58 protein-coding genes and 1 tRNA gene (1 of these 59 cut by a window edge) are annotated in these 55,790 nt (G+C 58.8%); 33 read left to right on the top strand and 26 right to left on the bottom strand.

Annotated elements, in window-relative coordinates; all coding sequences use genetic code 11:
• Positions 1 to 44 precede the first annotated feature (44 nt).
• The 7 genes from Q0859_RS15980 to Q0859_RS15950 are packed head-to-tail and all read left to right on the top strand — an operon-like array spanning position 45 to position 5,988.
• Positions 45 to 557: a MarR family transcriptional regulator gene (locus Q0859_RS15980; protein ID WP_299152941.1), complete on the top strand. Its 513-nt coding sequence runs from the start codon at positions 45 to 47 to the stop codon at positions 555 to 557.
• Complete coding sequence (locus Q0859_RS15975) at positions 554 to 1,255, top strand: response regulator (RefSeq protein ID WP_299152939.1); 702 nt, start codon at positions 554 to 556, stop codon at positions 1,253 to 1,255. The genes Q0859_RS15980 and Q0859_RS15975 overlap by 4 nt, the downstream gene beginning before the upstream one ends.
• Positions 1,256 to 1,301: 46 nt before the next feature.
• The gene (locus Q0859_RS15970; RefSeq protein WP_299152938.1) at positions 1,302 to 2,240 is read left to right on the top strand and encodes a histone deacetylase family protein; all 939 of its coding nucleotides are present in this window, start codon (positions 1,302 to 1,304) and stop codon (positions 2,238 to 2,240) included.
• Positions 2,237 to 2,479: an exodeoxyribonuclease VII small subunit gene (locus tag Q0859_RS15965; RefSeq protein WP_299152935.1), complete on the top strand. Its 243-nt coding sequence runs from the start codon at positions 2,237 to 2,239 to the stop codon at positions 2,477 to 2,479. Before Q0859_RS15970 ends, Q0859_RS15965 begins: the two co-directional genes overlap by 4 nt.
• Positions 2,480 to 2,485: 6 nt before the next feature.
• Positions 2,486 to 3,352: a polyprenyl synthetase family protein gene (locus Q0859_RS15960; protein WP_299152932.1), complete on the top strand. Its 867-nt coding sequence runs from the start codon at positions 2,486 to 2,488 to the stop codon at positions 3,350 to 3,352.
• Positions 3,353 to 3,361: 9 nt separating this feature from the next.
• Positions 3,362 to 5,290, top strand: a complete 1,929-nt coding sequence (gene dxs / locus Q0859_RS15955) for a 1-deoxy-D-xylulose-5-phosphate synthase (protein WP_299152929.1) — start codon at positions 3,362 to 3,364, stop codon at positions 5,288 to 5,290.
• 38 nt (positions 5,291 to 5,328) lie between these two features.
• Positions 5,329 to 5,988, top strand: a complete 660-nt coding sequence (locus Q0859_RS15950) for a hypothetical protein (RefSeq protein ID WP_299152926.1) — start codon at positions 5,329 to 5,331, stop codon at positions 5,986 to 5,988.
• Here the strand turns inward: Q0859_RS15950 and Q0859_RS15945 are convergent.
• Both Q0859_RS15945 and Q0859_RS15940 read right to left on the bottom strand, forming a co-directional pair.
• Positions 5,973 to 6,566, bottom strand: a complete 594-nt coding sequence (locus Q0859_RS15945; protein WP_299152924.1) for an exopolysaccharide biosynthesis protein — start codon at positions 6,564 to 6,566, stop codon at positions 5,973 to 5,975. The two genes, Q0859_RS15950 and Q0859_RS15945, sit on opposite strands and share 16 nt — an antisense overlap.
• The gene (locus Q0859_RS15940) at positions 6,553 to 7,410 is read right to left on the bottom strand and encodes an SDR family oxidoreductase (protein WP_299152922.1); all 858 of its coding nucleotides are present in this window, start codon (positions 7,408 to 7,410) and stop codon (positions 6,553 to 6,555) included. The genes Q0859_RS15945 and Q0859_RS15940 overlap by 14 nt, the downstream gene beginning before the upstream one ends.
• 75 nt (positions 7,411 to 7,485) lie before the next feature.
• On the opposite strand from Q0859_RS15940, the gene Q0859_RS15935 reads away from it, so the two are divergent.
• Positions 7,486 to 8,112 (top strand): class I SAM-dependent methyltransferase, encoded by a 627-nt coding sequence (locus Q0859_RS15935; RefSeq protein WP_299152919.1) that lies wholly within the window; start codon positions 7,486 to 7,488, stop codon positions 8,110 to 8,112.
• Here Q0859_RS15935 and Q0859_RS15930 read toward each other — a convergent pair.
• The 4 genes from Q0859_RS15930 to Q0859_RS15915 form a co-directional block, all read right to left on the bottom strand.
• Entirely contained in the window at positions 8,109 to 9,098 is a 990-nt protein-coding gene (locus tag Q0859_RS15930) for a sterol desaturase family protein (protein ID WP_299152918.1), read from the bottom strand. The two genes, Q0859_RS15935 and Q0859_RS15930, sit on opposite strands and share 4 nt — an antisense overlap.
• A complete protein-coding gene (locus Q0859_RS15925) occupies positions 9,088 to 9,843 on the bottom strand; it encodes a class II aldolase and adducin N-terminal domain-containing protein (protein ID WP_299152916.1) in 756 nt (251 codons plus the stop codon). Before Q0859_RS15925 ends, Q0859_RS15930 begins: the two co-directional genes overlap by 11 nt.
• A gap of 127 nt (positions 9,844 to 9,970) precedes the next feature.
• Positions 9,971 to 10,354, bottom strand: a complete 384-nt coding sequence (locus Q0859_RS15920) for a VOC family protein (RefSeq protein ID WP_299152913.1) — start codon at positions 10,352 to 10,354, stop codon at positions 9,971 to 9,973.
• Between the two features lie 72 nt (positions 10,355 to 10,426).
• Positions 10,427 to 10,852, bottom strand: coding sequence for a VOC family protein (locus tag Q0859_RS15915; protein ID WP_299152911.1), 426 nt, complete (start codon positions 10,850 to 10,852; stop codon positions 10,427 to 10,429).
• A 223-nt stretch (positions 10,853 to 11,075) separates the two neighbouring features.
• Here Q0859_RS15915 and ade point away from each other — a divergent pair, with 223 nt between their 5' ends.
• The 3 genes from ade to Q0859_RS15900 all read left to right on the top strand — a co-directional run bounded on the left by ade (position 11,076) and on the right by Q0859_RS15900 (position 14,978).
• Positions 11,076 to 12,890, top strand: a complete 1,815-nt coding sequence (ade, locus tag Q0859_RS15910) for an adenine deaminase (protein WP_299152909.1) — start codon at positions 11,076 to 11,078, stop codon at positions 12,888 to 12,890.
• Positions 12,887 to 14,347 carry an AMP nucleosidase gene (locus Q0859_RS15905; protein WP_299152907.1) on the top strand — a complete coding sequence of 487 codons (1,461 nt, stop codon included), beginning with the start codon at positions 12,887 to 12,889 and terminating at the stop codon, positions 14,345 to 14,347. The genes ade and Q0859_RS15905 overlap by 4 nt, the downstream gene beginning before the upstream one ends.
• Before the next feature lie 343 nt (positions 14,348 to 14,690).
• Positions 14,691 to 14,978 (top strand): HU family DNA-binding protein, encoded by a 288-nt coding sequence (locus Q0859_RS15900; RefSeq protein ID WP_299153005.1) that lies wholly within the window; start codon positions 14,691 to 14,693, stop codon positions 14,976 to 14,978.
• A gap of 55 nt (positions 14,979 to 15,033) precedes the next feature.
• On the opposite strand, the gene Q0859_RS15895 is transcribed toward Q0859_RS15900, so the two are convergent.
• Positions 15,034 to 16,401, bottom strand: a complete 1,368-nt coding sequence (locus Q0859_RS15895) for a DUF3179 domain-containing protein (RefSeq protein ID WP_299152904.1) — start codon at positions 16,399 to 16,401, stop codon at positions 15,034 to 15,036.
• Between the two features lie 134 nt (positions 16,402 to 16,535).
• Between Q0859_RS15895 and Q0859_RS15890 the strand changes: the two genes are divergently transcribed.
• From Q0859_RS15890 to msrA, 9 genes are all read left to right on the top strand, one after another.
• The gene (locus Q0859_RS15890) at positions 16,536 to 17,405 is read left to right on the top strand and encodes a DMT family transporter (RefSeq protein WP_299152902.1); all 870 of its coding nucleotides are present in this window, start codon (positions 16,536 to 16,538) and stop codon (positions 17,403 to 17,405) included.
• Between the two features lie 73 nt (positions 17,406 to 17,478).
• Positions 17,479 to 17,874 carry a thioredoxin family protein gene (locus tag Q0859_RS15885; protein ID WP_299152900.1) on the top strand — a complete coding sequence of 132 codons (396 nt, stop codon included), beginning with the start codon at positions 17,479 to 17,481 and terminating at the stop codon, positions 17,872 to 17,874.
• On the top strand, positions 17,864 to 18,850 hold the full coding sequence (locus Q0859_RS15880; protein ID WP_299152898.1) for a GlxA family transcriptional regulator: 987 nt from the start codon (positions 17,864 to 17,866) through the stop codon (positions 18,848 to 18,850). The genes Q0859_RS15885 and Q0859_RS15880 overlap by 11 nt, the downstream gene beginning before the upstream one ends.
• Before the next feature lie 52 nt (positions 18,851 to 18,902).
• The gene (locus Q0859_RS15875; protein WP_299152895.1) at positions 18,903 to 20,150 is read left to right on the top strand and encodes a glycosyltransferase family 4 protein; all 1,248 of its coding nucleotides are present in this window, start codon (positions 18,903 to 18,905) and stop codon (positions 20,148 to 20,150) included.
• Positions 20,151 to 20,153: 3 nt separating this feature from the next.
• Positions 20,154 to 20,933, top strand: coding sequence for an NAD(P)-dependent oxidoreductase (locus Q0859_RS15870; protein ID WP_299152893.1), 780 nt, complete (start codon positions 20,154 to 20,156; stop codon positions 20,931 to 20,933).
• Positions 20,930 to 21,547 (top strand): sugar transferase, encoded by a 618-nt coding sequence (locus tag Q0859_RS15865; RefSeq protein WP_299152890.1) that lies wholly within the window; start codon positions 20,930 to 20,932, stop codon positions 21,545 to 21,547. Before Q0859_RS15870 ends, Q0859_RS15865 begins: the two co-directional genes overlap by 4 nt.
• A gap of 88 nt (positions 21,548 to 21,635) precedes the next feature.
• Positions 21,636 to 23,543: a nucleoside-diphosphate sugar epimerase/dehydratase gene (locus Q0859_RS15860; RefSeq protein WP_299152887.1), complete on the top strand. Its 1,908-nt coding sequence runs from the start codon at positions 21,636 to 21,638 to the stop codon at positions 23,541 to 23,543.
• A 306-nt stretch (positions 23,544 to 23,849) separates the two neighbouring features.
• Entirely contained in the window at positions 23,850 to 24,299 is a 450-nt protein-coding gene (gene msrB / locus Q0859_RS15855; protein ID WP_299152885.1) for a peptide-methionine (R)-S-oxide reductase MsrB, read from the top strand.
• Positions 24,296 to 24,802, top strand: a complete 507-nt coding sequence (gene msrA, locus Q0859_RS15850) for a peptide-methionine (S)-S-oxide reductase MsrA (protein ID WP_299152883.1) — start codon at positions 24,296 to 24,298, stop codon at positions 24,800 to 24,802. The genes msrB and msrA overlap by 4 nt, the downstream gene beginning before the upstream one ends.
• A 195-nt stretch (positions 24,803 to 24,997) precedes the next feature.
• On the opposite strand, the gene Q0859_RS15845 is transcribed toward msrA, so the two are convergent.
• From Q0859_RS15845 to Q0859_RS15825, 5 genes are read right to left on the bottom strand one after another with little or no spacing between them, the layout of a single operon-like run.
• A complete protein-coding gene (locus Q0859_RS15845) occupies positions 24,998 to 26,995 on the bottom strand; it encodes a hydantoinase/oxoprolinase family protein (protein WP_299152880.1) in 1,998 nt (665 codons plus the stop codon).
• A gap of 33 nt (positions 26,996 to 27,028) precedes the next feature.
• A complete protein-coding gene (gene queG / locus Q0859_RS15840; RefSeq protein WP_299152877.1) occupies positions 27,029 to 28,078 on the bottom strand; it encodes a tRNA epoxyqueuosine(34) reductase QueG in 1,050 nt (349 codons plus the stop codon).
• Positions 28,079 to 28,123: 45 nt separating this feature from the next.
• On the bottom strand, positions 28,124 to 28,789 hold the full coding sequence (locus Q0859_RS15835; RefSeq protein WP_299153003.1) for a glutathione S-transferase family protein: 666 nt from the start codon (positions 28,787 to 28,789) through the stop codon (positions 28,124 to 28,126).
• A gap of 57 nt (positions 28,790 to 28,846) precedes the next feature.
• Entirely contained in the window at positions 28,847 to 29,572 is a 726-nt protein-coding gene (gene mtgA / locus Q0859_RS15830; protein ID WP_299152875.1) for a monofunctional biosynthetic peptidoglycan transglycosylase, read from the bottom strand.
• 36 nt (positions 29,573 to 29,608) lie between these two features.
• A complete protein-coding gene (locus tag Q0859_RS15825; protein WP_299152873.1) occupies positions 29,609 to 30,259 on the bottom strand; it encodes an SGNH/GDSL hydrolase family protein in 651 nt (216 codons plus the stop codon).
• Positions 30,260 to 30,419: 160 nt separating this feature from the next.
• On the opposite strand from Q0859_RS15825, the gene Q0859_RS15820 reads away from it, so the two are divergent.
• Complete coding sequence (locus Q0859_RS15820; RefSeq protein ID WP_299152871.1) at positions 30,420 to 30,653, top strand: hypothetical protein; 234 nt, start codon at positions 30,420 to 30,422, stop codon at positions 30,651 to 30,653.
• Positions 30,654 to 30,657: 4 nt separating this feature from the next.
• Here the strand turns inward: Q0859_RS15820 and gltB are convergent, their stop codons facing one another.
• The 4 genes from gltB to Q0859_RS15800 are packed head-to-tail and all read right to left on the bottom strand — an operon-like array spanning position 30,658 to position 37,819.
• Positions 30,658 to 35,187, bottom strand: coding sequence for a glutamate synthase large subunit (gene gltB / locus Q0859_RS15815; protein WP_299152870.1), 4,530 nt, complete (start codon positions 35,185 to 35,187; stop codon positions 30,658 to 30,660).
• Positions 35,184 to 35,891 (bottom strand): hypothetical protein, encoded by a 708-nt coding sequence (locus tag Q0859_RS15810; RefSeq protein ID WP_299152868.1) that lies wholly within the window; start codon positions 35,889 to 35,891, stop codon positions 35,184 to 35,186. Before Q0859_RS15810 ends, gltB begins: the two co-directional genes overlap by 4 nt.
• Positions 35,888 to 36,325, bottom strand: a complete 438-nt coding sequence (locus Q0859_RS15805) for a GFA family protein (RefSeq protein ID WP_299152866.1) — start codon at positions 36,323 to 36,325, stop codon at positions 35,888 to 35,890. The genes Q0859_RS15810 and Q0859_RS15805 overlap by 4 nt, the downstream gene beginning before the upstream one ends.
• A 57-nt stretch (positions 36,326 to 36,382) precedes the next feature.
• Complete coding sequence (locus Q0859_RS15800) at positions 36,383 to 37,819, bottom strand: NAD(P)-dependent oxidoreductase (RefSeq protein ID WP_299152863.1); 1,437 nt, start codon at positions 37,817 to 37,819, stop codon at positions 36,383 to 36,385.
• 218 nt (positions 37,820 to 38,037) lie between these two features.
• Here Q0859_RS15800 and Q0859_RS15795 point away from each other — a divergent pair, with 218 nt between their 5' ends.
• Positions 38,038 to 38,841, top strand: coding sequence for an undecaprenyl-diphosphate phosphatase (locus Q0859_RS15795; RefSeq protein ID WP_299152862.1), 804 nt, complete (start codon positions 38,038 to 38,040; stop codon positions 38,839 to 38,841).
• Here the strand turns inward: Q0859_RS15795 and Q0859_RS15790 are convergent.
• Positions 38,838 to 39,818 (bottom strand): complex I NDUFA9 subunit family protein, encoded by a 981-nt coding sequence (locus tag Q0859_RS15790; RefSeq protein WP_299152860.1) that lies wholly within the window; start codon positions 39,816 to 39,818, stop codon positions 38,838 to 38,840. The genes Q0859_RS15795 and Q0859_RS15790 overlap by 4 nt on opposite strands.
• Positions 39,819 to 40,027: 209 nt before the next feature.
• Here Q0859_RS15790 and Q0859_RS15785 point away from each other — a divergent pair.
• Together Q0859_RS15785 and Q0859_RS15780 are read left to right on the top strand one after the other, a co-directional pair.
• A tRNA-Leu gene (locus tag Q0859_RS15785) sits at positions 40,028 to 40,113 on the top strand.
• 242 nt (positions 40,114 to 40,355) lie between these two features.
• Complete coding sequence (locus tag Q0859_RS15780; RefSeq protein WP_299152858.1) at positions 40,356 to 40,829, top strand: DNA starvation/stationary phase protection protein; 474 nt, start codon at positions 40,356 to 40,358, stop codon at positions 40,827 to 40,829.
• Between the two features lie 31 nt (positions 40,830 to 40,860).
• On the opposite strand, the gene Q0859_RS15775 is transcribed toward Q0859_RS15780, so the two are convergent.
• From Q0859_RS15775 to Q0859_RS15735, 9 genes are all read right to left on the bottom strand, one after another.
• Complete coding sequence (locus tag Q0859_RS15775; protein WP_299152855.1) at positions 40,861 to 41,106, bottom strand: DUF1289 domain-containing protein; 246 nt, start codon at positions 41,104 to 41,106, stop codon at positions 40,861 to 40,863.
• A 78-nt stretch (positions 41,107 to 41,184) separates the two neighbouring features.
• Complete coding sequence (locus Q0859_RS15770) at positions 41,185 to 42,648, bottom strand: mannitol dehydrogenase family protein (protein WP_299152852.1); 1,464 nt, start codon at positions 42,646 to 42,648, stop codon at positions 41,185 to 41,187.
• Positions 42,648 to 43,421 carry an L-iditol 2-dehydrogenase gene (locus Q0859_RS15765; RefSeq protein ID WP_299152850.1) on the bottom strand — a complete coding sequence of 258 codons (774 nt, stop codon included), beginning with the start codon at positions 43,419 to 43,421 and terminating at the stop codon, positions 42,648 to 42,650. Before Q0859_RS15765 ends, Q0859_RS15770 begins: the two co-directional genes overlap by 1 nt.
• Positions 43,421 to 44,422, bottom strand: a complete 1,002-nt coding sequence (locus Q0859_RS15760; protein ID WP_299152849.1) for an ABC transporter ATP-binding protein — start codon at positions 44,420 to 44,422, stop codon at positions 43,421 to 43,423. The genes Q0859_RS15765 and Q0859_RS15760 overlap by 1 nt, the downstream gene beginning before the upstream one ends.
• Positions 44,423 to 44,434: 12 nt before the next feature.
• Positions 44,435 to 45,265, bottom strand: coding sequence for a carbohydrate ABC transporter permease (locus tag Q0859_RS15755; protein ID WP_299152846.1), 831 nt, complete (start codon positions 45,263 to 45,265; stop codon positions 44,435 to 44,437).
• Between the two features lie 14 nt (positions 45,266 to 45,279).
• Entirely contained in the window at positions 45,280 to 46,146 is an 867-nt protein-coding gene (locus Q0859_RS15750; protein WP_299152844.1) for a sugar ABC transporter permease, read from the bottom strand.
• 153 nt (positions 46,147 to 46,299) lie between these two features.
• Positions 46,300 to 47,613 (bottom strand): sugar ABC transporter substrate-binding protein, encoded by a 1,314-nt coding sequence (locus tag Q0859_RS15745; protein WP_299152842.1) that lies wholly within the window; start codon positions 47,611 to 47,613, stop codon positions 46,300 to 46,302.
• A 103-nt stretch (positions 47,614 to 47,716) separates the two neighbouring features.
• Positions 47,717 to 48,844, bottom strand: coding sequence for a LacI family DNA-binding transcriptional regulator (locus tag Q0859_RS15740; RefSeq protein WP_299152840.1), 1,128 nt, complete (start codon positions 48,842 to 48,844; stop codon positions 47,717 to 47,719).
• Between the two features lie 219 nt (positions 48,845 to 49,063).
• On the bottom strand, positions 49,064 to 49,273 hold the full coding sequence (locus Q0859_RS15735) for a DDE-type integrase/transposase/recombinase (protein WP_299152836.1): 210 nt from the start codon (positions 49,271 to 49,273) through the stop codon (positions 49,064 to 49,066).
• On the opposite strand from Q0859_RS15735, the gene Q0859_RS15730 reads away from it, so the two are divergent.
• The 9 genes from Q0859_RS15730 to Q0859_RS15690 form a co-directional block, all read left to right on the top strand.
• Entirely contained in the window at positions 49,175 to 49,624 is a 450-nt protein-coding gene (locus Q0859_RS15730) for an efflux RND transporter permease subunit (protein WP_366523210.1), read from the top strand. The genes Q0859_RS15735 and Q0859_RS15730 overlap by 99 nt on opposite strands.
• 18 nt (positions 49,625 to 49,642) lie before the next feature.
• A complete protein-coding gene (locus Q0859_RS15725) occupies positions 49,643 to 50,812 on the top strand; it encodes an alpha-D-ribose 1-methylphosphonate 5-triphosphate diphosphatase (protein ID WP_299152833.1) in 1,170 nt (389 codons plus the stop codon).
• A 108-nt stretch (positions 50,813 to 50,920) separates the two neighbouring features.
• Complete coding sequence (gene pcaF / locus Q0859_RS15720; protein ID WP_299152829.1) at positions 50,921 to 52,123, top strand: 3-oxoadipyl-CoA thiolase; 1,203 nt, start codon at positions 50,921 to 50,923, stop codon at positions 52,121 to 52,123.
• Between the two features lie 4 nt (positions 52,124 to 52,127).
• Positions 52,128 to 53,105, top strand: a complete 978-nt coding sequence (gene paaA / locus Q0859_RS15715) for a 1,2-phenylacetyl-CoA epoxidase subunit PaaA (RefSeq protein ID WP_299152826.1) — start codon at positions 52,128 to 52,130, stop codon at positions 53,103 to 53,105.
• A complete protein-coding gene (locus Q0859_RS15710) occupies positions 53,102 to 53,566 on the top strand; it encodes a DUF3291 domain-containing protein (RefSeq protein WP_299152823.1) in 465 nt (154 codons plus the stop codon). The genes paaA and Q0859_RS15710 overlap by 4 nt, the downstream gene beginning before the upstream one ends.
• Positions 53,567 to 53,569: 3 nt before the next feature.
• Positions 53,570 to 53,854: a 1,2-phenylacetyl-CoA epoxidase subunit PaaB gene (gene paaB / locus Q0859_RS15705; protein ID WP_299152820.1), complete on the top strand. Its 285-nt coding sequence runs from the start codon at positions 53,570 to 53,572 to the stop codon at positions 53,852 to 53,854.
• A 20-nt stretch (positions 53,855 to 53,874) separates the two neighbouring features.
• Positions 53,875 to 54,573, top strand: a complete 699-nt coding sequence (paaC, locus tag Q0859_RS15700) for a 1,2-phenylacetyl-CoA epoxidase subunit PaaC (RefSeq protein ID WP_299152817.1) — start codon at positions 53,875 to 53,877, stop codon at positions 54,571 to 54,573.
• Complete coding sequence (gene paaD, locus Q0859_RS15695) at positions 54,567 to 55,034, top strand: 1,2-phenylacetyl-CoA epoxidase subunit PaaD (protein ID WP_299152815.1); 468 nt, start codon at positions 54,567 to 54,569, stop codon at positions 55,032 to 55,034. The genes paaC and paaD overlap by 7 nt, the downstream gene beginning before the upstream one ends.
• On the top strand, positions 55,031 to 55,790 hold the 5' portion of the coding sequence (locus Q0859_RS15690) for a 2Fe-2S iron-sulfur cluster-binding protein (protein ID WP_299152813.1). It continues 305 nt past the right edge of the window; only the first 760 of its 1,065 coding nucleotides appear in the window; its start codon is at positions 55,031 to 55,033; the stop codon falls past the right edge of the window. The genes paaD and Q0859_RS15690 overlap by 4 nt, the downstream gene beginning before the upstream one ends.

Genomic DNA, 55,790 nt, shown 5'->3' with positions numbered 1-55,790 from the left:
CTTAAAGTGATCGCAAAACGGACAACGCAAGACGAGGGATACGGATGGCCGATGGACGCATGCCCGCTGCAATCAGCGGCGAGAACCTGTTGTTTCTGACGGACGAACAACTGCGCCAGGGGATCGAGGCGATGTTCTTTGCCTATCGCGGATTCACAGCCGACCCGGACCGCATCCTGTCCAACCTCGCCTATGGTCGGGCGCATCATCGAGCCATCCACTTTATCAACCGCGCGCCGGGAACAACAGTGAACAACCTGCTCAACATCCTTGGTGTCACGAAACAATCGCTGAACCGTGTATTGCGCACGATGATAGAAGACGGGTTGGTCGAAAGCCGTGTAGGAAAGTCTGACAAACGGGAGCGCCATCTATATCTGACGGATGCAGGGCGCGCCCTTGAGGGGCAGTTGTCCGATGCACAACGGGTTCGCATGCGCTCGGCGTTTCGGGATGCAGGACCAGATGCTGTGGCAGGCTTTCGCACGGTACTTGAGGCGATGATGGACACGGAAATGCAACGCACCTACACACGACTGAAGGAGAGCGGCGCATGAGCGATTTTGATGCACATCTGTTGATTGTGGACGACGACGAACGCATTCGTACGTTGCTGCAGAAGTTCCTGATGCGCAATGGGTTTCTGGTCACATCCGCACGCGACGCCGAACATGCCCGGCGTATTCTTGCAGGGCTCGATTTTGATATGATCGTGCTGGATGTGATGATGCCGGGTGAAGACGGGCTGAGCTTGTGCCGATCCTTGCGCGAAACCCACGCGACACCGATTTTGCTGCTGACCGCCAAGGGCGACACCGAGAACCGGATCGAGGGGCTTGAGGCCGGTGCGGACGATTACTTGCCCAAACCTTTTGAACCCAAAGAGCTGTTGTTGCGCATCAATGCGATCCTGCGCCGGGTGCCGGATGTTGCCGCCGAAGAGGCGACGCCGAAGATCCTCACCCTCGGCCCGATCCGTTACGACATGGAGCGTGGCGAGATGTGGCAGGGTCCGGACCTTGTCCGCCTGACCGCAACCGAGATGCAGTTGATGAAGCTATTTTCGGCCCAACCGGGTGAGGCGATCAGCCGTGCCAAGCTGGTCGAAGATCTAGGCCGGGATCGTGGGCAGGCACAGGAACGCGCTGTCGATGTGCAGATCACCCGCCTGCGTCGCAAGATCGAAAGCAATCCCAAACAGCCCCGCTATCTGCAAACCGTGCGCGGTGCAGGCTACATGCTCGCGCCGGATTGAGTGCATGGCGGCCTGAGAATTTGAGTATCCTTGGAACAATGAAAATATGACCACTGCGCTTTTGACCCATGCCGAAGGGTTGGCCCATGTCACGCCGACGGGTATGCCCGAACAGGTGGCGCGGCTGGCCTATGTTCAGCGCACGCTCGAAGATCTTGACCTGCTGCGGGTGGACCCGCCGCTGGCCAATGATGCCTCAATCGTGCTGTGTCATCCGCAATCCTATATCGACTTTGTCCGCTCGAAAATTCCGGCCCACGGCTTTGCCGGGCTTGATCGCGAGACTGATGCGGAAACGTTCCTGTCCCCCACCTCGGAAAACGCGATCTGGCGCGCAGTCGGGGGTACCGTCAAAGCGGTAGACATGGTGCTTGATGACGAAGTGCAGAATGCCTTTGTCGCCATGCGCCCACCCGGCCATCACGCTGAACAGTCCTTGCCCATGGGGTTTTGCATCTTTGGCAATGTCGCCATTGCGGCCAAGCACGCGCTTGAGGTGCACGGTCTGGATCGTGTCGCAGTGGTGGACTTCGACGTTCATCACGGCAACGGCACCCAAGCCTTGTTGCAGGATGATCCCCGCGCGCTGGTCATCACCTCGCAGCAGATCCCGCTTTGGCCGGGCACCGGACAGGCTGAGGATCGCGGCCCGCATCAAACCGTCCTGAACATCCCCCTTGCCCCCGGCACCGACGGCGCGCACGCCATTGCCGCTTACGAGACGCAAGTGATCCCTGCCCTCATGGCGCACAAGCCCGGTCTGATCCTGATCTCTGCCGGGTTCGACGCCCATCAGGACGACCCGCTGGCCCAGTTGAACTGGAGTGTGGACACCTACACCCGCCTTACCGACATGATCACCCAAGCGGCCCAAGCCCTGTGCAAGGGCCGGGTGGTGTCGGTGCTGGAAGGGGGCTATGATCTTGATGCGCTGGCGGCTTGCGCCCGTGCCCATGTCCAATCGCTGATAAAGGCCGCCCTATGACTGACCGCCCCGTAGACAAATTGAGTTTCGAAGAGGCCATGGCCGAGCTGGAAAAAGTACTGGGCCAGCTGGAACGGGGCGATGTGGCACTGGACGATTCCATCAAGCTCTATGAGCGTGGTGCGGCCCTGAAAGCCCGCTGCGAGACCAAGCTGAAAGAGGCCGAGGAGAAGGTGGCCGCCATCACGCTTGATGGCGATGGCAACCCAACCGGGTTGAAACCTGTCAACGACCTTTGACCGGGAATGCTTCGCCAAAAACTGACCGAGGCTGGTACAGCCATTCAGGCGCAATTTGACGCCGTCCTGAATACGCTCGATGATCTGCCCATCGTGCAGGCGATGGCCCATGCGACCAATGGAGGCAAGCGCCTGCGCGGATTCATGGCACTCGAAAGTGCGCGGCTTCATGGGATCGGTCCCGCCGCCGCAATCTGGCCTGCGACCGGGATCGAGGCGCTCCACGCATATTCGCTGGTCCATGACGATCTGCCCTGCATGGACGACGATGATCTGCGGCGCGGTGCCCCCACGGTACATGTGAAATGGGACGAAGCGACCGCAGTGCTGGCCGGGGATGCGTTGCAAACCCTGGCCTTTGAACTGGTATCACATCCCGAGGTCGGCAGCGGCGACGTGCGCGCCGACCTTGCGCTGTCCTTGGCCCGCGCATCCGGCGCGCAAGGCATGGTACTTGGGCAGGCCTTGGATATTGCAGCCGAAACGGCGGACATCCCTCTGACCCTTGATCAGATCACCGCCCTGCAACGTGGCAAGACAGGGGCATTGATTGAATGGTCTGCCACAGCGGGGGCACGCATGGCAGGGGCCGATCTGACCCCGCTGCAAACCTATTCCCGCGCGCTTGGCCTCGCCTTTCAGATTGCGGACGATGTGCTGGATGTGACCAGCGACGCGGCTGCCATGGGCAAAGCCACGGGCAAGGATGCGGATGCAGGCAAAGCCACCTTCGTCTCGCTTCTGGGGCTGGACGAGGCGAAACGCCGCGCAGATGATCTGGTGACTGAGGCCTGCGATGCGCTAGATATATACCAAGCGGACGGCGACATATTGCGGGACACTGCCCGCTTTGTTGTTACCCGCACGAGTTAGAGACACCTTATGACTGATCGCCCCGAAACCCCGCTGCTGGATCTGGTCCAACGCCCTGCCGATCTCAAACACCTGTCGGATGCGCAACTGCGTCAGATCGCGGATGAGGTCCGGGTCGAGACGATTTCTGCGGTCTCTGTCACAGGCGGACACTTGGGCGCGGGCCTTGGTGTGGTTGAGTTGACGGTTGCATTGCACGCCGTGTTTGACACCCCGCGCGACAAGCTGGTCTGGGATGTCGGCCACCAGTGCTATCCCCACAAGATCCTGACCGAACGGCGCGACCGCATCCGCACCCTGCGCATGAAAAACGGGTTGAGCGGGTTCACCAAACGTGCCGAGTCGCCCTATGATCCGTTCGGCGCGGCCCATTCCTCAACCTCGATCAGCGCCGCCTTGGGCTTTGCCGTTGCGCGTGATTTGGGCGGAGTCACCCCCGAGGGCGCAGGCGATGCCATCGCAGTCATTGGTGACGGGTCAATGAGCGCGGGCATGGCCTATGAGGCGATGAACAACGCGGGCCACCTGGGTAAACGCCTGATCGTGATCCTGAACGACAACGAGATGTCGATTGCCCCACCAACTGGCGCGATGTCCTCGTATCTGTCGCGGCTCTATGCCCAGAACCCGTTTCAGGATTTCAAGGCCGCGGCCAAAGGTGCGGTCAGCCTGTTGCCCGAACCTTTCCGTGAAGGGGCCAAGCGCGCCAAGGAGATGCTGAAGGGCATGGCCGTGGGTGGGACCCTGTTTGAAGAGTTGGGGTTCAGCTATCTTGGCCCCATCGACGGGCATGACATGGACCAATTGCTGCCCGTCCTGCGCACCGTCAAAGACCGCGCACGTGGCCCGATCCTGATCCACGTGCTGACCAAAAAAGGCAAAGGCTACGCGCCTGCCGAAACCGCACGGGACAAAGGCCATGCGACTGCCAAATTCGATGTGGTCACAGGGGAACAAAAGAAAGCGGCCAGCAACGCGCCCAGCTACACCAAGGTCTTTGCCGAGCATTTGATGAAGGCGGCACAGGACGACGACAAGATTTGCGCGGTCACAGCCGCCATGCCGGATGGCACGGGCCTGAACCTGTTTGCGGAGCGTTACCCGAGCCGGTGTTTTGATGTCGGCATCGCCGAACAGCACGGGGTTACCTTCTCAGCCGCGCTGGCCGCAGGCGGGATGAAGCCCTTTTGCACGATTTACTCAACCTTCCTGCAACGCGGATACGACCAGGTGGTGCATGACGTGGCGATCCAGCGGTTGCCCGTGCGCTTTGCCATCGACAGGGCCGGGCTGGTCGGTGCGGACGGGGCCACGCATGCAGGTGCCTTCGATATCTCCTACCTGTCCAACTTGCCGGGCTTTGTGGTCATGGCAGCAGCGGATGAGGCGGAGTTGGCCCATATGGTTGCAACCGCAGCAGCGCATGACAACGGGCCCATCGCCTTCCGCTTTCCCCGTGGAGAGGGCACAGGCGTCGACATGCCCGAACGCGGAATCCCGCTTGAAATCGGCAAGGGCCGGATCATCCAAGAGGGCACAGGCGTTGCGCTGTTGTCCTTTGGCACGCGCCTGTCCGAGGTGGAAAAGGCCGCTGAAAGTCTGGCCGCCAAGGGGATCAGGCCCACCATCGCGGATGCCCGCTTTGCCAAGCCGCTTGACCGCAATCTGATCCTTGATCTGGCCGCGCGGCACGACGCGCTGATCACCATCGAAGAGGGGGCCATAGGCGGCTTTGGCAGCCATGTGGCGCAGTTGCTGGCCGAAGAAGGCGTGTTCGACACCGGCCTCAAGTATCGCTCCATGGTGTTGCCCGATATCTTCATCGATCAGGCAGGACCGGCAGACATGTACGCGGTCGCAGGCATGAATGCCGAACATATCGAGGCCAAGGTTCTGAACGTGCTTGGCGTAGCGTCACTCGGCGAAGTGCGCGCCTGAACCTTGCACCGGCGCGACCCTTGGGTCACCCTGGAGCGATGAACATAAATGCGCGCCCTATTGTCACCTACCGCTGGATCGTCTTTTTACTGGCGGCTGGATACTGCCTGCACCAGATATTTCTGGGGTCGTGGTCCGGGGCTGGCGGTCCGTTTCGATACCTGACGATCTGGGCGCTGTTTCTGTCCTTCTATTCAGCCAGTCGCATGGTGGCACTCAGCGAGCATCGGATCACCCGCCGCCACGAGGTCACGGCCATGTGCGCTGCCGTGCTGAACGTGATGGTCGTTTTCCTGTATTGGCGGCTCTATTTCACGGACCCGTCGCTGGTGAATGGCAACGGTCAGATCATCTGGTATCTGGAATATTATCTGCACGGGCTGGGGCCTGTGCTGCAAATCATCGACGCGTTGTTTATCGCCTGCGTATTTCGCCGTGTATGGCGCGCAGCCATCCCCCTGCTGCTGATCATCGGGGCCTATGTGGCATGGGCCGAACTGTTCGTGCAACGCTTCAACGACAAACCGGTCGGGTCCGTGACCAGCGGCTTGCCCTATCCGTTCCTGAACTCGATGGAGTGGGCGGATCGGGTTGGCTTTTATGCGGTGAATGCAGGGACAGCGATGGGTCTGCTGGTTGTCTTCGGGGTGGTGGGCACCGTACTTTACCGCTTTGCCCGCCCTCAGGTTGCGGCCTGAAACAAGACCAGTGCCATCAATATCGACACAGCACCCACCCCGTAGCCAAACAGCACATACAGCCCATCGCGCGTCAGCAATCCAAACGACATGAACGCAACTGCGCTCGCTCCGATGGTGGTCACAAACGGGATCAGCTCAAGAAACGGCCACATCAGCGCCACCGCCATGCAGGCGATCAACGTCACGAACCGCAAGGGGCCGGATGTCAAAATACGCAACCGCACAGCCGAGCGTCGGTCCACCCAGGCCGCTGGTCGGCGCAGAAACGCCACCGCCCGTGCCATGCGATCCGCCCGCACTGTGCGGTTTCGCAGAACACCGGGCAGCCAGAGATGTTTTCGTCCTACAAGCGATTGACTGATGATCAGCAAGATTATGGCGGCCGAGATCGTAGGTACTCCGGGAATGCCCGAAAGAGGTGAAATCAGAACAAGGGCGATGACCAATACGACCGGCATCATCGACCGATCACCGATCTGGTTCAGCACATCCTGCACAGATACCTCAGCACCGTCCGCTGCCATATCCATCTGGTCAAGCAGGCGACCCAGGGTCTGATCTTCAGCCAAGGTCATCGGCCAGCAGGGCGGCAAGCCCTTCTTTGTAGGTTGGATAGCGCAGCGTGATACCCAACTCACCCTTGATCCGATCGTTCCGGACCCGCTTGCTTTCAGCATAGAAACTGCGCGCCATGGGGGTCATGTCCGCAGTCTCAAAGTCCTCTGCGGGTGGCAGAGGGAGGCCAAGAAGGTCCGCCGCGTGCCCGATCACGTCTTGTGGCGGGGCCGGGTCATCATCGCACAGGTTATAGATCGCGCCCGGATTGGGTTGCGTGACGGAGGCGGCAACGATTTGGGCGATATCCTCGACATGAATGCGGGAAAACACCTGGTCCTTTTTGATGATCCGCCGCGCGGTGCCTGACCGCACCTTGGCGAACGGACCCCGTCCGGGGCCATAGATCCCGGCAAGGCGAAAGATGTGCAACGGCAGGCCGGGGATTGCGGCCCACGCGCTTTCGGCCTCTTTGCGCCATTGTCCGCGCCGGGTGCTGGGGGTCAACGCCGTGGTCTCATCAACCCATCCGCCTTGGTGGTCGCCATAAACGCCCGTCGTGGACAAATACCCAACCCATTCAAAACGCGTCGCACCTGCCGCGATCACATCACCCAGCGCACGCAGGACCGGATCGCCATCCGCATCCGGCCCAGCCGAAATCAACAGATGGGTCGCGGACGGGATCACGGCCCGCATATCCTCACCCGGAAAAACCATCGGTGTGATCCCCGTACGGGCCAGCACGTCCGCCTTTTCGGCGCTGCGGGTTGTGCCGATGATCTGCCAGCCTTGGGGCAACAGCAGCGTGGTCAGGGCCTTGGCCGAATATCCGTGGCCGAACGAAAGCAAGGTTTTGGTCATCCCTCATAGGTGGCCTGTGCCGCGTGCCGGGACAAGCCCCTTGCCAAAACGGGCGCGGGTTTGCCTATTGGTGCGATGAGCAATGATCCCGACCTGACCCGCGCCTATGGGCTGAAGACGCCCGAGGACTCCGTCGCCCTCTACCGCGATTGGGCCGATACCTACGATGATGGATTTGCGCAGGCCAACGGGTATGTCCTGCACGCAGCCGTTGCGCGCCATTTTGCGTTGATGGGTGGGTTTGGGCCCGTGCTGGATGTGGGGGCCGGGACCGGTCTGTGCGGTGTCGCGCTGCGTGCGCACGGGATCGAGCCGATTGATGCCACCGACATCTCGCCCGACATGCTTGAGGTCGCGCGCGCCAAAAACATCTACCGCACCCTGTTCATCAGCAACGTCTCAAACGGATTGCAGGCACCCGGCGCACCCTATCAAGGGGCCGTCAGTTCGGGCACATTCACCAACGGGCACGTTGGCCCCGACGGCATTGACGCAATCCTGAGCGTTATGCGCCCTGGCGGCTGGATGGTATTGTCGGTCAATGCCCAGCACTACGGTGCCGCCGGGTTCGAGGCCAAGATGGCCGATCTTGCACCTCGCATCACCAACCTGTCGCAAACCGAGGTCGCAATCTACTCCCCCGACGCAAGCGGACCGCATGCACGCGACATGGCCCTGCTTTTGGCATTCCGCGCAGCCTAGGTATACATCTGCTTTTTGCGCGCCCGCGCCTCTTCGGTCGCCCGGCCTGTCCCATCGTGATAGCTGCCGAACCAGCGATCCCACGGCATTTCGACGGTGCCGTAGTTACATTCAAAGTAACGGTGATGCAGCTGGTGAAAGAACACGCCCATACGTAATTGCGGGCTGTCCTTCACCATCAGCGTTTCGAACCCCGAATGGGAAAACACCGGATGGGTTGACTGCACATAGCCATGAAATATCAGGTGGATCGGGTGCGTCGGTACAATCAGATGGATCAGAAAGTTGGTATAGAACAGCGCATGTTCCACCGGGTGCATTGCAATGCCCGACCATGGGCCGACATTGACGTTGCGATGGTGCAGGCTATGCGCCAGCTTATAGAGCGGCGGCCAGTGCAGTGCCCGGTGGACCCAGTAAAAATGAAAACTGCTCCAGATCGGGACCAGCACGAAGGCGGCCACAAACCAGACCGGATTGTCGGGAAACAACAGCGTCGGCGCATAGCCGTTCGCCATCATCCAGAACACACCGATCTGCGCAAGGCTCCACAGCGTGATGCCGGACGCGATGTGCCAGAACATGTTGTCGAGCACCTGGTTGTTGAAGGTGAAGGACCCATTATTGCGGTTCTGGTCCCGTGGGTCGAACTTGGTTGCGTCGCCCTGCTTTTTCGAGGTGATCAGCCAATAGTGCAACCCACCCGCGATCAGGCATTGCGGCACCAGATTGGCAAGCCATACCCGGACCATCCATTCGGGCGAGAATGTCTGCATCTGTGCCAGATCCGGCAGGATCAGGAAGTAGGCCCCAAGAGCCAGCACAAGGCAAAGGGTCGTCGTCGAAATCTCGAACCAGAAAGCCGCGTACCACCGAAAGATCACCATGGGGCGTGGGGGCCACAGAAACAAAGGGTTTTGCGCAATGGGCGCGGGCGGGCGGTGGTTCCAACGCCCCGCTTCGCGCGCTTCGGCATCAGCTTGCATAATTGGCCCCTTCTTCGTCAAGGATCGCCTTGAGTTCGGCCAGATGCCGTTCGTCCTGTTCGGGATAGTCTTCGATCTCTTGCGCGGTTTTTTCAGCCACATCATCCGGAATGACGCGCAGCGGTTTGCCGGTTTGCAGTGCCAGGATATAGGTCTGGCAGGCCCGCTCGAAATAGAACAGCCGGTTGAACGTGTCCGCCACCGTATCACCCAGCACCATGATGCCATGATTGCCCATCACCATGACCTTTTTCCTGGGGTCATCCATCATGGTCGCGCAGCGCTGGCCCTCTTCTTCGAAAGCAAGCCCGCCATAGTCACTGTCCACGACAACCCGGTTATAGAACATGCAGCCGTTCTGATCGACGGGTGGCAAGGTGCTGTCAGCCAACGCCGCCAACGCCGTCGCATAGGGTGAATGAACGTGCATCGCGCACCGTGCATGGGCGCAATATTTGTGCATCCCGCCGTGCAGACCCCACGCGGTCGGATCGGGTGCATCCGGCCCCTCCATACTGGCCGGGTCATTGGCATCCACCACGATCAGATCGGACGCCTTGATCCGGGAAAAGTGCATCTGGTTGGGGTTCATCAGGAACTTGGTGCCACTATCATTGATCGCGAGCGAAAAGTGGTTGGCGACCGCTTCGTGCATATTCAGCCGTACCGTCCAGCGAAAGGCCGCAGCGAGATCCACGCGCTCCTGCCAGTGATCCATGTTCGGACGAATATCGGTCATTTCCATGCGCGGGCTCCCTTTGCTGGGGCAAGCCTGCATGATGGTCGGGGTTCCGATCAAGTCTGTTTGCGACGTCGGGGTCCTACTTACCAAGCAAAGCGCCGGTTTGGCGGCGCAAACGGCACATCTCTTGTCAGGTTGAGGTGTGGCACACAGCTTCGATATTGTGACCATTCGGGTCCAGCACAAAGGCCGCATAATAGTCGGGGTGATAGTGTGGCCGTAACCCTGGTGGCCCATTGTCTGTGCCACCCGCACGGATCGCTGCGGCGTGAAATTCATCAACGGCAGCACGGCTGGTCGCTTGCAAAGCCACGTGCAGCAACCCGGTCGTCGCCTTTTCCTCGACCAGCCAAAACCACGGACGATCATCGCCGTAGCCCGTCACATTGACCTCACCAGCATGATTCTTGGGGACAGTAAACAACCGCTTGACGCCCAATGGGGCAAACGCGCTGTCATAAAAGGCTGTGGACCGGGCGAAATCCCTTACACCAAAGGTGATGTGGTCGATCATAGCGAGTCCTTCTCGGTCATGCCGCTCATCATAATCTTAGCGCCCACGACCTGATAACGCCCTCGGCCCGACCTAGGCATCCTTGCCCCGTGACGGGACCCAAGCATACCCGTTCTCGCACAGGATATAGGCCTCGCGCAGCCCGTGTGGCTTGTCGGTGGGTTCTTGCAGGATGGTCGCGCCGTGCACCTTGGCCCGCGCCGCTGCCTCTTCGGGGTCGGTATCGTAGAGCCGGATTTCAATCCCACCCCCGCGTGGCGGGTTTTCAGGCAGCAGCCCGAGCAGGGGGTTGGAATGATATGTCCCGTCGCTGTGCAATTGAAACACCTGCCCGCCATAGGACATGATCGCGAAATCGGCAGTCGGTTGATGGGCCGTCATTCCGAAGACCGTTTGCAGAAATGCAACCTCCGCCCCGACATCGCGCACAAGAAGGTTCAGCCCGATACCATGCAATCCCCGTCCGAACCCGTCCGCATCTATTGTGTCGTAATCCATGGTCACACCCTTGCGACCCTATGCAAGGGCGTCAAGACACAAGGGCCATAAGCGCCTGTCAAACCGGTGCAAGCCGGAGGGTCTGTTGCCATCGCTCTGATAGTCGCTTTGTCGTCGCTGTTCAGGCTCAGGCAGGTGCAAGGCGGCGTCAGCCCGGGCGGTTCCATGCTCGTGTCATGGGAATACCACTTGCAGCCCCCCGGACGTGGTGAAATATTGGGCCATGGAACACGACCTTTTCCCGACCCCCTTTCCAAGCTGGCCCGACACCGCCCCCGCCCTTGTGGATGTGGCTGCGGGCCGCGCATTTGCAGACATTGTCATTCGTGGCGGTATTTGGGTCAATGTGCATACCCGCGAGGCACTGCCCGACCACGATATCGCCATCAAGGACGGGCGCATTGCCTGTGTCGTACCCGATGCCAGTTATTGCACGGGCCCCGACACCGAAGTGATCGAAGCACACGGCCGCTACATGATCCCAGGCCTGTGCGACGGGCATATGCACATTGAAAGCGGGATGCTGACCCCGGCAGAATTTGCCGCAGCGGTAATCCCGCATGGCACCACCTCGATGTTCACCGACCCGCATGAGATTGCGAATGTGCTGGGCCTTGCCGGGGTCCGCCTCATGCACGATGAGGCACTGTTGCAGCCCGTGAACATCTGGACGCAGATGCCATCCTGCGCCCCCTCTGCGCCGGGGATGGAAACCACCGGGTTCGAGATCAGCGCCGAAGATGTGGCCGAGGCCATGGGCTGGCCCGGCATCATCGGTCTGGGCGAGATGATGAACTTTCCTGGCATGGCAGCAGGTGATCCGCAAATGCTGGCCGAGGTGGCAGCCACCCAACGGGCGGGCAAAACCGTCGGCGGGCACTATGCTTCGCCCGATCTTGGGCGCGACTTTGCCGCCTATGTTGCGGGCGGTCCGGCGGACGATCACGAAGGCACCTGCGAAGCGGATGCCATAACCCGAATGCGGCAAGGGATGCGGTCGATGATCCGCCTTGGCTCGGCCTGGTATGACGTCGAAACCCAGATCACCGCGATCACCGAAAAAGGGCTCGATCCGCGCAACATGATCCTGTGCACGGATGACTGCCATTCGGGCACCTTGGTGAATGACGGGCATATGAACAGAGTTGTACGCCACGCAATTGACTGTGGATGCGACCCGCTTGTCGCGCTGCAAATGGCGACAATCAATACAGCCACACATTTTGGGCTTGAGCGCGAGATCGGATCACTCACCCCCGGAAGGCGAGCGGATATGATCCTGACCTCGGATCTGAAGACACTCCCGATTGAGCAGGTCATCGCACGGGGCAAGACCGTCGCGATCAATGGCAAGCTGGTCGTGGACTGCCCGCATTTGAACTGGCCAGCGACCGCCCGTCAGACTGTGCATCTGGGCAAAACACTGACCGCATCAGACTTTGAAATCAAAGCACCCGAGGGCCGCAATTCGGTCACGGCCAATGTCATCGGCGTTGTCGAAAACCAGGCCCCGACCAAAGCACTGAAACGCGACATGCCCGTTAACAATGGCAAGGTCGAACCCCATGGCGACACCTGCCAGATCGCGCTGGTGGAACGGCATCGCGCAACCGGGGGCGTCACAAACGCGCTTGTGGCCGGGTTCAACTATACGGGCAAGATGGCCATGGCCTCGACCGTGGCCCATGACAGCCACCACATGATCGTGGTGGGCACAGACCGCACCCAAATGGCGCTGGCCGCGAACCGGCTGGCCGAGGTGGGCGGCGGGGTCACGATCTTTCGCGACGGCAAAGAACTTGCGCTGGTCGAGCTGCCCATTGCAGGCCTTATGTCCGACCGCCCTGCCCGCGAGGTCGCCGCCAAGGCAGACCAACTCGTGCAAGCGATGGTCGACTGTGGCTGCACCCTCAACAACGCCTACATGCAGCACTCATTGCTTGCCTTGGTCGTTATCCCCGAATTGCGCATATCGGACCTTGGGTTGGTCGACGTGCGTACCTTTGAATTTATCCCAGTACTTGAGCCAACAACATGAAAACACTTGACCAAAGCCATCAGAGCCACGCGGAATTCAACGACGCAACGGCCGCCGTCAAACGGCTTAAGAACCTCTACCAAGAGGCGTCGGATTTCCTGTGTTCACAGTTTTTGGATGCGATGAAAAACGGGGCGCCCGCGGGTCGTGTGCGGGCATTCTACCCCGAAATCAGGTTTACAACCTCAAGCTATGCGCGGGTCGACACGCGGCTCAGCTTTGGGCACGTATCGGCACCCGGCACATATGCCACGACCGTGACGCGTCCGGACCTGTTCGCGAATTATCTGATTCAACAGATCGACCTGCTGATCTGCAACCACGACCAACCCGTCGAAATCGGTTATTCCAGCACGCCCATGCCAGTGCACTTTGCAGTCGCCAATGACCCGGACCTTACGGTGCCGCAGCAGGGTGCCGCATCCTTTCCGCTGCGCGACTTTTTCGATGTGCCAGACCTGAGCAACACCAACGATGATATCGTGAACGGGACCTATGAACCCGAAAACGGCATTGGGCCCCTGGCCCCCTTTACCGCCCAACGCATCGACTATTCACTGGCGCGTCTGGCCCACTACACCGCCACCGATCCATCACATTTCCAGAACCATGTGTTGTTCACCAACTACCAATTCTACGTGTCCGAGTTCGAGGCCTATGCCCGCGCCCAGCTGGATGACCCGACCAGCGGCTACACAGCCTTCGTGTCCACCGGAAATGCCGAGATCACAGCGGGCGATCAGCCACTGCCCGACAGCCCCAAAACGCCGCAAATGCCGACCTATCACCTCAAGCGGGCAGATGGGTCCGGGATCACCCTGGTCAATATCGGGGTGGGTCCATCGAATGCCAAAACGGCGACAGACCACATCGCGGTCCTGCGCCCTCACGCGTGGCTTATGGTCGGGCACTGCGCGGGGTTGCGGAACTCTCAGGCGCTTGGGGACTTCGTGCTCGCGCATGGGTATCTGCGCGAAGATCACGTACTAGATAACGATTTGCCGCCTTGGGTCCCGATCCCTGCATTGGCCGAAATTCAGATCGCGCTTGAGCAGGCGGTGGCCAGCGTCACCGAGCTCGAAGGATATGAGTTGAAGCGGATCATGCGCACCGGCACCGTGGCCACCCATGACGACCGGAACTGGGAACTGCGTGATCAGCGTGGACCCGTACAACGACTGTCGCAATCACGAGCCGTGGCACTGGACATGGAAAGTGCAACCATCGCCGCCAACGGTTATCGGTTCAGGGTGCCTTATGGCACACTGCTATGTGTGTCCGACAAACCGTTGCATGGCGAACTGAAGCTGCCCGGCATGGCCTCGAACTTCTACAGGGAACAGGTCGCGCGGCACCTGATGATCGGCATTCAGGCGATGGAGCATCTGCGTGAGATGCCGCTGGAACGTATCCACAGCCGGAAATTGCGGTCCTTTGACGAGACTGCGTTTCTCTGACGATAGCCACGCATCGGGGTCGAGCAGCACTTGTCTGATATCAGGGCTGGACTGTCCTGCGCGGCAGTATCATCCCGGATCAGCTTGGGGATCAAGCTGTGGATTGGCACCTTTGCCATAGCTGCCAACGCTCATTTGATCGGCGCAAAGTACGCGTTTATCGGGCAAACCACCGCTCTGAGCCCCTTGCGCGCACCGACAAATGCGGCGCAGAAGCCAAAAACCGCCAAAAAACCCTGTTTTTCACTTGCACGAGGCCACTATTCGTTGTGTTTTCCCACAACATACCGTTACAAAACGGTTAGGAGGCCCTAATTCTCGGGCAGACGAAGGAGACCAGAAAATGGCAAAACCAATGACAAAAACCCAACTCGTCGCCGCGCTGGCCGAGGAGATGGACTCAGACAAGAAATCCGCAGGTGCCGCGCTGGACGCAATCTGTGGCTTGATCACCAAAGAAGTTTCGGGCGGCGGTGCTGTCACCCTGCCCGGCGTCGGCAAAATCTATTGCCGTGAGCGCCCCGAGCGCATGGTGCGCAACCCTGCCACCGGCGAGCAATTCAAAAAAGAGGCCGACAAGGTTGTCAAAATGACGATCGCCAAGGCCCTGAAGGACAGCGTCAACGGTTAAGTTGACGCCACCTCATGTTCCAAAGGGTCGCCTTCGGGCGGCCCTTTTTTATTGTCTATCCCTTATAGACTGACGCGGCATCACCCAGATAGTTGTCCCAGGCAAACCAATACGAGATGTGGCCCGCCACCCGTGGCAACCGCGCCCCGCCTGGGCCAACAAGCGCATCCTCGGTCACCCGCCACTCGCCACCATTTTGATCATGCAATCGCCCGGCTGATGGCGTGAACGTGCGATCTTCTCGCTCGTAGGCCCGCACGCTGCGCGTCTCTGCATCCCCGATCAACAATAACTGCGTGCCCGCAATCGCATCGTTGATCACGGGCATCCCCATAAACGCATCCAGCGGCCACGCCCGTGCCGCGCCAAATTGGCGGACCGTAAAGATGTAATCCTTTTGTGCGTACTGCCGCTGATCGACCTGCGCGGGGAACATCAGATCGGGGGAGGCAAAGTAGTCGTTGTAGACCACGCCGGACCCATAGTCGCGCCGATGCCCGGTATCGAGACTCAGCACCGTGGTAGACGGGTTGGCCGCCGTCCAATTGTCCCACGTGGTGATAACAACGGGCCGCTGTTTCAATTCGATCCCACTGCCGACCAGTGGGCCGACCACCGGCTTGCCTGTGTATTGGTTCCAAAGGCTGTTGGTTTCACGGTCAAACATCAGTTTGTTTGAGCGATAGAGAAACCCGGAAGAGCCGAGGATCAGCGGCTTGGAGCGCCCCTGCACCTCTGTCTCGAACAGGATGCCCGACCCGCACAAGGTGCAATAGGCCAGCGCCACCGGCACACCGCCGATCACTTCGTTGAACATCTCGTGCCAGCCCATGATGCGCAGTGGGTATGCGCGGGTGTCGCCATTGATCGACACGCCAAAAACCAGATCATCGCCGCGCAGATAGCCGGCCTCACCTGCCTCAATCAGATCGGGATTGTCGAGCGACGGGATGCCGTCTTTGACCACCCCACCCCAGGAAATCTCCTCAAGCCGGATGCGCATCGCATCAGGTTGGATATGTTCGGGACGCAGGAAATCGGCAAAGTTGCCGTCAACGCGCAACAGCACCTCGCGTTTGAAAGTGGGGAAGTCGGCATGCGGTTTGATCTGCGGATTACGTTCCTGCCACAACATCCATTCGAACCAGTCGGTAAAGTGATCTTCGCCCGTGATCGACTTGAGCGCATCCGCAATCTGCACCCCGCGTGATCGGGAAAACCGCAAGGACACGATCAGGGCGGCCGCCATATCCGGATTGCCCCGTTCCTTGATCCGCGCCATTGCCGCGTCGAATTCCGACGTGGTGCCGGACAGCGCCGCACGCTGCACATCCAGCAGGGACGTATCCTGAGCGAGCCCCGCGATGGGCACGCTTGCCCCCGCAATCGCCAATCCGCCAAACCTGCGTCGCGTGAATTTCATGGATTACCTCGTTTTTATCTGCCCTATATGTGGACCGACACGCGATCACTTGCACCAAACAGGGTCGTGATCAGTCCGCTTGCATCCCGTGCCGAATTGCCAGAACGTCCCGCAGCAAGACGAAAGGCATCTTCATGGACATCCGCGCAATTCTGATGGGGCTGACATTCGCCCTGATCTGGTCATCTGCGTTCACCTCGGCCCGGATTATCGTGGCGGATGCCTCGCCCTTGGCATCGCTTGCGTTGCGGTTCTTTCTGTCCGGGCTGCTCGGTGTGATGATCGCACGGATGCTCGGCCAGACGTGGCGCCTGACGCGTGACCAATGGCGCGCAACCATCATTTTCGGGGTATGCCAGAACGCAATCTACCTCGGCCTGAACTTTTACGCGATGCAGACGGTGCAGGCGTCGTTGGCCTCCATTATTGCATCGACCATGCCGCTGATGGTCGCCTTTGCAGGCTGGATCGTGTTTCGGGATCGTTTGCCGTTGTTGGGTATCGTGGGTTTGGTGTTGGGGGTCGGTGGCGTCGTTCTGATCATGTCGGCGCGGCTGGACGCGGGCGTGGACCTGTACGGCGTTGCGCTGTGCATCATTGCAGCCGTTGCATTGACGATTGCGACCCTGTCCATGCGCACCATGTCATCGGGCGGGAACCTGATGATGGTCGTCGGCTTGCAGATGTTTGTCGGATCCGGCGTGCTGGCCCTCGCGTCGGCCCTGACCGAGACGATCCGGGTGGATATCACCCCCGAACTTGTCATCGCCTTTGCATATACGACCATCGGGCCGGGTCTGGTTGCCACCTGGATATGGTTTGCGCTGGTGGCGCGGATCGGTGCCACCAAGGCGGCCACGTTCCACTTTCTCAATCCCTTCTTTGGGGTCGCGATTGCGGCTCTGTTGCTGGGCGAACGGCTTGGAACACAGGACGTGATCGGCGTTGCGATCATCGCGGCGGGCATCCTTGCGGTGCAATTGTCACGGCAGGCCAAAACCTGAACGTCACCTCTTGCGCGCACCTCGTTGCCTCATATGATTCCGCGCAGTTGCCACCTGCCGGAGCCCCCGCCCCATGCACCGCCGTACATTTTTGTTGTCCACCGTCGCGTTGATCCCAGCCATCGCTGGTGCATACCCCGCCGAGACGTTTACCCCGGATGTGTGGCGTGCGTTGCGCACGACCGATCAGGTGGTCATTCTGAATTACCGCGCAAGCTGGTCCATCACATGTCAGATCAAGGCGAACCTGATCGCCGAGGCACTGGCAGACACCCCCGCCTATGCAAATCTGACCTTTGTAGATGTGGATTGGGATACGTTCGGGCGTGCCCAGCTGACCGAGCGGCTGAAGGTCACCCGCCGATCCACCCTGTTGGTGATGAAGAATGGCGAAGAAATCGCGCGCCTGGTGAACGAACCCTATGCCCGCAAGGTGCGCGCCCTCTTGGACACCGCCCTTGCCGCCTGAGGCGACAACCCCAAAGGCCTATGCCTTTCTGCTTATTCCCGGTTACTCCCAACTCGGCTTTGCCTGCGCGCTTGAAGCGCTGAGCCTCGCCAACCTGCACCCCTCGGGTCAGGTATTTTACACTTGGCGGTTGATCAGTGAAACGGGTGACCCCGTGGCCGCCTATAATGGAGTGACAACGGAAGTCGATGTGGCACTGCCCGCCTTGGGTCGACACGAAACGCTCGTGGTTTGTGCGGGACATGACGCAGACCACAACAGCACCAGACCCATCCTCAACTGGATACGGCGCGAGGTGCGCAAGGGGATGGATTTTGGCGCGCTGTCGTCAGGCACCTATACGCTGGCCCTGGCCGGTTTGTTGTCGGGCAAGCGGGTCACCACCCACTGGGAATATCGCGATACCCTGACCGAGATACTGCCGGATGTGAGTATCGAAAACAGTCTCTATTCGGTGGACGGACGCATTTTTACGACGGCAGGCGGTGCTGCGTCGATGGATATGATGCTGCACCGGATCAGAGACGATTACGGCACCGATCTGGCGACATGGGTGGCCGATCAGATGGTCTATACCGATCCGCGCGGACCAGCACATGGTCAACGGCTGTCACGCCGCACCCGGCCCGATCTGGCCCATGGCAAGCTGGGTGTTGCGCTGCAAATCATGGAGAACAACCTGGAGGACCCGCTGCGCCCGGACGAGATTGCGGATGCCGTGGCAATCAGCACCCGCCAGCTTGAACGGCTTTTCGCCAAACACCTTGGCATGTCCCCCAAGCGGCACTACCTGCATCTGCGGCTGGAGAAAGCGCGCGGGTTGCTGCGCCAGACCACGCTGAGTGTGACCGATATTTGCGTGGTATGTGGGTTCCAGTCGCTCTCGCATTTCTCCAAAAGCTATCGCGGCACGTTCGGGCTGTCGCCGGGACAGGAAAAGCGTGGCACCCGCGATATCTGGCCGGATCGCAGATGATTGCGCGGTGCGCCGGTGGGCGCTATCTACACCCTGTAGTTGTGAGGACTTTATGAAGCTCTTGTTTGTGCACCAGAACATGCCCGGTCAGTACCGCGAGCTGATCCAATGGCTGGGCGCGCAGGGTACCCACGAGATTGTCTTTCTCACCCAACGCGCCAAGGCACCAACCTTCAAAGGGGTGCGTAGTGTCGTCTACAAAACGCACCACAAGGCGGATGAAAAGGCCTATGGGCTGTCACGCACATGGGAGAATGCGGCAGGCAACGGCTTTGGCGCGGTCACAGCCCTGCGTACGCTGGTCGCGGACGGATTTACCCCGGATATCGTCATCGGTCATGTCGGGTGGGGTGAGATGACGTTCTTTCGCGAGGTACTGCCCGACACCCCCATCATCGGGTTTTTTGAATATTTCTATTCGGTGCACGGCGGCCCTGTCGGCTTTGACCCTGCAAGCCCGGTCAGCGATCACGCCCCTTATTTGATGCACGGCCACAATGTTGTGCCGCTAATGAATATCGAAGTCGTGGATGTCGCCCACAGCCCGACGATGTGGCAGCGCAACCGTTTTCCCGCCAGTTTTCACGACAAGATCTACGTCTGTCACGACGGCATCCGCACCGATAAACTGAAACCAAACAAGACCGCGAGCGTCAGCCTTGGGCGGGTCGGTCGCCCCCTGACCGCACAGGACGAGGTTGTGACCTTCATGGCCCGCAATCTTGAGACCACGCGCGGCTATCACCAGTTCATGCGCGCCGTGCCCTACATCCAGAAGGCGCGACCGGACGCGCGCATTCTGGTGATCGGCGGCAATGACGCGTCCTATGGCGGCAAATCCAAGCATCCCGGCGGTTTGCGCGGCGAGATGGAGGCCGAGGTCGGCCATCTGATCGACTGGGATCGCCTGCATTTTCTGGGGCAGGTGCCGTACGAAAGCTATAAGCAGGTCATCCAGATCAGCACGTGCCACATCTATCTGACGATGCCCTTTGTCTTGTCATGGTCCCTGCTTGAAAGCATGGCGATGGGGGCCGTGATCGTCGCCAGTGACGTGGCCCCCGTGCGCGAAGCGATGGCCCACAACGAGACGGGACTGTTGGTTGATTTCTTCGATCCCGAGGCGCTGGCTGCTCAGGTGGTCGAGGTCCTCGCCTCGCCGAAATCCTTTGCCCATATCGGGCATGCCGCCCGGCAACACGTTGTCGAGACATACGACTTTCACACTGTGTGCCTGCCCGAGCATATCCGCCAGATCAACGCGCTGGTTCCCGCAGCACTTGCCATTCCGGTGCCCTGAGTGATGCGGATTGTCATCCTGGGTGCTGACAGCAAGGTGGGGCGTTTTCTGCGCCCGCGTTGGGCGGCCTCTGCCATATGGGCAACGCGACAAGATGTTGATATCACGGATACACCCACGCTTTGCGCCACCTTGCGCGGCGCGGATGCGGTGTTGAACCTTGCCGGGGTTACCCACCGCAGCGACGTGCCTCAAACGCTGAACGCCGATCTTGCGCACCGCGTGCTGGACGCAGCACAAACCGCCCGTGCGGGCCGGGTGTTTCTGATGTCGACAGCCGCCGTTTATGGCAACCAGAAGGGCCCGCTGACCGAAGACAGACAACTCGCGCCGCGCACCCCCTACGGGCACGGCAAACACGCGATGGAACAAATCGCATCCGCACACCCGCACCCCTGCACCATCATGCGGGTCGGAAACCTTGCAGGTGCGGATGCCATTCTGGGCAGGTGGAAGCCGGGCTTTGCCCTTGATACCTTCCCGAATGGGCACACACCAATGCGCAGCTACATCGGGCCAACGGCGCTGGCCCGCAGTCTGGGTGCGCTCGTACACCTGCGTGATGCGCCACCTGTTGTGAACGTCGCCGCACCGGGCGCGGTTACGATGGGGGCGCTTCTTGACGCGGCAAACCTTGATTGGACTGCGCGGCCCGCACCAAGCACAGCCATCGCAGATGTCACACTGGACACGACACTGTTGTGCACCCTCACCTCCTTCGCGGCCTCAGACAGCACCGCGCAGGGCATCGTTGCGGACTGGCGCGAAGGGCCCGGCATATGACGTGGCGCAAACGGCTTTTTGATCTGTTCTTTGCCAGCCTGCTGGTCGTGATCCTCGGGCCCGTCATCCTGTATCTGATGTGGGTGATCTGGCGACAGCAAGGTCGCCCTATATTTTACGTCGCAAAACGGATGAAAACCCCGACGCAAAGTTTTGGGCTATGGAAGTTCCGCACGATGAGCGTTATCAACAAGAATGAGAACAAAGGTGTGTCCGGTGGCGACAAGACAGGCCGGATTACCCCGCTTGGTGCCAAACTACGCGCCCGACGCCTAGATGAGTTTCCACAGCTTTGGAACATTCTGCGTGGCGATCTCAGCTTTGTCGGGCCGCGCCCGCCGTTGCGCGAATATGTTGAGCAGTTCCCCGACACCTACGCTGCCGTCTTGCAATCACGCCCCGGCGTCACAGGATTGGCAAGCGTGGTGATGCACGGCCACGAGGAAAAGTTGCTGGCACGGTGCAAAACCCCCGAAGAAACTGACGCGCTCTATGCCCGGATCTGTGTTTCGCGCAAAGCCCGGCTGGACATGATCTACCAGCGTGATCAAAGCACGTGTTACGATTTCAGTATTGTTTTTCAAACGATTGCTTTGGTGTTTCGGCGTAGATGATCTGACGCGCTGCTTTGTAAACGAATTACTTACGCCTTTGCCCTAACGATCAAAGCAGGTGAAACACTTGTCAGGTTGAAAGGGTGCGATGCTGTCGGGGCTTACATCACTGTCGCGTTTGCACAAACGCAGCATTCTGGCAGGGTTTGACGCGGCGCTTGTGCCGGTCGCAATGCTGTTGGCGACGGGCCTGACATCGACTGCGGGGTATGGTGCAAAAAGCCTGATCGTGGTGTTGCCATACCTTCTGATAACGGCGGGTGCGGTATCATTCTGGCTGAACGTGTCATGCGGGACGCTTGACGATGATTTTGCGGACACCGTGGGGCGCACGGCGATCTTTGCAGCTGTGGTGATGTTGGCGTCGATGGCACTCAATGCGATCAGTCGCGACGCGCTTGCGCTCAACACCCAGATCATATTCGGCATCGCACTTTTTGTGGCATCAATCCTCAGCCGGGCGATTTTGCTACAAATCGTACTGTGGCTATATCGGCGGAATGAAACCCGCTGCCGGGTCTTGATCTACGGGGCGGGCGCAACGGGCATGCAACTGGCATCAGCCCTGCGCAATCACAAGATCATCGAACCTGTTGCGTTTGTGGATGACAATCAGGCGCTGCATGGACTGCGCGTGCTGCGCATGCCGGTGCACAACCCGGCGCACATTGCAGACCTCATCGCTGACAGGAAAATTGATCGGGTGCTGTTGGCGATCCCCTCACAAAGTCATCCAAAGCAGATGCAAATTGCACGGCGCTTGCAAGACATGGGCCTTGAAGTGCAAACGCTCCCCTCGTTCTCGCAACTGATCGGAGAAGAGGCGCTGGTCGACAAGCTCAAGCCACTCAACCCGCGTCGTTTTCTCGGGCGTGACGAGGTTGCTGGTGCGCATCAAGGCACGTTTGAGGGCGCGCGGGCCTACTCGGGGCGCACTGTGCTGATCACGGGCGCTGGTGGATCCATCGGGTCCGAATTGTGCCGTCAGGTGTTGGAATGTCGGCCCGCCAAACTTGTCCTGTTCGACCATAGTGAGCTGGCTTTGTACCAGATCCATCAGGAACTCGGTCCTGTGGTGCAGGACAGTAGGATCGAACTTGTCCCCATACTCGGCTGCGTTACAAAATCGGTGGATATCGCCCGCACTTTGGAGCGACACAATGTGCAGGTCGTGCTGCACGCTGCAGCCTACAAACACGTGCCGCTGGTTGAAGAAAACCCATCGTCGGGCATGTGCAACAACGCTTTGGGCACCCACACTCTGGTCTCGCTCGCGGCCAAGGCGGGGGTTGAGCGTTTTGTCCTGATCTCGTCAGACAAAGCAGTGCGACCGACCAATATCATGGGAGCCTCCAAACGGCTGGCCGAACTGATCGTGCAGGATCACGCACACCGCATCACCACCCCTCATAGTCAAGTCTTCTCCACGGTTCGATTTGGCAATGTCTTGGGCTCATCCGGGTCCGTGGTTCCGTTGTTTCAGGAACAGCTGCGCCGCGGTGGTCCCTTGACACTCACACACCCGGATGTGGCGCGGTATTTTATGACGGTGCAAGAGGCTGTGCATCTTGTTCTGCGCGCCGGGTCAATGGCGCATGGCGGCGAAGTGTTTGTGCTGGATATGGGCAAGCCTGTGCGCATCGAACATCTTGCCCGCCAAGTCATCGAAAGTGCGGGATTGACGGTGCGCGATACCCAGAACCCCGATGGTGATATTTCGATTGAAGTCACAGGCTTGCGCCCGGGCGAAAAGCTGTCCGAGGAACTGACGCTGAACAGCACACTGGCCCCAACACCACACAAAAAGATATTTTTCACCTTCGAACAGCATCTAAGTGAGATCGAAGTCGCCTCCGCAATGCGATCCCTGCGCCTCGCGCTGGCTGAAGATGACGATTCTGCGATCCATGCCATCGCAGCCAGATGGGTCGAGGGGTATGAAACATCACACCTCATCCCATGCGCAGCGACCGTACCCGCATCTTGGATAACCTGACCCAACCATTTGCCGTTGCCGCATCGCACATATTCAACGGCCTCAGATACCGGACGTGTGTGGCATCAAATAGCTCGCATGACTGCACCATTGGCACAATTATTGTTCCGGCTGCCATTGAAGGATCAGCCCTCAGCGAACAGTGGCGGACGGCACATGCACTGTTTGCAAAACCCCTTTGAAAACAACGGGACCGCGCATAATGCTGGTCTGCACCTTTGTTTTGGGCAAACGACACCTAGATAAGGGACACCCGTAGCGCAGACCTTTCCGCACAATGGGCAACGCACCAGATCGGAGCACACCATGACCAAGTTTTTCAAAAACCCCGATGTGATCGCAACCCTGTCACCCGAGGAATTTCACGTCACTCAGGAAAGTGGCACCGAACGGCCAGGCACCGGCAAATTACTGAACAACAAAGAACCCGGCATTTATGTCGATATAGTATCGGGTGAACCGCTGTTCGCGTCGTCAGACAAATACGAATCCGGCTGTGGCTGGCCATCGTTTACCAAACCGATAGAGCCTGCCCATGTCGAAGAATTACGGGATGCCACCCTTGGCATGATCCGCACCGAAGTCCGCAGCAAACATGGCGACAGCCACCTCGGGCATGTGTTCCCCGATGGCCCACGAGATCGTGGCGGGTTACGGTACTGCATCAACTCGGCGTCGCTGCGGTTCGTGCACCGCGACGACATGCAGGAGGAAGGCTACGGCGGCTATATTGAACAAGTGGAGGATATCGCATGAGCGAGCAACGCGCAGTTCTGGCCGGTGGGTGCTTTTGGGGGATGCAGGATTTGATCCGCAAGAAACCCGGCGTCATATCAACCCGCGTGGGCTACACAGGTGGCGACGTGCCAAATGCAACCTATCGCAACCATGGTACCCATGCGGAAGGGATCGAAATTATCTTTGATCCCACCATTATTTCCTATCGCGATATCCTTGAATTTTTCTTTCAAATCCACGATCCAACCACGTTGAACCAGCAAGGAAACGACCGTGGGCTTAGCTATCGCTCAGCGATTTACTATGTGGATGACGCACAAAAGGCGGTGGCCCAAGACACGATCGCGGACGTAGATGCGTCGGGCATATGGCCCGGAAAGGTTGTCACCGAACTTGAGCCTGTCGGCCCGTTTTGGAACGCGGAGCCCGAGCATCAGGACTATCTTGAGCGTATTCCGCACGGGTACACATGCCACTTTGTCAGGCCCGGTTGGGTGTTGCCCAAACGCGCCGCGGAATAGGAACCAACCAGGACACATGGCACCATTTCCGCCGCATCGTGTTTGTTATCCAGAACATGATAGCCGTGGAAATGATGAAAAATTACTGGGTTGGGCACCTACCGTCCCTGTGGTCACCATGGTGGCCCGCGCCGAACGGGATACCCTCCATATACGATAAATGAAGGGAACTGGCGGGCCACGTGCCCGCCTTTCCTACGTCCGGGACCGCGCCACACGTGGTCGACCCGTCGCCTCAACCGTCAAGGTCGCCTGGACGAAAACATCCCGCGCTTCAATCTTTGCCGTGCGGATGTCACGGTCGACCCAAACCTCGATTTCAAGGGCACCCGCTGCCTCGGCAGCCTCCCATGCCAGGGCGCGCAGCACGCTCTCAAGCCGCGCCAAGGCGGTATCGGACGCTGCAAAGTCTTCTGGCCCAGCCTCCAGATGCACCCGAAACAGACCTTCGCTCGGAGCGGTAACAGATCCACTGCGCCGCACTGCCACACGTCCGACGACGGCCCCAATCGCGTTGGCGACCCCCCCATCCTCCGGCAGGATCATATCCGCACCCATCCGCGCCCCAACCCGAGGGTAATAAGTCGCAGCAGAGGCCCCCAACCCGATGACAGGAACGTTTAGTCCGGTCGCAATGCGGACTGCACCTGCATGTCCGCTCAGCCCCTTTTGCATCAACACATGATGCGCAAGACGTTCGTCCATCCCATCCTGGACCAACGCGACCTCAAGCAACGCGATGGCTGTCTGGTCCCTCAACTGATCCACGACGCGCTGCGCCAAAATAACCGGGTCGTGGGCCAAAACATCGCCAGACCCGGTGCGTCGCCGCCCAAACAGCTGACACGCAAGATGCGCCGCATCTGCATTCCAAACCGTCAACTCCCCCAGAACATGACACGCATCCGAAGGCGTCAGTGCAGCAACCTGAACCAAACCACGTGCCACCAACCGCTTGAGTGCGCCCGTCTCCATTCGCGTGCGCAACACAGCGGCCAGCGGGTGCACCCCCACCCCGATCCGATCCAAAAGGGCGACGTCACGATCAGCCAATCCACCCATGCCAAGGCCCGGCACCGCGCGCACGAAACGACCATCATGTTCACCCGGTGTAGTCGCCCGCACTTGTGCCTCAAGTGCGGGCAGCACAACTTCGGGTGCTTCGTGCGCGAGCAATGAGACCGGAACGACCCGGCGCGGCCCCAATGACAAACCGCCCGCCAACCCCTCACTAATGAAGTGCACTTCGCTATCTCCCCCCAGTCCGGTGGTGCGCATCGCGACCGCCTCGACCATGGTGCGATACGGACCCACCCGCGCGCCATCGGGGTCAATTTCGGGTCGCCCGTCCTGCAACATGGCCACATCTGTGGTGGTTCCGCCAATGTCACTGACCAACGCATGATCCGCCCCCGTCAACCACCGGGCACCAACGACGGAGGCCGCCGGGCCGCTCAGAATGGTCTCGATGGGTCTCGCGCGCGCCTGCGCAGACGACATCAATGCGCCATCACCGCGGACCACCATCATCGGGGCTTGGATACCGATGATGCGCAGCTCCTCCTCTGCCCGGCCGATGAGCGCATCAATCATACCGATCAAGCGCGCATTCAAAACAGCCGTCAACGCACGTTTTGGACCACCCAATTTGGCCGACAATTGGTGCGAGGCTGACACAGGTCGCCCTGTCATCTCCTGCACCAGTTCCATCACGCGCAGCTCATGGGTTGGATTGCGCGTGGCGAATTGGGACGCGACGGCAAATCCGCTTACATCCAATTTATGCGTCTCTAAAAAGGCCAATAATGTGATTTCATCCAATGGAACCGCCTGTGCGCCGTCATGCCGATGTCCACCTGCCAGCAGGCATACGGGATCCCCCTTCAACGCGTCAGCCAGACCTTGGGTTTCCAGATCCTGCGCCCGAAACCCGACATAGATCAGCGCCACACGTCCCCCTTGCCCCTCCACCAACGCATTTGTGGCCAAGGTCGTGGACAGGGACGCCATGCCGACAGCACCGGGCGCAATGCCGGAGTCCTTTAGGACAGAACGCACAGCCGCGCCGACACCCACAGCAAGATCGTGGCGCGTCGTCAAAGCCTTGGCTCGCGCCAGAACCTCAGTTTCGCCGCGCATCAGAACCGCATCGGTATAGGTGCCGCCGGTATCGACGCCCAACATTATCGCCATCCCCGTCCCCTTTATTGGCAATGGATAACGGGCCTATTCGCGACCCGTCGCGCCCAATTGCGTCACGGCCCAACGGGCTGCGTCTGCAACCGTTTCATCCGGGTCATCGCATAGGGTCCGCGCAACGGCCGCCAGTTTCACGTCACCGGAATTCCCAATTGCATACAAGACATTGCGGACAAAACGATCCCTTCCGATACGCTTGACCGGCGATCCTGAAAACCGTGTGCGAAACGCAGCGTCATCCAGAACGGCCAAGTCTGCCAAAGGTGGCGCACCCACCACTCCGAGATAGCGTATATCGCTGGCCGCAACTGCAAACTTGTTCCACGGGCAGACCGCCAGACAATCATCGCATCCGTAAATCCGGTTTCCCAGCAATGGGCGCAGCGCAAAGTCGACTGGCCCCTTATGTTCGATCGTCAGGTACGAAATGCAGCGACGTGCATCCAATTGATAGGGCCCGGGGAACGCGTCAGTTGGGCAGACATCAAGGCACGCCCGACAGGACCCGCAATGATCCACCTCGGGTGGGTCCGCATCCAGCTCAAGTGTCGTGAAAACCGACCCTAAAAAAGCCCAGTTGCCCCAATCCCGGCTCACCAGATTGGTGTGTTTACCCTGCCAGCCGAGACCTGCGGCTTGTCCCAATGCCTTTTCCGGCACAGGGGCCGTATCGACGAAAACCTTTACCTCGCCCCCCGCCTCTTCGATCATCCAGCGGGCCAAACGCTTGAGCCGCTTTTTGACGATATCGTGGTAGTCACGCCCCTGTGCATAGACCGACACGGCCCCGCGCGTGGGCTGTTCCAGCACCGCCAGCGGGTCATGGTCGGGCGCATAGCTTTCGGCCAACATCAAGATCGACTTCGCCTCGGGCCACAATGCGGCCGGGTCAGACCGCCAGTGCATCCGGTCCGCCATCCATCCCATCTGACCATGACGCCCCTGCGCCACAAAAGTGGCCAGACGATCCGCGACCTTGGGCACAGCATCCGGGCGGCACACGCGCGCCATCACAAACCCCTCGTCAAGGGCGCGCTGGACGATCCGCTGTTTCAGGGTCTGTTTTTCCTGTTCCAAAGAAATCCCGGTGTCTGGTGCGGCGCCCCTATTGGACGCGGGCCTCTAGAAATCCAGATCGTTGTAGTGTTTGGGTGGGGGGAAGCCGGGCACCTGATCGGCCAGAATGGACCGGAACGCCGGGCGCGACTTGATCTTGGCATACCAGTCCTTGACCACATCCGACCGGTTCCAATCCACATCCGAAATATAGTCGAGCGATGACAAATGCGCTGCTGCCGCGAAATCTGCCAGCGTCATAACATCCCCCGCCAACCAGCGACGGTGATCCAGCAGCCATGTCATGTAGTCGAGGTGATACTTGATCGCCTTCGCGCCATCTTTAACATTACGGCTGTCGGGAAAGCCCTGGCCCATCACCTTTTTGTTGACCCGCTCGTATAGCAGCTTTGAGGTGACTTCGTTGTGAAACTTGTCGTCGAACCACCCGATCAGGCGGCGCACTTCCAGCTTGCCCGCAGCATCGGACGGCATCAGGGACGGTTCGGGCCGTGTTTCTTCGATATACTCGCAAATCGCGGCACTCTCGGACATCATCAGCCCGTCAAGGCGCAACACCGGCACCTTGGCCGCAGGGTTCCGGCGCAGGAAATCCGGGTCCGCTTCCCAATAGCGTTCTTCGACAAGCTCGACCTCGATCTTCTTCTCGGCAAGGCTCAGTCGGACCTTGCGGCAGAACGGAGAAAGCGGAACATGAAACAGGCGGGCCATAAATAATCCGAAGTCAGGCAATAGGTCAGGCATGCATGCACGGCGCGCGCCAGTTTTTCAACTCTGGAAACACGCATTACGCCCATCCGCGCGGATCGTGGCCGCACCATCGAGGATCGATGCGGCCCGCTTGCGGACATATGATGACGGGTTGCTGGCCGAGCGACCTTTGGGATTGGGCAGAATCGCAGCCAACCGCGCGGCCTGCACATTACTCAGCGCCTCGGGGCCCACGCCGAAGTAGTGGCGCGCGGCGGCCTCGACCCCAAACACGCCTTCGTCAAACTCTGCCACGTTCAGGTACACTTCGAGAATACGCCGCTTGGACCAGATCGCTTCGACCAGGGGGGTCATTGCGGCCTCCATCACTTTGCGCACCCAGGACCGCCCGTGCCAAAGATACACATTCTTGACCACCTGCTGACTGATGGTCGACGCGCCCCGGCTACTGCCCTCGTCAATGGCGGCGCGGATCGCAGCGATATCCAGACCCCAGTGCAGGCAAAAATTCGCGTCCTCTGCCGCGACCGCAGCCCGGGCCATGATCGGTGCAATTTCCTGAATGGCGACCCATTCGTGATCCACACCATTCAGGCGGCGCGATTCCTGCATCATGTAGAATGTCGTTGGAGGGTTCAGCACCGACCACAACGCCGTACCCACCACAGCGATCAGAAATACCACACTAACCAACCGCAAAGCCCATCGGGTCAGCCACCGCATAGGCCGAAACCGGCGCTTTGCCGTGCTCTTTTTAGTGCGGGTTTTACGAGATCTCGCCATGCCCACAGCTATAGGCAGCGCCGCGCGATGTGTGAACTAGTCCGATACCGATTGGGCCAGATATGTGCCAATTCTGCGCGCACCCTTGGGGGACGGGTGAAGCCCATCAAAGGCAAACAGGCCACGTTGATCCGAGTCAATCACAACCTCACTGTCCAGAAACGTCAATCGCGGGGTGGCTGCCGCCAGCCGGGCCAACCGCGCGTCATAGTCCACCAGATACGGACGGCACCCGGTGAAAGGCCCCGACCGGCTGCTCGCATAATATCCCATCCAGATCACATCGACATCCCGCGCCAGTACTTCGGCCAGAAACGTCGGCACCTCACCTGTCAGGTCCGCGGTGATCAACCCATCCAGCACTGACGCGCAAGCGTTGCAGGAACAATCACTCAGAAGGTCATTCGCCCCACCATTGATCAGCACAATATCCCAAGGCCCGTTTCGAAGTCGGGTGCGCACATCAAAGCCAGCGGCGCGGCCCAAGGTCGAGGTGTTGGAAAACCGCGCGCCAACCACCGCATCATTTTCAACCTCCGCCCCCAAGGCTGCCCCAAAGACGGATGGGATGTCGCGCCCTGTCCATTTGTGCCACGCCAGAATGCTGTCGCCGATGGCCAACACGCGAGGTGGATCAGCCAGCGTCATGGTTGGCCACATACACAGAAGGAAAATGATGTACCGCATGCGCGATCAGATAATGCTTTGCAGCCCCGATGCCAGCCCGCAACCATTCATTCACTATCTTTTCAGAAAACTCAATTTAAAAACAAAGCGTTAATCACTAACGAAAACTGAACATCTCCGCTAACCTTGGATCATTCGCAACCGCTTTTGGAGTCAGGAGATGATCGACCCAACCACCAGCGCGCAACCCGGTGCCATTGCCCCACAGTTTCGCGCATTGAACACGACGGATGCTGCCCTTGTGTGGCTGCTCAAATGGTCCGGTGATGCAGATCATGTGATCGCGCACAAGCTGGGCACGATGCCCACCCGCGTCGCTGACATATTGGCCGAAAACACCCATGTCGGCAGTCGGGATCGGGCCACCAAGATGGCCGCCCGACCCGATACCTAAAACATCACTCGGCCGGTATCGCACCTGCTTCGTCACTAAGTGGGGCAGGCAAATGCACCAGCATTTCCTTTGGGCACACTTGCAGGAAGTTCCGCTGCTCGGTGTCCCAGTGCTGCAAAATATCGGCAGTTTTGACGCTGCCGGTTTCACACAGATGCCGTTCCAGCAGTTCCTCAAGCTGGCCCAACCAGTGATTGACCGTCACAGGGCAGGTCACAAGTGTCTCCATGTTCATCAGCGCCTCGGCCTTGCCGTCAGGGTCATAAAGATACGCCATGCCACCAGTCATGCCTGCGCCAAAGTTTGCGCCGATCTCGCCCAGGATCACGGCCACGCCACCGGTCATGTATTCGCATCCGTTTGACCCGCATCCTTCGATCACCACATGCGCCCCGCTGTTGCGCACTGCAAAGCGTTCGCCGGCGCGCCCGGCTGCAAACAGGAACCCATCGGTCGCACCGTAAAGCACTGTGTTGCCGATGATGGTGTTTTCCGAGGCGACGATGGGCGATGACATGGGCGGGCGCACGACGATGGTGCCGCCCGACAACCCTTTGCCCACGTAGTCGTTGGCATCACCGGACACCTCCAGCTTGAGGCCAGGCGCCGCAAATGCGCCAAGCGATTGCCCCGCCGAGCCGGTCAGCTTGACCGTCAGGTGGTCGGGTTGCAGCGTGTTGCGCATCCCGAACTGGCGAACGATATGGCTTGAGGTGCGGGTGCCCACCGTCCGATGGGTGTTCTGCACAGCGTAGGACAGCTGCATCTTTTCACCATCTTGCAAGAACCGCGCGGCATCACGCACGATCTGAGCATCCAGCGTATCAGGCACCGCGTTGCGATCCCTGTCACGGTCATAGACAATATCCGCTGCCCCATCGACAGTGATCAACATCGGGTTGAGGTCGAGGTCATCCAGATGCGCCGAACCGCGCGAAACCTGCGCCAATAGATCCGCGCGCCCGATCACTTCATCCATGCTGCGCGCCCCAATAGAGGCCAGCAATTCGCGCACTTCCTGCGCATAGAAGGTGATCAGGTTTACGACCTTGTCCGCGTTGCCGGTGAACTTATCGCGCAAGGCCTCGTCCTGCGTGCACACGCCCACGGGGCAGGTGTTGGACTGGCACTGGCGCACCATGATGCACCCCATGGCGATCAGCGCAGCGGTACCAATCCCATATTCCTCGGCCCCGAGCATCGCGGCCATCACGATATCCCGGCCTGTGCGCAAACCCCCATCCGTGCGCAAGATCACCCGACCCCGCAGGTTGTTCATTGACAGCACCTGATGCGCTTCGGTCAGGCCCATCTCCCATGGCAGACCCGCATATTTGATCGAAGTTGCGGGTGAGGCACCGGTGCCCCCGTTGTGCCCCGAAATCAGGATCACATCCGCCTTGGCCTTCGCCACCCCGGCGGCAATCGTGCCCACCCCCGAAGATGCGACCAGTTTCACAGTCACCTTGCAGCGCGGGTTAATCTGCTTGAGGTCATAGATGAGCTGCGCCAGATCCTCGATCGAATAGATGTCGTGGTGCGGCGGAGGCGAGATCAACGTCACGCCCTTGGTCGAGTGCCGCAGCCGCGCAATCAGGTCGGTGACCTTCATGCCAGGCAGTTGTCCTCCCTCGCCAGGCTTTGCGCCCTGAGCAACCTTGATCTCCAGCTCTTCGCACTGGTTCAGATACTCGGCCGTCACACCGAACCGACCAGACGCCACCTGTTTGATCTTGGCCGACGGGTTGTCGCCATTTGGCTCGGGATGGAAGTGCGCGGGATCTTCGCCGCCCTCGCCACTGTCGGACTTGGCCCCGATCCGGTTCATCGCGACGTTCAGCGTCTTGTGCGCCTCGGGCGACAGCGCACCAAGGGACATGCCCGGTGTCACGAACCGCTTGCGGATCGAGGTGATGCTTTCAACCTCTTCAATCGGGATCGCCTTGCCCAGGGGTTTGATATCCATCAAGTCGCGCAAATGAATGGGCGGCCCCGACCGCATCTTGGCCGAATACTGTTTCCACATCTCATACGAGGCCTTGTTGCAAGCCGTCTGCATCATGTGCATCGAGGTGGCTTCCCACGCGTGGGTCTCACCCGATTTGCGCGCTTTGTAGAACCCGCCGATGGGCAGCACGTTGGTGCCGCCCCAACCCATGGCGTGCACCTCTTCGGACTTGGTCTGGATACCTGTGACCCCGATACCGCTGATGCGGCTTGTCATTCCCGGGAAATATTCCGCACACATCGCACGAGACAGGCCAACCGCCTCGAAGTTCAGCCCACCACGATAGGAGGACACAACCGAAATCCCCATCTTGGCCATGATCTTGAGCAAGCCCTGGTCGATGGCATTGCGATAGCGCGCGACGGCCTCGGTCAGCGTGCCGTCAATCAGGCCGCGATCAATGCGGTCCGCCAGCGAGTCTTCGGCCAGATACGCGTTCACGACGGTGGCTCCACAGCCGATCAAAACCGCAAAGTAATGCGGGTCGATACATTCAGCCGAGCGGACATTCAGCGAGCAGAAAGTGCGCAGCCCCTTGCGGGTCAGATGGCTGTGCACCGCCGAGGTTGCGAGGATCATCGGCATCGCAACCTTGTCAGCGTTCGAATGCTGATCCGTCAGGATGATGTGGCCTGCGCCCGAGCGTACGGCGTCCTCTGCTTCGGCTCTGATACGGGCCAAACCGGAACTCAACGCGCCTGTGCCCGCCTCAAACGTACAGTCGATCTCGACCAGATCCGCGTTGAAATGGGTGGTGATTTCGGCCCAATACGCGTTGCCCACAAAGGGACTGTCGAGCGTGATGATCTCGGTCTGGCTGCTGCTTTCATCCAGCACGTTCTTGAGGTTACCAAACCGCGTCTTCAGGCTCATCACCCGGAACTCGCGCAAGCTGTCGATGGGTGGGTTTGTCACCTGAGAGAAGTTCTGACGGAAGAAATGTGACAAGGGCCGGTACTTTTTCGACAGAACCGCCGACGGGGTATCGTCGCCCATGGACGCAAGCGCCTCTTTGCCATCTTCGGCCATCGGGGCGAGGATATTCTCCAGCTCTTCAATCGAGTACCCGGCCGCAATCTGACGGCGGCGCAGTTCATCGCCCTCGAACAGGGCGGTTTCGGTCACACCCGACAGTTCGGATTCCAGATCATAGATCTTGCCCACCCAGTCGCCAAAGGGCTGGCTGGCAGCGAGTTGATCCTTGATCTCGGTATCGTGGTAGAGCTTGCCCTCGTCCATATCCACGGCGAGGATTTGACCCGGACCAAGCGCGCCTTTCTCGATCACATTGGCTTCGTTCAGCGGGACCATCCCCGTCTCGGACCCGGCAATCACCATCCCATCACGCGTCACGACATATCGCATGGGGCGTAGCCCGTTGCGATCCAGCCCGGCACACACCCACCGCCCGTCGGTCATGGCGAGGGCGGCGGGGCCGTCCCACGGCTCCATCACCGAGTTGCAATAGGAATACATATCGCGCCACGCCTGCGGCAGTTCGACCGCTTGATTGGACCAGGATTCCGGCACCAGCATCGTCTTGGCCATCGGCGCATTCCGCCCGGCACGTACCAAAACCTCGAACACCGCATCCAGCGCAGCAGAGTCAGACGACCCATTGGCAACAATGGGTTTGATATCTTCGGCCATATCACCGAACGCGCCATGGGCCATCCGGATCTCGTGCGATTTCATCCAGTTCAGGTTGCCCTTCAGCGTGTTGATCTCACCGTTATGGGCCAGCATGCGGAACGGTTGAGCCAGCCACCATTGCGGGAATGTGTTGGTGGAATAGCGCTGGTGATAGATCGCAAAGGCACTCTCGAACCGTTCATCCATAAGGTCGGGATAGAATTCTGCAACCTGCTCGGCCAACATCATACCCTTGTAGATGATCGACCGACACGACAGCGACGCAATATAAAGCGCAGGCACCTGAGCGGCCAGTGCCGCCTTCTCGATCCGCCGCCGGATAACATACAACTCGCGCTCAAAGGTTTCCTCGTCCACGCCTTTGGCGTTGGAAATCAGGATTTGCTCGATCTCGGGGCGCGTCGCGTTCGCCTTTTCACCGAGGCAATCCACCTTCACAGGCACATGGCGCCAACCGTAAATGTAATAACCCATACGCAGGACTTCGGTTTCCACGATTGTGCGACAGGTTTCCTGCGCACCAAAGTCGGTGCGGGGCAGGAACACCTGACCGACCGCGATCAGTTGCTCGCGGTTGGGTCTGTGGCCCGTGCGCTCAATCTGATCATAGAAAAATTCGCATGGGATCTGGACGTGGATCCCGGCCCCGTCCCCCGTCTTGCCATCTGCATCGACCGCACCCCGGTGCCAGATCGCTTTCAGCGCCTTGATACCGTTTTCAACCACCGCACGGCTTTTGGATCCATCCATGGACACCACGAGGCCGACGCCACAGGACGAATGCTCTTCAGCTTCGGAATAGAGACCATTTTCGGCCAGGAACGTGCGCTTGGCCTCCTCGCGGGCCACCCAGTCAGCGTCATATTTGGTCATTGGTCAGATCCTTTCACGTTCGGGCGATAGCTGGCCAGTGAGGCCTCGCAATCATAAAGAGGGGTCCTGGAGAAAAATCCCGGCTCACCGGGGTAGATAAAGTCAACGGGCGTGCGGTCCCACTCGACCGTGCCACCGTCGCGGGTCCACTTTTGGGTCACCAGACCGGACACAAACCGACGGTGTTTGACCGAAACGAACTCGGCCCCGGACACTTCCAGATAGGTGCCGCTCGTGTCTTCGTACCGGGCCGAAAATTCGGTACCCAAAAGCGGTTCGCCATCGATCACAACGTCATTGCCGCTTAACCTGTCAAAGCCGACGACGCGCACGACACCTGCCTCGCTACGCTGTACAAAGTCATAGGCGTCAGTGCCGGTGCTGAGCAATTCGCTCAGGCTGGCCGGGTCGGGCGCGGGTTGTTGCAAAACCTCACGGCGTATCGGGAACAACTCATAGCTTTCAAGCCATTGCGTTTCCGCATCGATCTTGGACAGGAAATTGGGGCCGTCGGCGTTGAACTGAATGCGCCAGCTTTCGCCCGGTTGATCCGCCGCGCAGGTATAGATGTGAGACACGATGCAGCTGCGCGACTGCACGGTCAGCGTGCCCGTGCAGCCCACGGGAGGATAGTACAGATCGCTGTCCTGCGCGGCGACGGCCAGCGGGGCGAAGGCCAGTGTGATGTAGATGAGACGCGTCATGTCGTTTTGATATCCGGGTTCAGCGCCGCCACATCCGCGCGGGTCAATCGCTTGTGGTCACCTTGTGCAAACGCAAAACTGTCCGGGGTCTCATCCACGAAAATCTCGTGCGTGAGGGTAAAGCCGTTTGGATCATCAAACAGACCGAGGGGCAGATCAGTGGCCCCGAACCACTCCCCCGGTTTGGTCTGGCGAAAATAGAGGGCGGTGCCGCATTCCCTGCACCATGCGCGTTCGGCCCACGCGCTGGTTTTACGGGTCGCGATATACTCGGCACCGTACCACGTCACATCATCGGTCTTGACCGACACCTCAAGCAGGGCAGACCCCATCCATCGACGGCAAGACGGACAATGGCAGATGCCGTAGGTCGACGGCACATTGCGCGCATCAAAGCGCACGGCACGGCACAGGCATCCTCCGGACTTGTCCATCTCGATTCTCCGTTTTTGTCAGGGTCACTGACGTATCTACTGCGATGATCTGGTAGCTTATTCAGCCGCCAGCGCCGTTGCACCGAACTGTTCAAGGATCGCCTCGGCGCAGTCGCGACCGTCCTTGATCGCCCACACCACCAGCGATGCCCCCCGCACGATGTCACCCACCGCATAGACACCGGGCATGGCGGTCTTGCCTGTCGTGAACTGCGCCTTGACCGTGCCCCAACGGGTCACTTCCAGATCAGGCTGGTCCCACAGTGTTGGCAACTCTTCCGGCTCGAACCCAAGGGCCTTGATCACCAGATCGGCGTCCTCGACATAATCCGCCCCGTCGATCACCTCGGGGGCCTGCCGACCGGTCACATCCGGCGCACCCAACCGCATCTTTTGCACCATAACACCAGCCACATGATCACCGTCTGTGGTGAATCCTTTGGGCGCGCTCAACCATTCGAACACTACGCCTTCTTCTTCGGCGTTCTGGACCTCGCGCTGGCTGCCCGGCATGTTGGCACGATCCCGGCGGTAGAGGCATTTCACCGACGTCGCGCCCTGCCGGATCGAGGTACGCACGCAGTCCATCGCCGTATCACCCCCGCCGATCACCACGACGCGCTTGCCGTTGGCGTTCATCCGGCCCGACTCGAACGCGTCCACCACATCGCCAAAGCTCTTGCGGTTGCTGACGGTCAGGAAATCGATGGCGCGCTCCACACCCGTGGCTTCGGCGTTCGGTACTGAAAGCTCGCGACTTTTATAAACGCCGGTCGCGATAATGACCGCGTCGTGGGCGGCATGAATATCCGCAAACGAGATGTCTTTGCCCACCGCGCAGTTCAGCTTGAACGTCACGCCACCTTTCTCAAGCTGTTCATTGCGGCGCATCACCACATCTTTTTCCAGCTTGAAACCCGGGATGCCGTAGGTCAGCAAACCACCGGCGCGATCATAGCGATCATAGACCGTGACCTGCACTCCCGCGCGGCGCAGAACATCCGCAGCGGCCAACCCCCCCGGTCCGGCCCCGATGATCCCAACGCTTTCGGTGCGTTCCTTGGCGGGGGCGATGGGCATCACCCATCCCTCCTCCCAAGCTGTATCTGTAATATATTTTTCGACGGCCCCGATGGTGACGGTGCCATGGCCCGAAGATTCGATAACACAGTTGCCTTCGCACAGGCGGTCCTGCGGGCAAATCCGACCACAGATTTCTGGGAAAGTGTTGGTCGCCTGGCTCACTTCATAAGCTTCGCGCAGACGCCCCTCTGCTGTCAGACGCAACCAGTCGGGGATGTTATTGTGCAGCGGGCAATGCGACTGGCAATAGGGCACACCGCATTGCGAACATCGGCTCGATTGTTCCTTGGCCTTGGTATCGACGTATTCCGCATAGATCTCGTTAAAATCTTCACGGCGCACTTTTGCTTCACGCTTTTCCGGCATGTCGCGCTCGATCTTAACAAATTTCAGCATCGGTTGCTCAGCCATAGTCCGCTCCTGCCAGTGAAAGGTCGTGCGCGGGGAGTAAATCAAAGTTGAGCGGAATAAAAGTCAGCACTACTGACCCGTCATTAACATTTCTTACTGATTTCACTCAGCAAGTCATGTTTGTTTATGTTTATTAGGTCCGCATCGGACTCATATCCGCGTTTGCGTCCAGAATCAGGGGCTTGTACCAAAGGTATAACACAAAGGTGCCCAACCCCATGACACTGTTTCAACTCTTGATTGTGGCCATCATCCAAGGCGTCACCGAGTTCCTCCCGGTTTCTTCATCGGGACACCTCATTTTGTTGCCTGCATTGACGGGCACACCAGATCAAGGGCTCGCCATTGACGTTGCTGTACATGTCGGCACTTTACTGGCCGTCATCCTCTATTTTCACAGGGACGTTTGGATCGCGGCAACCGGCCTGACCCGGCTGGTCAGGGGGCGGATCGACACCCCCGGCGCGTTCCTTGCGCTGTGCCTGATCGTTGCGACCATCCCCGCGGTCCTTGTCGGCCTTGTCATCAAGCTCACAGGGCTGGACGAAGCACTGCGCTCGGTCGTGGTGATCGGCTGGACAATGCTGATCTTCGGCGTCGTGCTGTATTGGGCTGACCGCACAGGTGACTCAACCCGCACCGCGGAAGGTTGGACGCTGAAAGACGCGGCCCTCATGGGTCTTGCCCAATGCCTTGCGCTGATTCCCGGAACATCGCGGTCTGGCATTACGATCACAGCCGCACGGCGGTTGGGATACGGACGCGAGGACGCGGCAAAACTTGCCATGCTGATGTCAATCCCGGTGATCATCGCATCGGGCGCAGTGCTCAGCCTCGATGTCATAGGCGACGCAAACTGGGCGTTGATGCGCGATGCTTCTATCGCGGCAGCCTTTGCATGTGTCGCTGCGCTGCTGGCGTTGATCTTTATGATGCGCCTGTTGCGCAGCATCAGCTTTACACCTTACGTGATCTATCGAATTGCCTTGGGCTTGGTCCTGTTGATCTGGGCGTACACCTAGACCTTCAGGTTCTTGGCGCTTTCCTTGATCGCGTCGTACTGACCTGAAGGGCGGAACCGCCAAAGATAGTCAGGCAACACGGTTTCAAGGGCCACAGGTTCAATGCCCAACGTGGCAAAGCCCATCGCATCATCTGCGACAACATTATCATGGCGCAGGTTGCGCACCTGATCGCGTGTGATCTGTGCAGGCACCAATCCAAGCGACAGCGTGTTGGCCATATCAAAGCCAAAGCCCATCAGTGCAGCGATCGGGAACGGGATATTCGCCACCAATCGGCGACGGTGAATGACGTCCAGCATTGTCGCCATCAAAGACCGGAAATCGCGCACATCCGGTCCGCCGAGTTCATAAATCCCGGGGATCACTTCGGTGGTCAACGCCCGTTCAGCAGCCTTTGCCACATCATCGACATAGACGGGTTGAAACAAGGTGTCCGCCCCGACCACAGGCAGCACCGGGCCCAAACGGGTCATGGACGCAAAGCGGTTGAAAAACTCGTCCTCGGCCCCAAACACGATGGAAGGGCGCAGGATCACAGCGTCGGGCATGTGTTCCAAAACCGCCTGTTCGCCCAGACCTTTGGTGCGGGCATATTCACTGTCGCTATCCACATCCGCGCCGATGGCGGAAATCTGCACCATCTTTGACACACCTTGCGCTGCTGCGATGCGCGCGACGCGGCCCGCGCCTTCGGACTGCACGGCATCAAAGGTGTTCTTGCCGTTCGCGGCCAGAATACCGACGCAATTCACAACCGCATCCGCGCCTGCCATCACCTGTGCCACGGATGTATCATCGCGGATGTTACACAGAACGGGTTCTACCTGCCCGACAACACCGTAAGGTTTGACAAAGATCGCTTCGTTCGGGCGGCGTACCGCCACGCGCACACGCCAGCCAGCTTTGGCCATGCGGCGTGCGATATACCGACCGACAAACCCGGACCCGCCATAGATAGTGACCAGCTTGGACATAACGCGCTCCTCGCACACAACTTTGGTCCATATCTACGCCCCGCCCCATGCACAGACAAGACGCCAAATTGGCACGGGGTGTGCTCTTCCCTGTTCTGATCTTTTCTGAAAAACCGCAGGCGGAGGCTTCCGCAGCTTCGACCCAAACTGAGCCCAGAATCAGATTGACACCTTTGCCCGCGACGCTTAATCAGCCCAAACCACTTCGTGCCCAGATGGCGGAATGGTAGACGCGCTAGCTTCAGGTGCTAGTGTCCGTAAGGACGTGGAGGTTCGAGTCCTCTTCTGGGCACCAAATCATCCCGACAAATACGAAGCCGCAGACCTCCTTGTAGCGTATCACCTGTTTTTTGACGATCCAGAAAGCGGGTTTGAACACCTTTTGCATGCTGGTGCGATCATATATCCGCCAATCAACCTACCAAACTTTAGAATAATTCTAAAAATGGCTTGGCAACTGTCTACCAGCCCCTATGTTGGTGATACAGCAAGCCAGCACAGTGCCAGCCAGATCAAACATCTTTCGAGGGTAAGCATATGACACAGACCGCCGCCGCGTTGACCACAGACGCACGTACCGCCATCGCGGACGCATTAAATCAATCCATCGCAGAAACCGCCGTAACGACGATGCTGGCGCAAAATTTTCACTGGAACGTCAAAGGCATGGCTTTCGGCACGCTGCACGACTTGTTTCAGACGATCTACGAGGATCACTTTGCCGCTCAGGATGATCTGGCTGAGCGGGTCCGCGCCCTGGATGCCCATGCCGATGCCACATTGGCCGGAATGCTGAAGCGGTCCAAGGTGCATGAGCACGACGGCCACGCAAGCGATCAGGACATGGTCAGACTGTTGAAAGAAGCGCAGGAAACGCTCGCTGCAACCCTCGCAGGCAGCGGTGCACTGGCTGCGGAGCATGGGGACACCCTGACAGAGGACCTGTGCATCGCCCGCGGGCAGATCCACGAGAAATTTGCGTGGATACTACGGGCACATCTCGCCGGCTGATCGGCAAACGCAGATCCTGAATCAATCGCGGTCAGAGGACGTCCTCGGCCGCGATTTTCTTTTTGGCCAGCTTTTTGCGGTAGGCCAGTTCCCAATGCTGGTAGCGTCCCAAGCGGGCCTGCTGCGCGGTCAGCATTTCAATAAAACCCCGGCGATGGGCGTCCTTCTTGAGGGCCTTGAACATGGATTTCTGCGCCTTGGTCATGGAACACCCGATACAATGCCCTTCGCGTTTGAACTTGCACACATCAATACAGGGGCTGGGTGTTTTGGGCATGATGTGATCCTTGCTGACCCCATAGCTGGGCCTGATGGCCAGCAATTTCAACTCGGCTCGGCTATCTTCCCGTACTGACTAGTCGTCCAGATATGCGCGCAGTGCCGCCTCTGTTCCGTCGGCCCAGACCAAAGCAAACCAACGCGTAAAGCTATCGGCAAATCGGACGTTACTGCCAAGATCACCGTAAAACTGTTCCTGGCGCAGCCATACCATCGGATTGGTGCGGGCCTTCTGCGCCTGCACGGTCAACTGACCCCAATGAGGGTCATTGGGCGTGATTGCGCTGCCGTCCTCTCGGGTGCCTGCGCACATGCGGGCCCACAATGCCTCGACCAAGGCAAGGCCGTCTATCCGCGTTCCTGCCGCCAGCGCATCGCGGATAACAGGATGCAAAAAGCCCGGATGCCGGGATGAACCGTCAAAGGCGACCCGCCGCGTGGTGTCGTAAATTTCTGGATTTGCAAACCGTCTGGTAATCAGATCGACATAGGCCGTGGGCGTCATCCCTGGCACAGCGACAACGTGGGGCACGATTTCCTCCACAGCGATCTTGGCAAACAGCGGCGCAATCAGCGGATGGGCCATCGTGTCCGCAATCGTGGCAACCGACAACAACTCGCCCGGCGTCGCAATGATCTGGTGACCCGCATTGAGCAGGCGCAGCTTCATCGCCTCGTAAATATGCACATCATCGGTAAATGTCGCGCCAACCTTGTCCCAATCGGGACGGCCCGCGCAAAACTTATCCTCAATCACCCATTGGCGGAAATTTTCGTGTGTCACGGGCGCGGCGTCGTCAATCCCAAGCGATTGGGCCAGGGCCAGTTCGGTCTGCCCGGTTGCCGGGACAATGCAATCCACCATGGAATTGGGAAACGTCACCGTTTCTTCAATCCAGACGGCAAGGTCAGGGTCAGACAACTGCGCCAATCCGACAACAGTCTGACGCAGGATATCGCCATTGCCTTGCAGATTGTCGCAGCTTTGGCAGGTAAACGGCCCGGCTCCGCTTGCGCGGCGCAGCTTGAGTGCTGCAACCATGGCACCAAAGGCGGTTTTGGGCGTGCCCGGCGATGCGACGTCATGCCGGATATCAGCATGATCCGAATCCAGCGTGCCATCAACGGTCTGGTAATACCCGCCCTCGGTTACTGTCATCGAAACGATGCGAATGGACGGATCAGCCATCTGTGCAATCAAGGCCGCATTGTTACCCGCAACAGGAATAAACCCGATCATCGACCCGGTCACCTCAGCCGATTTGCCGGACGGATCAAGTTCAATCAGCGTCGTCAGACAATCCTGCGCCAACAACTTTTCGCGTTGGGCCGCATCACCGGCGCGCACACCCGCACCAAGAATCGCCCAATCATGCGCCATCCCCTGATCCATCAGCCGATGCAGATACCATGCCTGATGGCCGCGATGGAAATTCCCCAGCCCAATGTGAACGATACCTGCGGACAAGTCGGTGCGATCATAGGTTGGGGTGCGCACCGCGCTTGGCAAATCGCCCAGAGTGTCAAGATTCAGTTTCATCAACTCATCCACTGGCCGCCGTCGACATTATATGTCTGCGACAGAATATAATCGGAGTCAGAGGACGCCAGAAACACCGCCATGCCCGTCAAATCAGAAGGCACCGCGAAACGACCCGCAGGAATCCCGGCTGCCACCTCGGCCTTTTTCTGGCCAGGTGGCTTTCCTTCGAGTTTGCCAAACATCGCATCGACGTGTTCCCAATGGGCACCGTCCACGACTCCCGGAGCAATCGCGTTCACGTTGATCCCATGTTTGATCAGGTTCAGCCCGGCCGATTGCGTCATCGAAATCACCGCCGCCTTGGTCGAGCAATAGACCAACACAAGGCTTTCGCCCCGCCTCCCGGCTTGCGATGCCATGTTGATGATCTTGCCTCCGTGGCCCTGGGCAATCATCTGCCTGGCCGCCGCCTGCATGGTGAACAAGGTCCCCGCCACATTCACCGCATAGAGTTTGTCATAGCTGGCACGGGTGATATCGACCGTCTCGGCGGCATCGAAGAGGGCCGCATTGTTGATCAGGATATCCAGCTTGCCCGCATGTGTAACGACGGCTGCAATTGCGGCATCAATGCTGTCTTGGTCACTGACATCAATCTGGAGGGCATAGGCCCCTTCCCCCAGGGCCTTTGCAGTCTCCCGCGCCAGCTCCAGATCGATGTCAGCAATCGCGACGCGCGCCCCTTCGGCCAGATAGGCCTCGGCAAACCCGCGCCCGATGCCGCGTCCGGCCCCGGTAATCAGGGCCGATTTACCGTCCAGCCGCTTCATCAGATACGCAAACCTTGCGCGTCAAAGCGGTGCATCTGATCGGCCATCGGCGTGAGGTAGATCGTGTCCCCATGTGTCGCCTCAATGTCGCCGGTGATGCGGACGGTCATCATATCCATCAACCCGGTGTCGTGGACGTGGATGAACGTATCGGACCCCAGATGCTCGGCCACGCCGACGCGGCCTTTCCAGGCCCCTTCGGTCTTGGACACGGTCATATGTTCGGGGCGAATACCAATTGTGGTCGCGTCATGTTTGGCCGCCTCGGGCCCTTCGATCAGGTTCATCTTGGGCGAGCCGATAAAACCAGCCACGAACTTGTTGCGCGGGCTGTGGTACAACTCAAGCGGTGAGCCGACCTGTTCGATCACCCCGGCCTGCAAGACAACGATCTTGTCGGCCATGGTCATGGCTTCGACCTGATCGTGGGTCACGTAGATCATGGTGGTTTCGAGCTTCTTGTGCAGTTCGGAAATCTCAAGGCGCATGCCTACACGCAATGCTGCATCAAGGTTCGAAAGCGGCTCGTCAAACAGGAACGCGGCGGGCTCGCGTACGATGGCCCGGCCAATGGCGACACGCTGGCGCTGACCGCCGGACAACTGCCCCGGCTTGCGATCGAGATAATCCGTAAGGTTCAGCGCCTTGGCCGCCGCCTCGATCTTGGTCTTTTGGGTCGCTTCGTCCAGACCCGCCATGCGCATCGGAAAGGCGATGTTCTTGCGCACCGACATGTGTGGATAAAGCGCGTAGGACTGGAACACCATCGCCAGCCCACGTTTTGCCGGGGGCAGTTCAGTGGCGTTCTTGCCATCAATGCTGATGTCGCCCGATGTTGTGTCCTCAAGCCCCGCGATCAGGCGCAACAAAGTCGACTTGCCACAACCCGAGGGGCCGACAAACACCACAAACTCGCCCTCGTTGATCTCAAGATCAAGCGGCGGGATAACTTGCACATCGCCAAAGCTCTTGGTGACTTGGTTAAGCGTAATCTGTCCCATTGGTCAGGTTCCTTATTTCACCGCGCCAAACGTCAGGCCGCGGACAAGTTGTTTCTGGCTGAACCAGCCCATGATCAGGATTGGCGCAATCGCCATCATCGAAGCCGCCGACAGCTTGGCATAAAACAGACCCTCCGGGGCTGAGAAGCTGGCAATAAAGGCCGTGAGTGGTGCCGCGTCCACGGTGGTCAGCAGGATGGTCCAGAACGCCTCGTTCCAGGCCAGAATGATGTTGAGCAGGATAGTCGACGCAATCCCCGGCAACGCCATCGGCGTCAAAACATACAGGATTTCAGAGCGCAGGCTGGCCCCGTCCATGCGCGATGCCTCAAGGATTTCACCGGGGATTTCCTTGAAATAGGTGTACAGCATCCAGACAATGATCGGCAGGTTGATCAGCATCAACACGACGATCAAAAGCGCACGACTGTCCATCACTCCAAGCCATTTGGCCAGCAGCACAAGTGGATAAAGCACGCCAACGGCAGGCAACATCTTGGTGCTGAGCATCCAAAGCAACACGTCCTTGGTGCGCTTGCCCGGCACAAAGGCCATGGACCACGCAGCCGGTACCGCAATCAGGATACCCAGCAGGGTCGAACCCACCGCGATGATGATCGAGTTCATCAGCGCCTTGGGATAGTTCGACCGTTCCTGAACGGCGGTGTAATTTTCCAGCGTCCAGTCAAAGAAGAACCAGACGGGCGGGTCGGCAATGGCCGTCCCTTCGGTTTTGAACGACGTCAGGAACGTCCACATGATCGGAAAGAACATCAGCAGGCCAAACGCCCAGGCGAGGGCTGTCCAGATGACTTTCTGTTTGGTGGTGATTGCGCGGGCCATATCTAAGTCCTCCCTCAGTTATCGAGGTTCTTGCCGACGATCCGCATCAGAAAGATCGCGACAATATTGGCAAGGATGACGGCAATGATGCCCCCGGCGGATCCAAGGCCCACGTTCTGGCTTTCAAGCACGCGCTGGTAGACCAAATAGGTCAGCGTGCGGGTGCCAAAGGCACCGTTGGTGGTCACGAAAATCTCGGCAAAGATCGACAGCAAAAAGATCGTCTGGATCAGGATCACAACCGTGATCGCGCGGCTGAGATGCGGCAGGATAATAAACCGGAACCGCGACAGCACGGGCGCGCCGTCCATTTCGGCCGCCTCAAGCTGCTCACTATCAAGCGACTGCACCGCCGTCAGAAGGATCAGCGTCGCAAAGGGTAGCCATTGCCATGCCACAATGATCACGATCGAGAATATAGGTGCCTGACTGAGAAAGTCATACGGCTGCAAGCCGAGGAATTTATAGAGGTAAGAGAACAACCCGTTGTCCACGTTGAAGAACATGTTCTTCCACACGAGCGCAGACACAGTGGGCATCACAAAGAACGGCGCAATGACGAGAATGCGCACGATCCCCTGCCCGTACATCTGCCGATCAAGCAGAAGCGCCATCAGCACCCCACCCACGATGGTGATCGACAGGATACCGCCCACCATCCAAAGGGTTGTACCAACCGACCTCAGAAACGACGACGAACTGACAAAGCGGACGTAGTTGTCGAACCCGATCCACGCATCAAAGGTCGCGCGCAAAGGGCGGTAATCGGCAAACGAAAAATAGAGCGTCATACAAAGCGGAACGAGCATCCACACCAACAACAGGAACACCGCAGGTGCGATCATGATGCGGGCGGCGGATCGGGAATGCGCTGTGGCCATGTCAGTGTTCCTTTGATCGAAAGTGAATACGCACGGAATCGAAGCTTACGGGAATTCCAGCCGGAATTCGCGAAAGAGCCAATCGTTACGGGGATGTTCGGAGGATCAGGCGGCGCAACACACGCGCCGCCTGAATTATACGAGGCTGAGGGCTTAGTAGCCGGCAGCTTCCATTGCTTCGGTGGTGATCTCCTGCGCGTTGGCAAGAGCCTGCTCAACAGTTTGCTGACCTGCATATGCAGCCGAGAACTCTTGGCTCACTTCGGTCGCGATACCGGCAAACTCGGGGATCGCCGCGAACTGCACGCCGACATATGGGCTTGGGTCAACAGTCGAGTTGTTGGGATCAGCCGACAGGATCGAATCCAGTGTCATCTGTGCGAACGGCACCTTCTGGTACTTGGGGTTTTCGTACAGCGATGTACGCGCGCCCGGAGGCACGTTGGCCCAACCTTCGTTGGCAGCAACCAGCTCGATGTAGTCCGTGCTTGTGGCCCACTCGATGAACTGCTTGGCTTCAGCTTCTTGCTGTGTGCCCGCAGGAATCGCCAGCGCCCAGGCCCAGAGCCAGTTGGAGCGTTTGCCCAAACCGTTATCGGGTGCCAATGCAAAGCCGACGCTGTCAGCAACGGTCGAGTCGTCAGGGTTGGTCACAAAGGATGCCGCGACTGTCGCGTCGATCCACATGCCGCACTTGCCTTGCTGGAACAGCGACAGGTTTTCGTTGAACCCGTTTGTCGCGTAACCGGCGGGGCCGGAGGCGTCCATCATGTTCTTGAAGAAGTTGACAGTGTTTGCCCACTGCTCTGTGTCGAACTGTGCGTTCCAGTCTTCGTCAAACCAGCGTGCGCCGAACGAGTTGGACATCGCAGTGATGAATGCACCACCTTCGCCCCAACCGGCTTTGCCGCGCAGGCAGATGCCGTTGATCTCTTGATCACGGTCAGTCATGGCAGCCGCGGCTTCGGCGATGAATTCCCATGTTGGCGCGTCAGGCATTTCCATGCCAGCGGCTTCCATCAGGTCAGCGCGATACATCACCATCGAGCTTTCGCCGTAGAAAGGTGCCGCATACAGCGTGCCATCGTGGCTCAGACCGCCAGCCATTGCGGGCAGGATATCGCCGACATTGTAGTCGTCCGACAGGTCATTCAGCGGCACGAGCCACTCGTTCGCACCCCAGATCGGCGTTTCGTACATGCCGATTGTCATAATGTCGAAGGACCCACCATTCGTGGTGATGTCTGTCGTGACGCGCTGACGCAGCACGTTCTCTTCCAGTGTCACCCACTCGACGTTGATCCCGGTCTGTTCGGTGAACTGGTCGGTGTAACCCTGCATGCGGATCATGTCACCGTTGTTGACGGTGGCGATGGTGATTGTCTTTGCATGACCGTCTGCAGCAGCGATGCCAGCGGTCAGGCCGAGGCCGACTGCAGTGGTCAACAGTGTTTTCATTATAGACATTGATGTCCTCCCTTTTACACGCGTAAATATTGTGGGGGAGTTGGATATGAGTCAAGGCAATTTTTGAGACCGCCACATTCTGCGATGCGGCATTTGATTTGCCTCAGGCGGACTCGCGCAATTTTAGCTCGCCGTCGAAAAGAGTAATCTCGGGCGTATCGCCGGACACTTCACCGCGGATCATCTGCAGCAGTCGGGAAACGGCCTTCTTGCCAATGGCATCCGTGTTTTGCGCAACAGTCGTCAATGCGGGATTGAGGTAAGGACACAGCGGATAATCGTCATGCCCGGCAATCCGCAATCCCCCTTTTGCCCCGCGCCCGGGCGTCAAGCCGTGCCGCGCTGCGGCACGTATCGCACCGATAGCCACCCGATCATTTACGCACAGAATCGACCGGTCCGTCAGTCGGCCATGCGCAAACTCGGCGTCAAGAATCGCCTCCCCATGCTCTTCGAAATGGGCGCTGTCAGAGACGGATTCTGTCCCCAGAACCTCAGGCTCAAACCCCAGCTTTTCCATCTGTGCAATGTAGGCTGCCTCACGTTCGAGCGCGTTGAAATTCACCCTAGGCATGGCAAGAAAAGCCGGAGGCTCACCTACACGACACAGGTATTCCGTCATTAAGCCGGTGCTTTGTATATGATTTGTACCGACAAAGTCGACATTGGGCATGGTCGTGGGCCGCGAGTCCATCAACACGAACGGCAATCGGGATTTGAGCCGAAGCTGCACAGCCTGATCGCTGTGATCACCCAGCGGAGCCACCAATGCACCATCCACATTCATCGACATAAACGTTTCTGCGGCGCGGGCCTCAATAGCGGGATCAGAGTGGGAACACTGGGTGATAACGGTCAGCCCGGCGCGCATTGCAGCCTCTTCCACAGACTGTAACAGCTTGGTGAAAAACAGGTCATTCAGATAGGGAATAATAACCCCGATCATACCCGTCGACTTGCGATTGAGACGCGTCGCAAAGAAGTTGGGCACATATTCTACCTGGGTCAATCCCCGTTCAATCCGTTCAACCGTGTTGGCTTTGACCAAGGTTGGATCCTGAAAAAATCGTGACAAGGTCGGCCTGGATACCCCGATGGCCACCGACAGCTCCTCCATCGTTTTGATCCTCGGCTTTGGCATGGGTGTACTCCGGTTCACTCTCCTCTCACTATACAAACTCAAAACGGAAGGTCGATATATTTTTACATACGAAAAAATATTTATCCGCAAGTTTTTTACATGGTCCAGACTCGGGGCGTGCGACGGGACTGTTGCATTAGTCGGTTGATGGCGTGTGTGGGTGTGTGGTGTTGATGCGCTGGGTCATGCGGTTGCAAACAGCTGAGAGATGTATCGGATTTCACCCTGAACACCTGGTTGTTTGTGATAGATGTGGCCGCGTCTGATTGTTCTAGTGGTCTCTATTCTGCTCAAAGTAGCTTTGGCCAATCACAAGGACCGGACGCTCTGTCGGCGGTCGAGCAGTCGTTTCGTAGCTGCATGATCACTCTCAATCAAATTGTTGCGCCATTTTTTGTCGACGTACCGGATGCTATCAAAATGAGGGTCATATCGGTGATTGATTTCACGAATGACGCGGCGATAGGTCGGTGCTTTGTCGGCGAAAACGCGATCCTGATCGTGGAATTCGCCAAGCAAGCGCAAGAAGAACGTGACATGTCGTCGGTCGAAGCTGCGATTGAGGCCGACAGACTGCGCCGGCGTCCAATTCTGATGACAGCCTTTGCGTTTATCCTCGGCGTTGTGCCACTCGTGCTCGCGACCGGGCCGGGGTCCGAGATGCAGCAAGCGCTTGGGACAGCCGTGTTCTTTGGGATGCCCTTGGTCACACTGTTGGGGCTGATTTTTTACACCTGCCTTCTACGTCGCGATCCGCAGACTGTTTCCAGCCCGCAAAAAAGAACAGGTGCCCGCCACAGAAAGCTGAGAACAAGCGATATTGCAGACCGTAATACTGCTCCATGCCCATGTTTGACAATGAATTGCTGAACCTGCGACATGCGGACCATGAACTCTGCATCACCTCCGAACACTGGCTTGGGGTCTGTATGCCTTGCCAACGCGCAACTTATCTTGCGGAACCGTGTCATGCGCGGATCAGCGACCATCACAGACGGCATGATCACAGAAGTGAGCGAAGGCAACAACGTCCCGACGGGCGCGACCGATTGCGCAGGCGACTACGTTATGCCCGGCCTCGTCGAGCTGCACACCGACAACCTTGAACGCCACATCGAACCACGCCCGAAAGTCGACTGGCCCCACTTGCCCGCGCTGATCGCACACGATGCGGAACTGGCCTCGACCGGGATCACGACCGTCTTTGATGCGATGCGTGTCGGGTCAATTCTGAACGCCAAGGCCGGATACGCGCCTTATGCCCGCAACCTTGCCACCGAACTACTGAACACACGCGCAGCCGGGCATTTTCGGATCAGCCATTTCCTGCATCTGCGGGCAGAGATTTGTTCCGAAACCCTGCTTGACGAAATGGCAGCATTCGGACCTGCCGACCGGATCGGCATTGTCAGCCTGATGGATCACACACCCGGCCAGCGACAATTCCGCGATCTCGTCAAGCTCAAGGCCTACATCGCCAAAAAGAGGGGGATGACCGACGCTGACTTTGATGCTCATGTTGCCAACCTGAAGCGGCTGCAATCGACCTACGCAGCCGCCCACGAAGCCGGTGCCGTGCGCGAGGCGGCACGTTTTGGCGCTGTGCTTGCCAGCCATGACGACACGACGGCAGCGCAAGTGGACGTCTCCCACAAGAACGGCGTCCGCTTTGCCGAATTTCCGACAACCCACGCAGCGGCCGAGGCGTGCCGGGACAAGGGCGTCGCGATCATGATGGGTGCCCCCAATATCATCCGGGGCGCGTCGCACTCGGGCAATGTGTCTGCCGGTGATCTGGTCGATGCAGACCTCCTTGATATCGTATCGTCTGACTATGTGCCTTCGGCTTTGCTACTGTCGGCCTTTCATCTGGCGGCACGGTGGAATGACCTGCCGCGGGCGATATCCTGCGTCACCGACAACCCGGCGCAGGCGGTAAAACTGTCGGATCGCGGGCGTATCGAGGTCGGTCTGCGCGGCGACATCCTGCGCGTCAAAACAGTTGGCACCGTCCCCCTGATCCGTGGGGTCTGGAGCCACGGGGTACGGGTCGGCTAGAGTACCGCAATACGCGTTACCAAATTATCCCCCAACCACCTCATCGTGTAACATTTCATTTGAAGCGAATCCCTTCCGTCGATACACTCGGAACCACCGGAGGATTTGATGGACGCTTTCATTTGCGACGCGCAACGCACGCCGATTGGCCGCTATGGCGGCGCATTGTCGTCCGTGCGTGCCGATGATCTGGCCGCTATCCCTATCGCAGCACTGATGGCACGCAACCCGGATGTGGATTGGACACAGCTTGACGATGTGATCATGGGCTGCGCCAACCAGGCGGGCGAGGACAATCGCAATGTCGCGCGCATGGCAACCCTGCTTGCGGGGCTGCCAGTCGATGTGCCGGGCATCACCGTGAACCGCTTGTGTGCCTCGGGCCTTGATGCGGTCGGGATCGCCGCGCGCGGTATCAAGGCGGGCGATCTGGATATGGCCATCGCAGGCGGAATCGAAAGCATGAGCCGCGCGCCTTTCGTCATGCCCAAGGCTGACGTCGCCTTCAGTCGCGCCAATCAGATATACGACACGACCATCGGGTGGCGGTTTGTGAACCCTAAAATACAGGCGGAGCATGGGATCGATTCCATGCCCCAAACCGCCGACAACGTGGCAGCAGATTGGTCAATAAGCCGTGCAGATCAGGATGCCTTTGCCGCACGATCACAGGATCGGTGGGCCGCAGCTCACGGGGCCGGTGCATTTGCAGACGAAATCGCGCCCGTGATGGTGACACAGCGCAAAGGCGATCCGATTTGCGTGACGACAGATGAACACCCACGCCCCGGTACGGGCGTCGATAAGCTTGCCAGGATGCGTGGCATCAACGGACCCGACCGCAGCGTGACGGCGGGCAACGCATCTGGTGTGAACGACGGCGCGGCGGCTTTACTGATCGCATCCGAACAGGCCGCGAAGGACAGCAAGCTGACGCCAATGGCGCGTATTGTGGGGATGTCCGCCGCCGGGGTCACACCGCGGGTGATGGGTATCGGGCCGGTACCCGCCTGCAAAAAGGTGCTGGCGCGCGCGGGCCTCACCGTCGACCAAATGGACGTCATCGAATTGAACGAAGCCTTTGCGGCCCAAGGGCTTGCCACCCTGCGGGACCTTGGTATCGCGGATGATGACCCACGCGTGAATGCCCAAGGCGGTGCCATCGCCATTGGTCATCCCCTTGGAATGTCCGGCGCGCGCCTTGTGATGACGGCTGCCTATCAACTCAAGCGCACCCAGACCCGCTATGCGCTGTGCACAATGTGCGTGGGCGTCGGGCAGGGCGTTGCGCTTATCCTGGAAAGGACGTGAGACAATGTATGCACAGATGATCAAATCCGAAACCTCTCAGGACGACCCCGAAAAGCTCGCCGCATTTCAGGCACGCATCGACGCAGGTGACAAGATCGAGCCCAAGGACTGGATGCCATCAGGCTATCGCAAGACCCTGATAAGGCAGATTGGGCAACACGCGCACAGCGAGATTGTCGGCCAACTGCCCGAAGGCAACTGGATTACGCGTGCGCCCACGCTGGAGCGCAAGGCGATCCTGCTCGCCAAGGTGCAGGACGAGGCAGGGCATGGGTTGTACCTTTACTGCGCCGCCGAAACGCTTGGGGTCAGCCGGGACGAGTTGACCGAGATGCTGCTGGACGGGCGCATGAAATACTCGTCCATCTTCAATTATCCGACCCTGACATGGGCGGATATGGGTGCCGTCGGTTGGCTGGTGGATGGGGCCGCAATCATGAATCAGGTGCCGTTGCAGCGCACGTCTTACGGGCCTTACGCCCGCGCGATGGTCCGCATCTGCAAAGAAGAGTCGTTTCACCAGCGCCAGGGCTTTGACATCATGATGAAGATGGCCAAGGGAACCGAAGCGCAGAAACGGATGGCACAGGATGCGCTCAATCGGTTCTGGTATCCGTCCTTGATGATGTTCGGCCCTTCGGATGCTGAAAGCGTTCATTCCGAACAGTCGATGGCGTGGAAGATCAAGATGAACTCCAATGACGAACTGCGCCAGAAGTTCGTAGATCAGACAGTTTCGCAAGCGGAATATCTCGGGCTGACCGTGCCGGACGAAAACCTGAAATGGAACGAAGACAAGGGCGGCTATGACTTCAGCCAGCCCGATTGGTCGGAGTTCTTCGAGGTTCTGAAAGGCAACGGCCCATGCAGCACCGAACGCATCGAGGCACGGCAGAAAGCATGGGATGACGGGGCCTGGGTACGCGAGGCACGCATGGCCCACGCCGCCAAGAAACGTAGCGCAAAGGTGGCGGCAGAATGAAACTTGCTCAGCTCAATGTCGGCTATGCCCGCTATGCCACCGATGATCCGCGTATGGCCGAATTCATGGACAACCTCGACCGGATGAACGCACTGGCCGAACGCAGCCCCGGTTTTATCTGGCGGATGCAGGCCAACAATGGCAACGCAACGGATATTCAGGTGCCCGGCGACCCGGATATGATTTCAAACCTGTCGGTTTGGTCCGATATCGCGAGCCTTGGGCACTACGTGTTCAACACGCTGCACGCTCGTTTCTATGAAAAAGGGGCCCAGTGGTTTGATCCGATGAAGCTGCCCCATTTCGTGATGTGGAATATCGACGATGGCCACATTCCAACGCTGACCGAAGCGATGGAGCGTCTGCACCATTTGCACGCGCACGGATCGACCGATCACGCCTTTGGTTGGGACACGGTGGATATGGCCGCATGGCGGCGATGCGACATGGCGGCGGAGTAGGATATGTCTACAGAATGGCCCCTTTACGAAGTGTTTATCCGTGGTCAGCACGGCCTGTCACACCGCCATGTCGGCAGCCTGCACGCGACCGATGCCGAACATGCGATCCTGAATGCGCGCGATGTCTATACCCGCCGCAAGGAAGGGGTTAGCATCTGGGTGGTGCCTGCGGCTGACATTACCGCCTCGTCGCCCGATGATAAGGGCGCACTTTACGATCCGGCCAACGACAAGGTGTACCGCCACCCGACATTCTTCGATATTCCCGACGATGTGGGGGCGATGTGAACGTCACGGGTTTGATCCGGATGGGTGACAACACCCTCGTGCTGGGACAACGTTTGTCGGAATGGTGTGGGCATGCCCCCGCACTTGAGGAAGACATCGCGCTCGCCAACACGGCGCTTGATCTGATCGGACAAACGCAGCATTGGCTCGACCTTGCAGGCAAACGCGAAGGGCAGGGACGCACGGCAGATACGTTCGCCTACACGCGCGATGCATGGGATTTCCGCAATCTGTTGCTGGTCGAGCAACCCAATCGCGACTTTGCGGTCACGATGATACGGCAATTCCTGTTCGATACATGGCATCTTGAGGCATTGCGTGCACTGATCGATCATGCGGATCCCGACATCAGCGCCATCGCCCAGAAATCAGCCAAAGAGGTCACCTATCATCGCGAGCGATCCACCGATATCGTGATTGCATTGGGCGACGGGACCGAAGAAAGCCGTGATCGGATGCAAGGCGCGCTGGATCGGCTCTGGCCCTATGTGGGTGAAATGTTTGCGCAAGACGATGACGATCTGACAGATATGTCCGCACTGCGACAGGGGTTCGATTTATATGTCACTGAAACACTCTTTAAATCGACCCTAACAAGGCCGAATTCGGATTTTGCACATCACGGTGGCAAGACCGGCACACGCCATTCCGAACATCTGGGGCATCTGCTGGCCACAATGCAGGTTTTGCCCCGCAACTATCCTGATGCGACATGGTAACGACGCGCCCCTCGGTGGATCAGGTATGGGCATGGCTCGACCAAGTGCCCGACCCGGAAGTCCCGGTGATCTCACTTGTTGACCTTGGCATTATCCGCAACGTGACATGGCAAAACAATACGTTGGAAGTAACCGTCACGCCCACCTATTCCGGCTGTCCCGCGACATCCGTCATCAATCTGGAGATTGAAGCAGCGCTGCGGGCCAATGGGATAGAAAAACTGTCCCTAATAAGGCAAATCGCGCCCCCATGGACGACAGACTGGCTTAGCGACAACGGCAAAACCAAGCTGGAAGCCTACGGGATTGCGCCACCTCAAGCAGCGGGCGGTCCTCAGCACTGCCCGCACTGCAAATCAAGCGCCGTAGAGAAGATCAGCCAATTCGGCTCGACACCATGCAAGGCGCAATGGCGTTGCACCGACTGCCTTGAACCCTTCGATTATTTCAAATGTATATGACCGATTTTCTGCCCCTGACCGTCACCGATATCCACCGCACCATTCGGGACGCGGTGGTGCTAACGCTCAAACCCGAGGCAATGGATACATTTCGCTTTGTTCAAGGCCAATATCTGACGTTCAAACATGATTTTGACGGCATCGAAATACGGCGCAACTATTCGATCTGTGCAGGCGTGCAGGACAAGGCGCTTCAGGTTGGGATCAAGCGGGTCGAGGGCGGTGCCTTTTCAACCTTTGCCAACACGAACCTAAATGTCGGAGACACGCTTCACGCCATGCCACCCGCTGGCAAATTCTATACGGATATCGACCCTAACAAGGCGAAATCATACCTTTGCTTCGCTGGCGGGTCAGGGATCACACCGATCCTTTCAATCATCAGGACGACGCTCGCGCATGAACTCGACAGCACGATCACGTTGATCTACGCAAATCGCGCAGTACACACGATCATGTTTCGCGAAGAACTCGATGACATAAAAAACCGCCATATGGGGCGGTTTACCCTGATCCACGTGCTTGAGACCGGGCAGGATATCGATCTGTTCTCGGGTCGTGTTGATGATGAAAAATGCGCGGCCTTGTTCAAGTCATGGATCAATATCAGCTCCGTCGACACGGCGTTCATTTGCGGCCCAGAGCCCATGATGTTGACCATTTCTGCTGCGTTAGAGACGCATGACATGCCAAAAGATAACATCAAGTTCGAACTTTTCGGTGCAAGCCAACAAGGTCAACTGGCGCGGAAAGCGC

The sequence above is a fragment of the uncultured Tateyamaria sp. genome, from assembly GCF_947497045.1.
GTDB lineage: Bacteria > Pseudomonadota > Alphaproteobacteria > Rhodobacterales > Rhodobacteraceae > Tateyamaria.
The sequence above is the reverse complement of the archived record's forward strand: the minus strand, read 5'-3'. Positions and strand labels throughout refer to the sequence as shown.

What these genes read in the sequence shown, in the direction of transcription:
- Q0859_RS15980 (WP_299152941.1), top strand. Translation starts at nt 45, where the DNA reads ATGGCCGATGGACGCATGCCCGCTGCAATCAGCGGCGAGAACCTGTTG.
- Q0859_RS15975 (WP_299152939.1), top strand. Translation starts at nt 554, where the DNA reads ATGAGCGATTTTGATGCACATCTGTTGATTGTGGACGACGACGAACGC.
- Q0859_RS15970 (WP_299152938.1), top strand. Translation starts at nt 1,302, where the DNA reads ATGACCACTGCGCTTTTGACCCATGCCGAAGGGTTGGCCCATGTCACG.
- Q0859_RS15965 (WP_299152935.1), top strand. Translation starts at nt 2,237, where the DNA reads ATGACTGACCGCCCCGTAGACAAATTGAGTTTCGAAGAGGCCATGGCC.
- Q0859_RS15960 (WP_299152932.1), top strand. Translation starts at nt 2,486, where the DNA reads ATGCTTCGCCAAAAACTGACCGAGGCTGGTACAGCCATTCAGGCGCAA.
- dxs (WP_299152929.1), top strand. Translation starts at nt 3,362, where the DNA reads ATGACTGATCGCCCCGAAACCCCGCTGCTGGATCTGGTCCAACGCCCT.
- Q0859_RS15950 (WP_299152926.1), top strand. Translation starts at nt 5,329, where the DNA reads ATGAACATAAATGCGCGCCCTATTGTCACCTACCGCTGGATCGTCTTT.
- Q0859_RS15945 (WP_299152924.1), bottom strand. Translation starts at nt 6,566, where the DNA reads ATGACCTTGGCTGAAGATCAGACCCTGGGTCGCCTGCTTGACCAGATG.
- Q0859_RS15940 (WP_299152922.1), bottom strand. Translation starts at nt 7,410, where the DNA reads ATGACCAAAACCTTGCTTTCGTTCGGCCACGGATATTCGGCCAAGGCC.
- Q0859_RS15935 (WP_299152919.1), top strand. Translation starts at nt 7,486, where the DNA reads ATGAGCAATGATCCCGACCTGACCCGCGCCTATGGGCTGAAGACGCCC.
- Q0859_RS15930 (WP_299152918.1), bottom strand. Translation starts at nt 9,098, where the DNA reads ATGCAAGCTGATGCCGAAGCGCGCGAAGCGGGGCGTTGGAACCACCGC.
- Q0859_RS15925 (WP_299152916.1), bottom strand. Translation starts at nt 9,843, where the DNA reads ATGGAAATGACCGATATTCGTCCGAACATGGATCACTGGCAGGAGCGC.
- Q0859_RS15920 (WP_299152913.1), bottom strand. Translation starts at nt 10,354, where the DNA reads ATGATCGACCACATCACCTTTGGTGTAAGGGATTTCGCCCGGTCCACA.
- Q0859_RS15915 (WP_299152911.1), bottom strand. Translation starts at nt 10,852, where the DNA reads ATGGATTACGACACAATAGATGCGGACGGGTTCGGACGGGGATTGCAT.
- ade (WP_299152909.1), top strand. Translation starts at nt 11,076, where the DNA reads ATGGAACACGACCTTTTCCCGACCCCCTTTCCAAGCTGGCCCGACACC.
- Q0859_RS15905 (WP_299152907.1), top strand. Translation starts at nt 12,887, where the DNA reads ATGAAAACACTTGACCAAAGCCATCAGAGCCACGCGGAATTCAACGAC.
- Q0859_RS15900 (WP_299153005.1), top strand. Translation starts at nt 14,691, where the DNA reads ATGGCAAAACCAATGACAAAAACCCAACTCGTCGCCGCGCTGGCCGAG.
- Q0859_RS15895 (WP_299152904.1), bottom strand. Translation starts at nt 16,401, where the DNA reads ATGAAATTCACGCGACGCAGGTTTGGCGGATTGGCGATTGCGGGGGCA.
- Q0859_RS15890 (WP_299152902.1), top strand. Translation starts at nt 16,536, where the DNA reads ATGGACATCCGCGCAATTCTGATGGGGCTGACATTCGCCCTGATCTGG.
- Q0859_RS15885 (WP_299152900.1), top strand. Translation starts at nt 17,479, where the DNA reads ATGCACCGCCGTACATTTTTGTTGTCCACCGTCGCGTTGATCCCAGCC.
- Q0859_RS15875 (WP_299152895.1), top strand. Translation starts at nt 18,903, where the DNA reads ATGAAGCTCTTGTTTGTGCACCAGAACATGCCCGGTCAGTACCGCGAG.
- Q0859_RS15870 (WP_299152893.1), top strand. Translation starts at nt 20,154, where the DNA reads ATGCGGATTGTCATCCTGGGTGCTGACAGCAAGGTGGGGCGTTTTCTG.
- Q0859_RS15865 (WP_299152890.1), top strand. Translation starts at nt 20,930, where the DNA reads ATGACGTGGCGCAAACGGCTTTTTGATCTGTTCTTTGCCAGCCTGCTG.
- Q0859_RS15860 (WP_299152887.1), top strand. Translation starts at nt 21,636, where the DNA reads ATGCTGTCGGGGCTTACATCACTGTCGCGTTTGCACAAACGCAGCATT.
- msrB (WP_299152885.1), top strand. Translation starts at nt 23,850, where the DNA reads ATGACCAAGTTTTTCAAAAACCCCGATGTGATCGCAACCCTGTCACCC.
- msrA (WP_299152883.1), top strand. Translation starts at nt 24,296, where the DNA reads ATGAGCGAGCAACGCGCAGTTCTGGCCGGTGGGTGCTTTTGGGGGATG.
- Q0859_RS15845 (WP_299152880.1), bottom strand. Translation starts at nt 26,995, where the DNA reads ATGGCGATAATGTTGGGCGTCGATACCGGCGGCACCTATACCGATGCG.
- Q0859_RS15835 (WP_299153003.1), bottom strand. Translation starts at nt 28,789, where the DNA reads ATGGCCCGCCTGTTTCATGTTCCGCTTTCTCCGTTCTGCCGCAAGGTC.
- mtgA (WP_299152875.1), bottom strand. Translation starts at nt 29,572, where the DNA reads ATGGCGAGATCTCGTAAAACCCGCACTAAAAAGAGCACGGCAAAGCGC.
- Q0859_RS15825 (WP_299152873.1), bottom strand. Translation starts at nt 30,259, where the DNA reads ATGCGGTACATCATTTTCCTTCTGTGTATGTGGCCAACCATGACGCTG.
- Q0859_RS15820 (WP_299152871.1), top strand. Translation starts at nt 30,420, where the DNA reads ATGATCGACCCAACCACCAGCGCGCAACCCGGTGCCATTGCCCCACAG.
- gltB (WP_299152870.1), bottom strand. Translation starts at nt 35,187, where the DNA reads ATGACCAAATATGACGCTGACTGGGTGGCCCGCGAGGAGGCCAAGCGC.
- Q0859_RS15810 (WP_299152868.1), bottom strand. Translation starts at nt 35,891, where the DNA reads ATGACGCGTCTCATCTACATCACACTGGCCTTCGCCCCGCTGGCCGTC.
- Q0859_RS15805 (WP_299152866.1), bottom strand. Translation starts at nt 36,325, where the DNA reads ATGGACAAGTCCGGAGGATGCCTGTGCCGTGCCGTGCGCTTTGATGCG.
- Q0859_RS15800 (WP_299152863.1), bottom strand. Translation starts at nt 37,819, where the DNA reads ATGGCTGAGCAACCGATGCTGAAATTTGTTAAGATCGAGCGCGACATG.
- Q0859_RS15795 (WP_299152862.1), top strand. Translation starts at nt 38,038, where the DNA reads ATGACACTGTTTCAACTCTTGATTGTGGCCATCATCCAAGGCGTCACC.
- Q0859_RS15790 (WP_299152860.1), bottom strand. Translation starts at nt 39,818, where the DNA reads ATGTCCAAGCTGGTCACTATCTATGGCGGGTCCGGGTTTGTCGGTCGG.
- Q0859_RS15780 (WP_299152858.1), top strand. Translation starts at nt 40,356, where the DNA reads ATGACACAGACCGCCGCCGCGTTGACCACAGACGCACGTACCGCCATC.
- Q0859_RS15775 (WP_299152855.1), bottom strand. Translation starts at nt 41,106, where the DNA reads ATGCCCAAAACACCCAGCCCCTGTATTGATGTGTGCAAGTTCAAACGC.
- Q0859_RS15770 (WP_299152852.1), bottom strand. Translation starts at nt 42,648, where the DNA reads ATGAAACTGAATCTTGACACTCTGGGCGATTTGCCAAGCGCGGTGCGC.
- Q0859_RS15765 (WP_299152850.1), bottom strand. Translation starts at nt 43,421, where the DNA reads ATGAAGCGGCTGGACGGTAAATCGGCCCTGATTACCGGGGCCGGACGC.
- Q0859_RS15760 (WP_299152849.1), bottom strand. Translation starts at nt 44,422, where the DNA reads ATGGGACAGATTACGCTTAACCAAGTCACCAAGAGCTTTGGCGATGTG.
- Q0859_RS15755 (WP_299152846.1), bottom strand. Translation starts at nt 45,265, where the DNA reads ATGGCCCGCGCAATCACCACCAAACAGAAAGTCATCTGGACAGCCCTC.
- Q0859_RS15750 (WP_299152844.1), bottom strand. Translation starts at nt 46,146, where the DNA reads ATGGCCACAGCGCATTCCCGATCCGCCGCCCGCATCATGATCGCACCT.
- Q0859_RS15745 (WP_299152842.1), bottom strand. Translation starts at nt 47,613, where the DNA reads ATGTCTATAATGAAAACACTGTTGACCACTGCAGTCGGCCTCGGCCTG.
- Q0859_RS15730 (WP_366523210.1), top strand. Translation starts at nt 49,175, where the DNA reads ATGAGGGTCATATCGGTGATTGATTTCACGAATGACGCGGCGATAGGT.
- Q0859_RS15725 (WP_299152833.1), top strand. Translation starts at nt 49,643, where the DNA reads ATGAACTCTGCATCACCTCCGAACACTGGCTTGGGGTCTGTATGCCTT.
- pcaF (WP_299152829.1), top strand. Translation starts at nt 50,921, where the DNA reads ATGGACGCTTTCATTTGCGACGCGCAACGCACGCCGATTGGCCGCTAT.
- paaA (WP_299152826.1), top strand. Translation starts at nt 52,128, where the DNA reads ATGTATGCACAGATGATCAAATCCGAAACCTCTCAGGACGACCCCGAA.
- Q0859_RS15710 (WP_299152823.1), top strand. Translation starts at nt 53,102, where the DNA reads ATGAAACTTGCTCAGCTCAATGTCGGCTATGCCCGCTATGCCACCGAT.
- paaB (WP_299152820.1), top strand. Translation starts at nt 53,570, where the DNA reads ATGTCTACAGAATGGCCCCTTTACGAAGTGTTTATCCGTGGTCAGCAC.
- paaC (WP_299152817.1), top strand. Translation starts at nt 53,875, where the DNA reads ATGGGTGACAACACCCTCGTGCTGGGACAACGTTTGTCGGAATGGTGT.
- paaD (WP_299152815.1), top strand. Translation starts at nt 54,567, where the DNA reads ATGGTAACGACGCGCCCCTCGGTGGATCAGGTATGGGCATGGCTCGAC.